Annotated in this window: 55 protein-coding genes and 1 riboswitch (1 of these 56 running past the window's edge); of the genes, 23 read left to right on the forward strand and 32 right to left on the reverse strand. The window is 75.0% G+C overall.

Annotated features, from left to right (window positions below; all coding sequences use genetic code 11):
• From BLS43_RS06990 to BLS43_RS07005, 4 genes are all read right to left on the reverse strand, one after another.
• The coding region (locus BLS43_RS06990; RefSeq protein WP_143029979.1) for a transposase at positions 1–269 on the reverse strand (269 nt) is incomplete at its 3' end.
• A 66-nt stretch (positions 270–335) separates the two neighbouring features.
• The gene (locus BLS43_RS06995; RefSeq protein ID WP_245707385.1) at positions 336–1229 is read right to left on the reverse strand and encodes an acyl-CoA desaturase; all 894 of its coding nucleotides are present in this window, start codon (positions 1227–1229) and stop codon (positions 336–338) included.
• Between the two features lie 153 nt (positions 1230–1382).
• The gene (locus tag BLS43_RS07000) at positions 1383–2372 is read right to left on the reverse strand and encodes a TIGR03564 family F420-dependent LLM class oxidoreductase (RefSeq protein WP_093078620.1); all 990 of its coding nucleotides are present in this window, start codon (positions 2370–2372) and stop codon (positions 1383–1385) included.
• 20 nt (positions 2373–2392) lie between these two features.
• Positions 2393–2758, reverse strand: coding sequence for an STAS domain-containing protein (locus BLS43_RS07005; protein WP_176921211.1), 366 nt, complete (start codon positions 2756–2758; stop codon positions 2393–2395).
• Positions 2759–2956: 198 nt separating this feature from the next.
• Between BLS43_RS07005 and BLS43_RS07010 the strand changes: the two genes are divergently transcribed.
• The 3 genes from BLS43_RS07010 (at position 2957) to BLS43_RS07020 (ending at position 4839) form a co-directional block, all read left to right on the forward strand.
• A complete protein-coding gene (locus BLS43_RS07010) occupies positions 2957–3535 on the forward strand; it encodes a TetR/AcrR family transcriptional regulator (RefSeq protein WP_093078626.1) in 579 nt (192 codons plus the stop codon).
• A gap of 66 nt (positions 3536–3601) precedes the next feature.
• On the forward strand, positions 3602–4225 hold the full coding sequence (locus tag BLS43_RS07015; protein ID WP_281245818.1) for a biliverdin-producing heme oxygenase: 624 nt from the start codon (positions 3602–3604) through the stop codon (positions 4223–4225).
• 44 nt (positions 4226–4269) lie between these two features.
• Entirely contained in the window at positions 4270–4839 is a 570-nt protein-coding gene (locus BLS43_RS07020) for a histidine phosphatase family protein (RefSeq protein ID WP_237192560.1), read from the forward strand.
• A 9-nt stretch (positions 4840–4848) separates the two neighbouring features.
• Here the strand turns inward: BLS43_RS07020 and BLS43_RS07025 are convergent, their stop codons facing one another.
• Together BLS43_RS07025 and BLS43_RS07030 are read right to left on the reverse strand one after the other, a co-directional pair.
• A complete protein-coding gene (locus tag BLS43_RS07025; RefSeq protein WP_093078632.1) occupies positions 4849–5670 on the reverse strand; it encodes an SDR family oxidoreductase in 822 nt (273 codons plus the stop codon).
• A 52-nt stretch (positions 5671–5722) separates the two neighbouring features.
• Positions 5723–6187: an SRPBCC family protein gene (locus BLS43_RS07030; protein WP_093078635.1), complete on the reverse strand. Its 465-nt coding sequence runs from the start codon at positions 6185–6187 to the stop codon at positions 5723–5725.
• Positions 6188–6218: 31 nt separating this feature from the next.
• On the opposite strand from BLS43_RS07030, the gene BLS43_RS07035 reads away from it, so the two are divergent.
• The 4 genes from BLS43_RS07035 to pruA all read left to right on the forward strand — a co-directional run bounded on the left by BLS43_RS07035 (position 6219) and on the right by pruA (position 10758).
• On the forward strand, positions 6219–6866 hold the full coding sequence (locus tag BLS43_RS07035; protein WP_176921212.1) for an FMN-dependent NADH-azoreductase: 648 nt from the start codon (positions 6219–6221) through the stop codon (positions 6864–6866).
• 123 nt (positions 6867–6989) lie between these two features.
• Positions 6990–8276: an NAD(P)/FAD-dependent oxidoreductase gene (locus tag BLS43_RS07040; RefSeq protein WP_093078638.1), complete on the forward strand. Its 1287-nt coding sequence runs from the start codon at positions 6990–6992 to the stop codon at positions 8274–8276.
• Between the two features lie 2 nt (positions 8277–8278).
• Entirely contained in the window at positions 8279–9148 is an 870-nt protein-coding gene (locus tag BLS43_RS07045) for a proline dehydrogenase family protein (protein WP_425438530.1), read from the forward strand.
• Positions 9149–9150: 2 nt separating this feature from the next.
• Complete coding sequence (pruA, locus tag BLS43_RS07050; RefSeq protein ID WP_093078644.1) at positions 9151–10758, forward strand: L-glutamate gamma-semialdehyde dehydrogenase; 1608 nt, start codon at positions 9151–9153, stop codon at positions 10756–10758.
• Positions 10759–10807: 49 nt separating this feature from the next.
• Here the strand turns inward: pruA and BLS43_RS07055 are convergent, their stop codons facing one another.
• Positions 10808–11884 carry an alpha/beta hydrolase fold domain-containing protein gene (locus tag BLS43_RS07055; RefSeq protein ID WP_093078647.1) on the reverse strand — a complete coding sequence of 359 codons (1077 nt, stop codon included), beginning with the start codon at positions 11882–11884 and terminating at the stop codon, positions 10808–10810.
• 123 nt (positions 11885–12007) lie between these two features.
• Here BLS43_RS07055 and BLS43_RS07060 point away from each other — a divergent pair, with 123 nt between their 5' ends.
• From BLS43_RS07060 to BLS43_RS07070, 3 genes are all read left to right on the forward strand, one after another.
• The gene (locus BLS43_RS07060) at positions 12008–12646 is read left to right on the forward strand and encodes a QsdR family transcriptional regulator (protein WP_143029963.1); all 639 of its coding nucleotides are present in this window, start codon (positions 12008–12010) and stop codon (positions 12644–12646) included.
• Positions 12647–12786: 140 nt separating this feature from the next.
• Positions 12787–14151, forward strand: a complete 1365-nt coding sequence (locus tag BLS43_RS07065; RefSeq protein ID WP_093078653.1) for an FAD-binding oxidoreductase — start codon at positions 12787–12789, stop codon at positions 14149–14151.
• Position 14152: 1 nt separating this feature from the next.
• Positions 14153–17479 carry an ATP-binding protein gene (locus BLS43_RS07070; RefSeq protein ID WP_093078657.1) on the forward strand — a complete coding sequence of 1109 codons (3327 nt, stop codon included), beginning with the start codon at positions 14153–14155 and terminating at the stop codon, positions 17477–17479.
• 1 nt (position 17480) lies between these two features.
• Here the strand turns inward: BLS43_RS07070 and BLS43_RS07075 are convergent, their stop codons facing one another.
• The 3 genes from BLS43_RS07075 to BLS43_RS07085 form a co-directional block, all read right to left on the reverse strand.
• Positions 17481–19481, reverse strand: coding sequence for an ABC transporter ATP-binding protein (locus tag BLS43_RS07075; protein ID WP_425438527.1), 2001 nt, complete (start codon positions 19479–19481; stop codon positions 17481–17483).
• Complete coding sequence (locus BLS43_RS07080) at positions 19478–21211, reverse strand: ABC transporter ATP-binding protein (RefSeq protein WP_093078660.1); 1734 nt, start codon at positions 21209–21211, stop codon at positions 19478–19480. The genes BLS43_RS07075 and BLS43_RS07080 overlap by 4 nt, the downstream gene beginning before the upstream one ends.
• 112 nt (positions 21212–21323) lie before the next feature.
• Complete coding sequence (locus BLS43_RS07085; protein WP_342741139.1) at positions 21324–22940, reverse strand: sensor histidine kinase; 1617 nt, start codon at positions 22938–22940, stop codon at positions 21324–21326.
• A 98-nt stretch (positions 22941–23038) separates the two neighbouring features.
• On the opposite strand from BLS43_RS07085, the gene BLS43_RS07090 reads away from it, so the two are divergent.
• A complete protein-coding gene (locus BLS43_RS07090) occupies positions 23039–23761 on the forward strand; it encodes a dienelactone hydrolase family protein (RefSeq protein WP_093078663.1) in 723 nt (240 codons plus the stop codon).
• A gap of 12 nt (positions 23762–23773) precedes the next feature.
• On the opposite strand, the gene BLS43_RS07095 is transcribed toward BLS43_RS07090, so the two are convergent.
• Both BLS43_RS07095 and BLS43_RS07100 read right to left on the reverse strand, forming a co-directional pair.
• Complete coding sequence (locus BLS43_RS07095; RefSeq protein WP_093078667.1) at positions 23774–24622, reverse strand: DODA-type extradiol aromatic ring-opening family dioxygenase; 849 nt, start codon at positions 24620–24622, stop codon at positions 23774–23776.
• Between the two features lie 55 nt (positions 24623–24677).
• Entirely contained in the window at positions 24678–26462 is a 1785-nt protein-coding gene (locus BLS43_RS07100) for an ABC transporter ATP-binding protein (RefSeq protein ID WP_093078670.1), read from the reverse strand.
• A gap of 79 nt (positions 26463–26541) precedes the next feature.
• Between BLS43_RS07100 and BLS43_RS07105 the strand changes: the two genes are divergently transcribed.
• Both BLS43_RS07105 and BLS43_RS07110 read left to right on the forward strand, forming a co-directional pair.
• Positions 26542–26952 carry a MarR family winged helix-turn-helix transcriptional regulator gene (locus BLS43_RS07105; protein WP_093079810.1) on the forward strand — a complete coding sequence of 137 codons (411 nt, stop codon included), beginning with the start codon at positions 26542–26544 and terminating at the stop codon, positions 26950–26952.
• Complete coding sequence (locus BLS43_RS07110; RefSeq protein ID WP_176921213.1) at positions 26945–27421, forward strand: SRPBCC family protein; 477 nt, start codon at positions 26945–26947, stop codon at positions 27419–27421. Before BLS43_RS07105 ends, BLS43_RS07110 begins: the two co-directional genes overlap by 8 nt.
• A 65-nt stretch (positions 27422–27486) precedes the next feature.
• Here BLS43_RS07110 and BLS43_RS07115 read toward each other — a convergent pair whose 3' ends face one another.
• Positions 27487–28716: a Glu/Leu/Phe/Val dehydrogenase dimerization domain-containing protein gene (locus BLS43_RS07115; protein WP_093079815.1), complete on the reverse strand. Its 1230-nt coding sequence runs from the start codon at positions 28714–28716 to the stop codon at positions 27487–27489.
• A gap of 195 nt (positions 28717–28911) precedes the next feature.
• Here BLS43_RS07115 and BLS43_RS07120 point away from each other — a divergent pair, with 195 nt between their 5' ends.
• Complete coding sequence (locus tag BLS43_RS07120; RefSeq protein ID WP_093078676.1) at positions 28912–29850, forward strand: LysR family transcriptional regulator; 939 nt, start codon at positions 28912–28914, stop codon at positions 29848–29850.
• 47 nt (positions 29851–29897) lie between these two features.
• On the opposite strand, the gene BLS43_RS07125 is transcribed toward BLS43_RS07120, so the two are convergent.
• Positions 29898–30398, reverse strand: a complete 501-nt coding sequence (locus tag BLS43_RS07125) for an Lrp/AsnC family transcriptional regulator (protein ID WP_093078678.1) — start codon at positions 30396–30398, stop codon at positions 29898–29900.
• A 24-nt stretch (positions 30399–30422) separates the two neighbouring features.
• On the opposite strand from BLS43_RS07125, the gene BLS43_RS07130 reads away from it, so the two are divergent.
• The gene (locus BLS43_RS07130; protein ID WP_143029964.1) at positions 30423–32072 is read left to right on the forward strand and encodes an alpha-keto acid decarboxylase family protein; all 1650 of its coding nucleotides are present in this window, start codon (positions 30423–30425) and stop codon (positions 32070–32072) included.
• A gap of 65 nt (positions 32073–32137) precedes the next feature.
• Here BLS43_RS07130 and BLS43_RS07135 read toward each other — a convergent pair whose 3' ends face one another.
• Together BLS43_RS07135 and BLS43_RS29860 are read right to left on the reverse strand one after the other, a co-directional pair.
• On the reverse strand, positions 32138–32593 hold the full coding sequence (locus BLS43_RS07135; RefSeq protein ID WP_093078684.1) for a nuclear transport factor 2 family protein: 456 nt from the start codon (positions 32591–32593) through the stop codon (positions 32138–32140).
• A gap of 101 nt (positions 32594–32694) precedes the next feature.
• Positions 32695–32994, reverse strand: a complete 300-nt coding sequence (locus tag BLS43_RS29860) for a hypothetical protein (RefSeq protein WP_176921214.1) — start codon at positions 32992–32994, stop codon at positions 32695–32697.
• A gap of 53 nt (positions 32995–33047) precedes the next feature.
• Between BLS43_RS29860 and BLS43_RS29865 the strand changes: the two genes are divergently transcribed.
• Entirely contained in the window at positions 33048–33323 is a 276-nt protein-coding gene (locus BLS43_RS29865) for a glycosyltransferase 87 family protein (protein ID WP_176921215.1), read from the forward strand.
• On the opposite strand, the gene BLS43_RS29870 is transcribed toward BLS43_RS29865, so the two are convergent.
• The gene (locus tag BLS43_RS29870) at positions 33274–33636 is read right to left on the reverse strand and encodes a VC0807 family protein (protein WP_176921216.1); all 363 of its coding nucleotides are present in this window, start codon (positions 33634–33636) and stop codon (positions 33274–33276) included. The genes BLS43_RS29865 and BLS43_RS29870 overlap by 50 nt on opposite strands.
• Between BLS43_RS29870 and BLS43_RS29875 the strand changes: the two genes are divergently transcribed.
• From BLS43_RS29875 to BLS43_RS07160, 3 genes are read left to right on the forward strand one after another with little or no spacing between them, the layout of a single operon-like run.
• The gene (locus BLS43_RS29875; RefSeq protein ID WP_342741140.1) at positions 33572–34246 is read left to right on the forward strand and encodes a PaaX family transcriptional regulator C-terminal domain-containing protein; all 675 of its coding nucleotides are present in this window, start codon (positions 33572–33574) and stop codon (positions 34244–34246) included. The genes BLS43_RS29870 and BLS43_RS29875 overlap by 65 nt on opposite strands.
• 4 nt (positions 34247–34250) lie before the next feature.
• Positions 34251–34976, forward strand: coding sequence for an SDR family oxidoreductase (locus tag BLS43_RS07155; RefSeq protein ID WP_093078692.1), 726 nt, complete (start codon positions 34251–34253; stop codon positions 34974–34976).
• Positions 34977–35010: 34 nt separating this feature from the next.
• Complete coding sequence (locus tag BLS43_RS07160) at positions 35011–35157, forward strand: DUF1059 domain-containing protein (RefSeq protein ID WP_093078695.1); 147 nt, start codon at positions 35011–35013, stop codon at positions 35155–35157.
• Positions 35158–35162: 5 nt separating this feature from the next.
• Here the strand turns inward: BLS43_RS07160 and BLS43_RS07165 are convergent, their stop codons facing one another.
• Entirely contained in the window at positions 35163–36059 is an 897-nt protein-coding gene (locus BLS43_RS07165) for a crotonase/enoyl-CoA hydratase family protein (RefSeq protein ID WP_093078698.1), read from the reverse strand.
• Positions 36060–36111: 52 nt separating this feature from the next.
• On the opposite strand from BLS43_RS07165, the gene BLS43_RS07170 reads away from it, so the two are divergent.
• On the forward strand, positions 36112–36720 hold the full coding sequence (locus BLS43_RS07170) for a hypothetical protein (RefSeq protein ID WP_093078701.1): 609 nt from the start codon (positions 36112–36114) through the stop codon (positions 36718–36720).
• Here BLS43_RS07170 and phaZ read toward each other — a convergent pair.
• The 4 genes from phaZ to BLS43_RS07190 all read right to left on the reverse strand — a co-directional run bounded on the left by phaZ (position 36668) and on the right by BLS43_RS07190 (position 41842).
• Positions 36668–37450 carry a poly(3-hydroxyalkanoate) depolymerase gene (gene phaZ / locus BLS43_RS07175; RefSeq protein ID WP_245707352.1) on the reverse strand — a complete coding sequence of 261 codons (783 nt, stop codon included), beginning with the start codon at positions 37448–37450 and terminating at the stop codon, positions 36668–36670. The two genes, BLS43_RS07170 and phaZ, sit on opposite strands and share 53 nt — an antisense overlap.
• A gap of 70 nt (positions 37451–37520) precedes the next feature.
• The gene (locus tag BLS43_RS07180; RefSeq protein WP_093078704.1) at positions 37521–39494 is read right to left on the reverse strand and encodes an ATP-dependent Clp protease ATP-binding subunit; all 1974 of its coding nucleotides are present in this window, start codon (positions 39492–39494) and stop codon (positions 37521–37523) included.
• A gap of 47 nt (positions 39495–39541) precedes the next feature.
• Positions 39542–40729, reverse strand: a complete 1188-nt coding sequence (locus BLS43_RS07185) for a cytochrome P450 family protein (RefSeq protein ID WP_093078706.1) — start codon at positions 40727–40729, stop codon at positions 39542–39544.
• A 9-nt stretch (positions 40730–40738) separates the two neighbouring features.
• Positions 40739–41842 carry an NAD(P)/FAD-dependent oxidoreductase gene (locus tag BLS43_RS07190; protein WP_176921218.1) on the reverse strand — a complete coding sequence of 368 codons (1104 nt, stop codon included), beginning with the start codon at positions 41840–41842 and terminating at the stop codon, positions 40739–40741.
• A gap of 163 nt (positions 41843–42005) precedes the next feature.
• Between BLS43_RS07190 and BLS43_RS07195 the strand changes: the two genes are divergently transcribed.
• The gene (locus BLS43_RS07195; RefSeq protein ID WP_093078712.1) at positions 42006–42650 is read left to right on the forward strand and encodes a 4'-phosphopantetheinyl transferase family protein; all 645 of its coding nucleotides are present in this window, start codon (positions 42006–42008) and stop codon (positions 42648–42650) included.
• 6 nt (positions 42651–42656) lie between these two features.
• Here the strand turns inward: BLS43_RS07195 and nhaA are convergent, their stop codons facing one another.
• Positions 42657–43991: a Na+/H+ antiporter NhaA gene (gene nhaA, locus BLS43_RS07200; protein ID WP_245707353.1), complete on the reverse strand. Its 1335-nt coding sequence runs from the start codon at positions 43989–43991 to the stop codon at positions 42657–42659.
• Positions 43992–44025: 34 nt separating this feature from the next.
• On the opposite strand from nhaA, the gene BLS43_RS07205 reads away from it, so the two are divergent.
• Together BLS43_RS07205 and BLS43_RS07210 are read left to right on the forward strand one after the other, a co-directional pair.
• Positions 44026–44550, forward strand: a complete 525-nt coding sequence (locus tag BLS43_RS07205) for a DsbA family protein (RefSeq protein WP_245707354.1) — start codon at positions 44026–44028, stop codon at positions 44548–44550.
• Positions 44551–44590: 40 nt separating this feature from the next.
• Positions 44591–46024 carry a DNA polymerase IV gene (locus BLS43_RS07210; RefSeq protein WP_281245819.1) on the forward strand — a complete coding sequence of 478 codons (1434 nt, stop codon included), beginning with the start codon at positions 44591–44593 and terminating at the stop codon, positions 46022–46024.
• A gap of 22 nt (positions 46025–46046) precedes the next feature.
• Here BLS43_RS07210 and cobT read toward each other — a convergent pair whose 3' ends face one another.
• From cobT to BLS43_RS07250, 9 genes are all read right to left on the reverse strand, one after another.
• Positions 46047–47771: a nicotinate-nucleotide--dimethylbenzimidazole phosphoribosyltransferase gene (gene cobT, locus BLS43_RS07215; protein ID WP_245707355.1), complete on the reverse strand. Its 1725-nt coding sequence runs from the start codon at positions 47769–47771 to the stop codon at positions 46047–46049.
• Positions 47768–48142 (reverse strand): hypothetical protein, encoded by a 375-nt coding sequence (locus BLS43_RS30455; RefSeq protein WP_218129738.1) that lies wholly within the window; start codon positions 48140–48142, stop codon positions 47768–47770. Before BLS43_RS30455 ends, cobT begins: the two co-directional genes overlap by 4 nt.
• Before the next feature lie 4 nt (positions 48143–48146).
• A riboswitch (cobalamin riboswitch) is annotated at positions 48147–48310 on the reverse strand.
• Complete coding sequence (locus BLS43_RS07220) at positions 48297–48860, reverse strand: histidine phosphatase family protein (RefSeq protein WP_176921219.1); 564 nt, start codon at positions 48858–48860, stop codon at positions 48297–48299. It overlaps the preceding riboswitch by 14 nt.
• Complete coding sequence (gene cobA / locus BLS43_RS07225; RefSeq protein ID WP_093078720.1) at positions 48860–50065, reverse strand: uroporphyrinogen-III C-methyltransferase; 1206 nt, start codon at positions 50063–50065, stop codon at positions 48860–48862. Before cobA ends, BLS43_RS07220 begins: the two co-directional genes overlap by 1 nt.
• A complete protein-coding gene (locus tag BLS43_RS07230) occupies positions 50062–50556 on the reverse strand; it encodes a cobalamin biosynthesis protein (RefSeq protein ID WP_093078723.1) in 495 nt (164 codons plus the stop codon). The genes cobA and BLS43_RS07230 overlap by 4 nt, the downstream gene beginning before the upstream one ends.
• Complete coding sequence (locus BLS43_RS07235) at positions 50547–51878, reverse strand: cobyrinic acid a,c-diamide synthase CobB (protein WP_093079840.1); 1332 nt, start codon at positions 51876–51878, stop codon at positions 50547–50549. Before BLS43_RS07235 ends, BLS43_RS07230 begins: the two co-directional genes overlap by 10 nt.
• Positions 51875–52489 carry a cob(I)yrinic acid a,c-diamide adenosyltransferase gene (gene cobO, locus BLS43_RS07240; RefSeq protein ID WP_093078726.1) on the reverse strand — a complete coding sequence of 205 codons (615 nt, stop codon included), beginning with the start codon at positions 52487–52489 and terminating at the stop codon, positions 51875–51877. The genes BLS43_RS07235 and cobO overlap by 4 nt, the downstream gene beginning before the upstream one ends.
• Before the next feature lie 10 nt (positions 52490–52499).
• Positions 52500–54683: a putative cobaltochelatase gene (locus BLS43_RS07245; protein WP_093079845.1), complete on the reverse strand. Its 2184-nt coding sequence runs from the start codon at positions 54681–54683 to the stop codon at positions 52500–52502.
• Between the two features lie 17 nt (positions 54684–54700).
• Positions 54701–56144, reverse strand: partial view of a cobyric acid synthase gene (locus tag BLS43_RS07250; protein WP_093079850.1) — the 3' portion only. 113 nt of this gene lie beyond the right edge of the window; the window shows 1444 of its 1557 coding nt (coding positions 114–1557); the start codon falls outside the window, past its right edge; the stop codon is at positions 54701–54703.

The following is a 56144-nucleotide window of genomic DNA, read 5'->3' on the forward strand; positions in this document are numbered from 1 at the left end:
TTCCACCGCAGATCGAACGTGAGTGCCTCGACCGCCTCACGGTCCGAAAGACCGTGCAGGGTCTGCAACACCAGCACCGAGGCCACCACCTCGACCGGCACCGACGGCCGACCCCGACCCGCGGCGAACAGGTCGGCGAACAACTCGTCCGCAAACAACTCCCGGCGGTGCGCGGCCAGGAACGCGAACATCCCACCCGAAGGGAGCAGATGCCCAGCCACGGACTCGACATCGAGCAACTCACGCTGCGGATCAGACCGTCCCTGCACCCCGACAGCCTCCCAGCCGGGCGAGATCAACACCCGATCCCACGCCAGCGGATTTTCAGCAGTCTCCTAGACGCGCTTGAGCCGGTCGAGGCGGCGGGTGGTGGGCCAGCGGACGTCCCACGCCCAGCCGAACCGCTCGAAGAACCAGATCACCCGGGCCGAGATGTCGATCTGACCCGGCAGCACGCCGTGCCGGGCGCACGTCGGGTCGGCGTGGTGCAGGTTGTGCCAGCTCTCGCCCATGGACAGGACCGCCAGCGGCCAGAAGTTGCGGCTGCGGTCCCGCGAGCGGAACGGCCGGGCGCCGACCATGTGGCAGATGGAGTTGATCGACCAGGTCACGTGGTGGCACACGGCCATCCGGACCAGGCCGCCCCAGAAGAAGCCGGTGAGCACGCCCGCCCACGACCAGGTCAGCAGCCCGCCGAGGGCCGCGGGCAGCACCAGGCTGGCGGTCACCCACAGCCCGAACAGGCCGGACACCCGGCGCAGCGCCCGGTCGGCCAGCAGGTCCGGGATGAACCGCTCCCAGTTCGTCTTGTCCCGGTCGAACACCCAGCCCACGTGCGCCCAGAAGAAGCCGCGGGCCACCGCCAGGGGCGTGGTGCCGTAGCGCCACGGCGAGTGCGGGTCGCCCTCCTTGTCGGAGTAGGCGTGGTGGCGGCGGTGGTCGGCCACCCAGGCCATCATCGAGCCCTGGATGGCCATGGAGCCGGTGATCGCCAGCGTGACCCGCAGCCAGCGGCGGGCCTTGAACGAGCCGTGGGTGAAGTGCCGGTGGTAGCCGACCGTCACCCCCAGGATCCCGACGGTGTAGAACACCGCGGCGATGGCCAGGTCCCACCAGCCGAGACCCCAGCCCCAGACCACGGGCACGGTGCCCAGCAGCGCGAGCATCGGGATCACCACGAAGGCCCACACCAGGCCCTGCTGCCAACCACTGCGGCGTTGGCCGGTCACCGGCCGCGCGCGGTCCGGTGTGGACGCGGAGTCGGACTCCGGCGGGACGACGTCGGGGGCCTCGACGCTCACACGGTCACCTCAAGGGGATCGATCGCTGGGACTACGTGGCCAGACTAGGGGCACTCCGCGGGCGCCCTGAAGGCCGACGCGTCACTCCTCACGTCCCGGCAGGCCGTTCGTCACCCCGGCGTCCACCGGGGGACGCGCACCCTCTCGCGCGGGCTCCGACTCGGCCGCGCGCATGACCGCACGCGTGCGCGCCGTGCCCTCGGCGTCCGAGGCCACCGGGATGCCGACGAACTCGGCCACCCCGAGCGCCGCCAGCTCGGCCAGCCGCTCGCCGACCTCCTGCTCGTCGCCGATGATCGCGGCGTCCGCGGGGCCCGCGTACCCCTCGCGGTCGAGCATCGCGCGGTAGGAGGGCAGCCTGCCGTAGATCGCGAACCGGCGGGCGGCGAGGGCGCGGGCCGCGTCGACGTCGTCGGTCACCGAGACGGGCAGCGCACTCACCACCCGCGCGGTCCGGCCGACCTCCTCGGCCGCGGCGGTGATCGTCGGGAGCACGTGCTCGGCCAGGGTCTTCGGGCCGGTCAGCCAGGTCACCGTGCCCGCCGTGCGCCGCCCCGCCAGCCGCAGCATCTGCGGGCCGAGGGCGGCCAGGTACACCTCGGGCGCCGGGGCGCCCGGGATCCGCAGGCGCCCGCGGGTGGTCAGCAGCTCGCCGGTCGCGTCCGCCTGCTCGCCCGCGAGCAGCGGGAGCAGGCCGTCGAGGTACTCGGTCATGCGCCGCAGCGGGCGGTCCCAGGACATCCCCCACTGGCCCTCGGTGACGGCGCGGTGGCTGAGCCCCAGCCCCAGGGTGAGCCTGCCCTCCCCGACCAGGTTCGTGGTCAGCGCGCGCTGGGCCAGCGCCATCGGGTGCTGCGGCTGGATCGGCACCACACCGGAGCCGACCTCGATGTCCGGCACCTCGCGCAGCGCGATCGCGAGCACCGTCAGCAGGTCGGGCTCCTGGGGCAGCTGGGCCGCCCACATCCGGCCGAAGCCCTCCGCCCGCAGGGTCTCGAGCTCCGCGACGAACGCGTCCACGACGCTCCGCCCGCCGCCGTCACCCACGAAGCCGAAGACACTGATCCGCATGGCACAAGCAGACCACGTCCTCAGCGGACGGAGTCGACGAACCCCTCGACGTCCGGGTGAACGGTGAAGTGTCGCTCCAGCTCCAGCAGCGTGGCGACCTGCCGCACCGCCGGGTGGGTGAGGCCCGCGAGGTGGACCCGGCCGCCCCCGCGGGTGTAGGCGCCGAGCAGCGCACTCACCCCGACCGACCCCAGGTGGGTCACCTCGCTCAGGTCGACGACCACCGCGCGGGCCCCGACCGTGGCCGCGTGCAGCGCGTGGTGCAGGCGCGCCGCGCACTCGCCGTCCAGCCGCCCCGCGAGCCGCAGGGCGACCGTGCCGTGGTCCAGTGACACGGTGGCCGCGCAGAAGCCCGCGTGCTCCCCTGTCGTCGTGGCCGATCTCACTGCCGAACCCCGTGCCGAGCTCACTGCCGTGGACAGTGCCGCCTCCCCTACCCGACCGCCGGACCCTCACCCTTCGCCGGGCGGACGGGCCGGTCAACCGGCAGACCGGTGACGGCGGGCGTCTGGTTCTTCACGTTTGGCTCACGCAGACGCGGGTAGGTGCGTGCCCGGCGGCGGCCGACGACCTACCCTGAGACGGTGCCGAAGGTGCTCGGGGGGTCGCTGGCCGCCCACCGCGACGAGGTGCGCGCCCGCGTGTTCGCGGCGCTGCGCGAACAGCTCTACGAGCGCGGCTTCGACACCGTCACGCTCTCGGGGGTGGCGGCGGCCGCGGGGGTGGGGCGCTCCTCGATCTACAACCACTTCCCCGACCGGCAGGCGCTGCTCGTCGCGTTCGTGGAGCACGAGGCCGCCCGCTACGTCGCCGACCTGGAGGCCGCGCTCGAGGCCGCGCCCGCCCCGGCCGAGCGGCTGGCGGTGTTCGTCCGGCTGCAGCTGCAGCGGCTCGCCGAGTTCCACCTGCCACCCGGGCAGGCGCTGACCCAGGCCCTCGATCCCGCGGCCTACCGCCGGATCGCCGCGCACGCCGACCCCATCTCGGCGCGGCTGACCGCCATCGTCACCGAGCTGGGAGTGGCGGAGCCCGCGGTCGTCGTCGCAATGATCGCGGCGGCGTTGGGCGCCCGACAGCTGGTCGACGTGCCCGCCGACGAGCTCCCGGAGACCATCGAGGCGGCCGTGCGGATCGTGCTGGCCATGGCGGGCGCCGCAACTTAGGCTGGCCTCAGTCGCGGGCGTGGGCTACCCTTTTGCTGACACGGCGTCAGCAAAAGGGGGATCCCGGTGCCACTGTCGACCGCACTGCGGGAGGCGACCATGGTCGTCCACGAGCGCGCGCACCACTCCACCTACATGGCCGCCCTGCTCGCGGGCGAGCTGCCGATCGCGGGCTACACCCTGCTGGCCGAGCAGTACCTCGGGATCTACGGCGCCCTGGAGGCCCGGGGCGACGAGCTGGCGGACGACCCCGTCGCGGGCCCGTTCGTGATCGACGAGCTGCGCAGGCTCCCCGCCCTGCTGCGAGACGTCGAGGCGCTCGGCGGCTCGACGGCCGCGCCGCGGCTGCTCCCCGAGACCGAGGCCTACGCCGCCCGGCTGCGCGCGGCGGACCCCGCCCGGTTCGTGGCCCACCACTACACCCGGTACCTGGGCGACCTCGCGGGCGGCCAGGTCGTCGGGAAGCTGCTGGAGAAGACGTACGGGATCACCGGCGCGGGCGCCCTGTTCTACGACTTCTCGGCGCTGGGCAGCCCGTCGAGGTTCCGGGTGCGCTACCGCGCCCTGCTCGACGGGGCGCCGTGGGACGAGATCGAGCAGCGCCGGGTGTGCGACGAGGCGGTCCGCGCCTTCGAGCTGAACATCACGGTCCTGGACGCCATGGCCACGGCCGCCCCGAAGGCCGCCTGACCCACGGCCCGCCTGACCCACGGCACTGCCCCATAATGCGCGGTGTGCGGGTGGTGCTCCTCGCGCACGGGGCCACGGCCGCCGTGCGTCGGTCCTCGTTCGCTGCCGACGAGCCCCTGGAGAGCAGCGAGCTCACCACGCATGCCCTCCCGCGCTACGAGGAGGTGCGGTCGGCGCCGTCGCTGCGCTGCAGGCAGACCGCGGACGCGCTGAACCTGCCCGCGGCCGTCGACCCCGCGCTGGCGGGGCTGGACCACGGGCGGTGGGCGGGCCGCACGCTCGACGACGTCGCCGCCGCCGACCCGGACGGCCTCACCCGCTGGCTCACCGACCCCGAGTCGACCCCGCACGGGGGCGAGTCGATGCAGGACTTCGTGTCCCGCATCGGCGCCTGGCTCCGCGCGGTGCCCCAGCGCCCCCGCGGCCTGCTGGTCGTGGTGGACCCGGCCGTGGTGCGGGCCGCGATCGCCCACGCCCTGGGCGCGCCGCCCGCGAGCGTGTGGCGTGTGGACGTGGACCCGCTGAGCGTCACGACCCTGGTCGGCGACCCGGGCCGCTGGACCCTGCGCGAGCTGCGCACGGGCCCGGGCCGGGCGAACGGCGCGCCGCCCTAGCCCGCCGGACTAGCGGCCGCCCGCCCGGACCGCGCGGTCCTGGCCCTGCTCCCACTCCCGCAGGCGGGACTCGTAGTCCGCCTTCGCGATCGACAGCGGGACCTCGCCGAAGAAGGCGCGCAGTGGCGGGTTCTCGGCGTCGACGAGCTCCAGCACGGCCGCGGCGGAGGCCTCGGGGTCCCCGGACTTCGCGGTGCGGGAGCGGCGCTGCTCGGCCGCCTTCACCCGGAACGCGTCGTAGGCGGGGTCCGGGGTGGCGTGCCGGGCGGACGCGCCACCCCAGTCGGTGTCGAACCCGCCGGGCTCGATCAGGGTCACGTGGATGCCGAAGTCCGCGACCTCCTGGGCGAGGGACTGGCTGAAGCCCTCCAGCGCCCACTTCGACGCGTTGTAGATCCCGATGTTCGGGAACGCGCTGATCCCCCCGATCGAGCTGACCTGCAGGAAGTGTCCCGAACCCTGCGCGCGCAGGAGGGGCAGCGCGGCCTGGGTCACCCAGAGCGCGCCGAACACGTTCGTCTCGATCTGGTCGCGGGCGTCGGCCTCGGAGAGCTCCTCGATCATGCCGAACTGCCCGTAGCCCGCGTTGTTGACGACGACGTCGAGCCTGCCGAAGTGCTCGTGCGCCCGCGCCACGGCGGCGAACACGGCCGCCCGGTCGGTCACGTCGAGCGTCAGGGGCAGGACGGCGTCCCCGTAGGTCGCGACGAGGTCGTCGAGGGTCGAGGCGTCCCGCGCCGTGGCGGCGACCCGGTCGCCGCGCCGCAGGGCCGCGACCGCCCACTCCCGACCGAAACCGCGGGACGAACCGGTGATGAACCACGTCTTCATGTCCCGTGGCAACCGACCGGAGGGGCCTCCGTATTTCCCGGGGTGGCCGCGGTCACGACCCCTGGCGGACGGTCCGGGCCAGGATGCCGAGGGTGGCCTTGAGCGCGGACTCCGGGACGATCGGGAAGCGGTGCTTCCAGTCCTCCCGGACCGCCGACCAGTCGTAGTAGGAGGTCACCCGGGTGCCGCCCGCCACGGGCTCGAGGGTGTACCCGTAGACGTGCCCGAGCGGCGGCCTCGCGAGCCCCACGATGGACCAGGCGATCGCCCGGTCCGGCTCGTAGGTCTCGATGTGCACCTCGACGTCGTAGCGCCCGAGCTCCGGCATGTCCCCGAGGGCCTCGCGGTCCATGTGCACCGTGAAGGAGTCCCCGACCGCGGACGCGGGCTCCCCGGTGTGGCTCTGCAACATGCCGGACGCGTCGATGTCGACGTGCCCCTTCGGGTCCCTCAGGACGGCGAAGATCGCCGCGGGCTCGGCGGCGATGACCCGGGTCACCTCGATGCGGTCGCTCATGACCGGTCACCCTGCCGTAGGTTCGGCGTTCGTGCCCACCCTGCTGCACCTCGACTCCTCCGCCGACCTGGTGCACTCCCGGACCCGGGCGCTCACCGCCCACTTCGCCGAGGCGTGGCGGGCCGCGGGCCCGAACCATCTCGTCACCCGCCGGGACCTGCACCGCGACGCGCTGCCCCACCTGCCGGACGCCGCGCTGCACTGGCCGCCGCGGCTGCGCCCGGCGGACGCGCACCCGCCCGCCGCGGCGGAGACCCTGCAGCGGGAGCTGATCGAGGAGCTGGTCGACGCGGACGTCCTGCTGGTCGGGGCGCCGCTCTACAACTACTCGGTGCCCTCGACGCTCAAGGCGTGGCTGGACTACATCCACGTCCCCGGCGTGACCACCCCGTTCGACGACACCACCCAGCCGATGGCGGGCAGGCAGGCGGTGATCGTGACCAGCCAGGGTGCGCTCTACGACCCGGGGACCCCCCGCGAGGGCTGGGACCACGCCGTCCCGCTGCTGGAGATCCTGCTCGGCGAGGCGCTCGGGATGGCCCTGACCGTGGTCACGGTGCCGCTGGCCCTGGTGGACGTGGCGCCGCCGCTGGCGCAGTTCCGGGAGCGCGCCGAGGCCGAGTACGCGGCCGCCTTCGACACCCTCGCCGCGGTCGCGGCCGAGCTGGGCGCGCGCTGAGGGCGACGCCGCACCGGCCGCCGATCGAGCGCGGCCCGGCGTCCTCACCGCCGCCGTGGTCGACCCCTTCGGCAACGTCCTCGGCGCCATGAAGAACGTGCACGTGGAGGCTATGTTGACCGCATGACGGAGCTCCCCCGGGTGGTCGTGGTCGGTGCCGGCTTCGCGGGGCACACGGCCGCACGCAGGCTGCTCAGGACCCTGCGCGGCAAGGCGCGGATCACCGTGATCGACCAGCTCGACCACTTCCTCTACCTGCCGCTGCTCCCCGAGGTCGCCGTCGGCACCCTGGACCCGCGCCGGGTGGCGGTGCCGCTGGCGCGGTCGCTGAAGGGCGCGGAGATCGTGCTCGGCGAGGTGCAGACGGTGGACGTCGAGGCCCGCACGGTGACCTGGCGCGATCCGGACGGCGGCACCGGCTCGGTCCCCTACGACCGACTCGTGCTGGCGGTCGGCAGTGTGAACAAGCTGCTGCCGGTGCCGGGCGTGGCCGAGTACGCGCACGGCTTCCGCGGGCTGCCCGAGGCCCTCTACCTGCGCGATCACCTGATCCGCCAGATCGAGCTGGCCGCCACGGCGGCGGACCCGGCCGAGCGGGCGGCGCGCTGCACCTTCGTCACGGTCGGGGCGGGCTACACCGGGACCGAGCTGGCCGCGCAGGCCGCGACGTTCACCGCGGACATCGCCGCCCGCTACCCGGCGCTGCGGGACACCCCGACCCGCTGGCTGCTGCTCGACCTCGCCGACCGGGTGCTGCCCGAGCTGGACCCGCGGCTGTCCCGGACCGCCGACCGGGTGCTGCGCGAACGCGGCGTCGAGGTGCGCACGGGACAGTCGGTCCAGGAGGCCCGCGCCCGCGAGGTGCTGCTCACCACCGGCGAGACCGTGCCGACGCACACCCTGGCCTGGTGCGTCGGGGTGCGGCCGGACCCGCTCGTCGAGGCCGTCGGGCTCGCGACGGACCGCGGGCGGCTCGTCGTCCGGACCGACCTGCGGGTGGCCGCGCATCCCGAGGTGTTCGCGTGCGGGGACGCCGCGGCGGTGCCGGACGTGACGCGCCCGGGCTCGGTCACCGCGATGACGGCCCAGCACGCCACCCGGCAGGGCACGCTCGCCGCCCGGAACGTCGCCGCGTCGCTGGGCGTCGGCACGCCGGGGACCTACCGGCACCACGACCTGGGCTTCGTCGTGGAGCTCGGCGGCACGGACGCCGCCGCCAACCCCCTCGGCATCCCGCTGTCCGGGTTCCCCGCGGCCGTCGTGACCCGCGGCTACCACCTGCTGTCGATGCCCGGCAACCGCGTGCGCGTGGCGGCGGACTGGCTGCTCGACGCGCTCCTCCCCCGCCAGGAGGTCCAGCTCGGCGTGGTCCGCGGCGTGCACGTCCCCCTGGAGCACGACCCGCGATGACGGTGTTCAGCGCGACCGTGCACGCGGCCACCCGGGTGCCTGCCGTCCGCAGGCTCGTGACGGCCGCGGCCGGGCGCGGGCTGGTCGAGCGGTTCGTGGCCGGGGAGAGCACCGACTCGGCGCTGGCCGCCGTGCGGACGTTGGCCGCGGACGGCCGTCTGGCCACCCTGGACCATCTCGGCGAGCACGTGACCGATCCCGCGCGCGTCGCCGCCACCGTGCGGGCCTACCTCGACCTGCTCGCCGGGGTGGGCGACCTGCCCGCCGAGGTGTCGGTGAAGCTCTCCGCGCTCGGCCCCCGCCCGTTCGACGCCGCCGCCGAGATCTGTGCCGCCGCCGACCGCGCGGGCACCACGGTCACCGTGGACATGGAGGACTCGTCCACGGTGGACGACACCCTCGCCGTCGTCGGCAGGCTGCGGGAGGAGTTCCCCCGGGTCGGGGCGGTGGTGCAGGCGGCGCTGCACCGCACCGAGGCGGACTGCCGCGCCCTCGCGGGCTCGCGGGTGCGGCTGGTCAAGGGCGCCTACGCCGAGCCCGCCGCGATCGCCCACCAGCACCCGTCGGAGGTCCGCGCCGCGTACGCGCGCTGCCTCGACATCCTCATGGCCGGCTCCGGCCACCCCATGATCGGCACCCACGACCCGCGGCTGATCCAGCGGGCGCTGGGGTACGGACGCGCCGCGGACACCTTCGAGCTGCAGATGCTCTACGGCGTGCGGGTCGACGAGCAACGCCGCCTCGCCGCGGCCGGGCACCGGATGCGCGTCTACGTCCCGTACGGCGCCGACTGGTACGCCTACTTCGCCCGCCGCCTCGCCGAACGGCCCGCCAACCTGGGCTTCCTCCTCCGCTCGCTCGTGAAGGGATGATCATGGACGCCGTCACCATCGTGCCTGAGCCCGCCAACGAACCGGTCCGGACCTACGCACCCGGCACCGCGGAGCGGACCGCGCTGGTCGCCGCCGTCGCGGCCGTCCGCGCGGCGAGCCCCGAGCTGCCCCTCACGATCGGCGGGAAGCGCCGGATGGCCGCCGGGGAGCCCTTCGAGGTGCGCGAACCCCACCTGCACCGCTCCGTGATCGGCGTGTCCGCGAACGCCACGGACGCGGACGTCGCGGATGCGGTCGCCGCCGCCCGGGCGGCCGCCCGCGACTGGGCCGCCCTCCCCTTCGACGAACGCGCCGCCGTGTTCCTGCGCGCCGCGGACCTGCTCGCCGGACCCTGGCGCGACCGGATCAACGCGGCCACCATGCTCGGCCAGTCCAAGAGCGTGCAGCAGGCGGAGATCGACGCGGCCTGCGAGCTGATCGACTTCCTCCGGTTCAACGTCCACTACGCCCGCCGGATCCTCGCCGAACAGCCCCGCAGCGTCCCCGGCGAGTGGAACCGGATGGACTGGCGGCCCCTCGACGGGTTCGTCGTCGCGATCACCCCGTTCAACTTCACCGCCATCGCCGGGAACCTGCCCACCGCGCCCGCGCTGATGGGCAACACCGTCGTCTGGAAGCCCACCCCGACCCAGCAGCTCGCGGCGCAGTACACGATGGAGGTCCTCGACGCCGCCGGGCTGCCGCCCGGGGTGATCAACCTCGTCACCGGCGACGGGCTCGCCGTCTCCCGCGTCGCGCTCACCGACCCCGACTTCGCCGGGCTGCACTTCACCGGCTCCACCGCCACCTTCAAGACCCTGTGGCGCACCGTCGCCGACAACCTCGACCGCTACCGCGCCTACCCGCGCATCGTCGGCGAGACGGGCGGCAAGGACTTCGTCGTCGTCCACCCCTCCGCCGACCCCGCCCCGCTGACCACCGCGCTGGTGCGCGGCGCGTTCGAGTACCAGGGCCAGAAGTGCTCGGCCGCCTCCCGCGCCTACGTGCCGCGGGCGCTGTGGCCCGCGCTGCGGGACTCCCTCGTCGCCGTCACCGGGTCACTGACCTACGGCGACGTGGCCGACCTGGCGAACTTCGGCGGCGCCGTCATCGACGAGCGCGCCTTCCGCCGCCTCGAACGGGTGCTCGACGACCGCCCGGACGTCCTCGTCGGCGGGGGCACCTCCGCCGAGGAGGGCTGGTTCGTCCAGCCGACCGTCCTGACCCCCGACGACCCCACCGACGACGCGTTCACCACCGAGTACTTCGGCCCGATCCTCGCAGTGCACGTCTACGACTCCCCGTGGGAGGACGTGCTCCGGCTCGTCGACCGCACCAGCCCCTACGCCCTCACCGGCGCGGTCTTCGCCACCGACCGCACCGCTCTCGAGACCGCCCACCGCGAGCTCCGCCACGCCGCGGGCAACTTCTACGTCAACGACCGCCCCACCGGCTCCATCGTGGGCCGCCAACCCTTCGGCGGCAGCCGCGCCTCCGGCACCAACGACAAGGCGGGCTCGATCCTCAACCTCCAGCGCTGGACCAGCCCCAGGGCGATCAAGGAGACCCTCGTGCCGCCCCTCGACCACACCTACCCCCACCAGACCTGACGACGGACGGCGCGCTCGCGCACACCCGGTGAACGAGCGCGCCGTGCGCTCAGGCCAGGGACTTCGCGAACCCGGTGACGTCCCGCACGGCCTCGGCGTACACGTCCGGCATCGCCTCGCGGAAGAGCAGCTCGCCGACGTGGCACAGGCCCAGATTGATCTTGCCGACCGACGGGACGCCCGCCGCCAGCAGCATGCGGTGGTAGGCCAGGCCCTCGTCGCGGAGCGGGTCGAGCTCGCTGGTCGAGATGATGTGTGGGGGCAGGCCGGTCAGGTCCGGGGTGCGGGCCCGCAGCGGCCAGCAGGTCGGGTCGTCGACGTGCGCGCCCTCGGGGTCGTAGACCGTGGCGAGCAGCGGGAACAGCGCCCGGTCCAGCCAGTACTTGTCGTTCTCCCACAGCGAGTGCAGCTCGGCGGGCGGCTTGTCCCAGGTGCCGAGGATGTACGGGCACTGCGCGTAGACGCCCGCGATCACCTCGCCCCAGCCCTCGCGGCGCGCCTTGATCGCCAGGGCGAGCGCCAGGTTCCCGCCGCCGGAGTCCCCGGTGACCGTGATGTGCGTGCCGCCGAGCTCCGCGAGGTGGGCGTGCACCCACTGCAGACCCGCGGCGCAGTCCTCCAGACCCGCGGGGAAGGGGTGCGGGCCGCGCACCCCGCCGCCGTTGCGGTACTCCACCCCCACGACGACCGTGCCCGCCGCCGCGAGCTCGTCTCGCCAGTGCGTGTACAGCGGGCCCTCGGTCTGCAGCATGACCATGCCGCCGCCGTGCACCTGGTAGATCACCGGCAGCGGCCCGGTCCCACCCTCGGGACGGTGGATGTGCAGGCCGATCTCGTGCCCGCCCGCTCCGGTGATCGTCCGGTGCTCGCGGGTCACGCCGTCGACCGGCGCCCAGTCCTGGCCGAGCACGGTGAACAGGCCCTCGAAGCCCTCCTCGGCGGCGTCCACGAAGGCCAACAGCTCCTCGCGGCTCGCCTGCGCGGTCAGCGGTGCGGGCGCCGGGTGGTCCAGCGCACCCAACGCGCCGAACACCGCGACCATGCGCGGGTCGGCCCGGGGGTCGGTGCCGAGGGTGTGGGCGGGGTCGCCGAGCCGACCCGCGGGGACGTGCTGCGTTTCCGTCATGCGGCTTCTCCTCGTCGAGATGCGACAGCGCCTCGCCCTGTCGCGTCGATGCGACATTTCGAGACGATGTCGCATAGCATGACCCAGCTCACAGTACGTCGTCAACGTCCACCGGGAGTGCGGATGCGGACATCGCTGCAGGACCGACTGGCCGGCGGGGGCAGGCCGGACCCGCTCACCGCCTTCCGGGTCGCCCGGCGGGCGTTCCAGGCGGGCCGGCGGGTCGACATGACCGCCCTCGCGGCCGAGCTCGGGGTGAACCGGGCGACGGTCTACCGCTGGGTCGGCTCCCGCGAGGAGCTGCTGACCGAGATCATCTGGTCGCTCGCGCAGCGCACGGTCGAGGCGTCGGCCGAGCGGGCCCGCGACCGGGCCGCGGCCGACCCCGACCACCCCTCGGAGCTGGCCGTCCGGCTGACCCTGTTCGTGCAGGACACCCTCACCCACCCGGGAATGCGTCGGTTCCTCGCCGAGGAGGGCGAGTTCGCGATGCGGCTGCTCACCCTGTCCCACAGCGCCTTCCAACGGCGGTTCATCACGCTCGTCGACACCCTCGCCGCCGCGGAGACCGCCGCGGGTGGGCTGGTCAGCCCGCTGCCGCCGGCGGACCTCGCGTTCACGGTGGTCCGGGTCGTGGAGTCCTTCGTCTACCTCAAGCTGATCACCGGCGAGGAGCCCGACGGCGCCCGGGCGGGCCGCGTCCTGCGCTCCCTGCTCCCCGGGCCCGCTGACGCCCGGGCCGCCCGGGCCGGCCGGCCCTGACGCTCGGGACGCCCAAGCACCGCTGAGCGACGCTTGTGCGTCCCAAGCGTCAGGGCCAGGCGTCAGGGCCGCGCGGCAGGCCCCGCCCGCGACAAGACGACCCCAAGAGCACGCCAAGTCCCTGCGGCCACCGTGTTCCCATGACCACGCTGCCCGTCCCCACCACCCCGCTGGACGCGCTCGCCGCCGACCTGCGCGGGCCCCTGCACCGCCCCGGCGACCCCGGCTACGCCGCGCTCGCGGTGCCGTGGAACCTCGCCGCCTGGAACCCGGCCGCGGGCCCGGTCGCGGTCGTGGAGGCGCTCGACGAGACGGACGTCGCCACCGCGGTGCGCTGCGCCGCCGCGCACGGCCTGCAGGTCGCCGTCCAGCACACCGGCCACGGCGCGACGCCCGCGAGCCCCGGCACCCTGCTCGTCCACACCGGACGGATGACCGGGCTGGTGGTCGACGGCGCCCGGGTCCGGGCCGGTGCGGGCGTGCGCTGGACCGACGTCCTCGCCGCCACCCCCGAACCCCTCGCCGGGCTCACCGGCTCCGCGCCCGCGGTCGGGGTGGTCGGGTACCTCACCGGCGGCGGGCACGGCCCCCTCGCCCGCACGTTCGGTGTGGCGTCCGACCTGGTCACGGCGTTCGAGGTGGTGACGGGGGACGGCCGGGTGCGCCGCGCCGCCGCCACCGAGAACCCGGCCCTGTACTGGGGTCTGCGCGGCGGGAAGGGCGCCCTCGGGATCGTGACGGCGGTGGAGTTCGACCTCGTCCGGCTGCCCGGCCTGCTCGCGGGTTGTCTCTGGTTCGACGGCGCGGACGCCGCCGCGGTCCTGCACACCTGGCGGGAGTGGAGCGCGGGCCTGCCCGAGGAGGCGACCACCTCGGTCGCGATCGTGCGCCTGCCACCCGGCGCCGGTCCGCTGGGCGGCCGGGTCGGCGTGGCGGTGCGCTACGCCTGGGTCGGCGCCCCCGCCGCGGGGCGGACCGTGCTGGACCGCGCCGGGTTCCCGGAGCCCGTGCTCGGCGGCGTCGGGCCGCTGCCGTACGCCGAGATCGGGTCGGTGCACGCCGACCCCGTCGACCCGATGCCGGTCGCCGAGGCGAGCACCCTGCTGCGCGCCCTGCCCGCCGCGGCGGTCGACGCGCTGCTCGCCGCGGCCGGGCCCGAACAGATCGTGGTCGAGATCCGGCAGCTGGGCGGCGCGGTGTCGCGCGCACCGGAACCGAGCGCGGTCTGCCACCGGGACGCGGCGTACTGCGTGAGCGCGATCGGGATCGCCCAGGGGCCGAGCGCCGACCCCACGGGCTGCCGCTCCGTGATCGCCGCGCTCGCGCCCTGGTCGACCGGGGGCAGGCTGCCGAACTTCGCCGTGTCCGCCGACCCCGCCGAGGTCGCCCGCGCCTACGACCCGCCCACGCTCGCCCGGCTCTCGACCCTGGTCGCCACGTTCGACCCGCACGGGGTGATCGCGGCCGCGGCGCCGGTGCGGGCGGCCGTGCTGCAGGATCGGTGACGTGTCGTTGCGCTACCGCCTCCTCGGTGCCCTGGAAGCGGTCCGGGACGACGGCCGTCCCGCGGACCTCGGCGGCCCCAAGCAGCGTGCCGTGCTGGCGGTCCTGGCGCTCGACGCGGGCCGGGTCGTGGCCACGGACACGATCGTCGAGGCCGTCTGGGGCCCGGACCGGCCGCCGCGGGTGACCGCGGGCCTGCAGGCGTACGTGTCGAACCTGCGCCGGGCCCTGCGCGACGGGTCCGGCCCCGCGATCGTCCGCCGCGCCCCCGGCTACCTGCTCGACGTCCCGGCCGAGCGCACCGACGTCGCCGCCTTCCGGGCGGGTGCGGACGCGGCCCGCGCCGCGGTCGCCGCCCACGACTGGGCCGGTGCGGTCGCGGCGGCGGACGCCGCGCTCGCCGTCTGGCGCGGTCCGCTGCTCCCCGAGCTGGCCGACGCCGAGTGGGTCCGGGTCGCCGCCGCGGAGCTCGACGAACGCCGCGCCGAGCTGGGCGAGGACCTGGTCACCGGCCTGCTGGGGGTCGGCGGGGTCGCCCGTGCCGTCGGGCTCGGGCGGGAGCTGCAGGCGAGCGACCCGCTGCGCGAACGCTCGTGTCGGCTGCACGTCACCGCGCTGTACCGCGCCGGTCGCACGGCCGACGCGCTCGAGGCCCTCCGCGCCCACGTCCGTGTGCTCGCCGACGAGCTCGGCCTCGAACCCTCGCCCGCGCTGCGGGCGCTGCAGACCGCGGTGCTGAACCGGGACCCGGCACTCGACGCGTGGCCCGGGGCGGCCCGCACCCCGGTCGCCGCGGCGGAGCCCGCGCGGTCGGAGCTGGTCGGACGGGTGCGCGAGCTCGAGGCGCTGCGGGCGGCGACCGGATGGCTGGTGCTGACCGGCCCCGCCGGCATCGGGAAGACCCGGCTCGCCGAGGAGGTCCTGCGCCCGCATCCGGACGCGGTCCGCGTGACCTGCCCGGACGACGACGGCGTCCCGCCCTGGTGGCCGATCCGCACGCTCGTCAAGGCGCTCGGCGGCGACCCGGCCCGGGTCCTCACCCCACCCGCGGGCGCCGAGGCGGACGACGCCCGCTACGCCGTCTACGAGCAGGTCGACGCCCTGGTCGGGGACGCTACGGTCGTCGTCGACGACGTCCAGTGGGCCGATCCCGCCAGCCTGGGCCTGCTGACCCACCTCGCCGCGGGCCCGGCGCGGCTCGTCCTCACCGTCCGCGACGGGCCCGGGGGGCGGGACGGCCGCGGCGGGGGTGATCTCGACCGCCTGCTCGCCGCCGCGGCCCGCCGCCCGGGCACCCGCACGCTCGCGCTGGGGCCGCTCGCCGAGACCGAGGTCGCCGAGCTGGCCGAGCGGATCGGCGGCGAGCCGCTGGCCGCCGACGAGGTCCGCGCCCTCGCCGACCACACCGGCGGCAACCCGTTCTTCGTCGGCGAGTACGCCCGGCTGCCGCGCGCGGACCGGCTGGCGGGCGAGGTCCCGGGGGCGGTGCGGACCGTACTCGGGCGCAGGCTCGGCGCCCTGGACGACGACGTCCTGCGCGTGCTGCGGGCCGCCGCCGTCACCGGCGACCCGCTCGACCTCGAGGTGATCGGCGCGATCACCCGGCTCGACCTCGACGAGGTCGTCGACCTGCTCGACGAGGCCGCCGCCGCGCAGATCATCGTCGCCGCCGAGGGGCGGTACGGCTTCGCCCACGGCCTGCTGCGCGACGAGGTGCTGGCCGGCCTGTCGGACGTGCGGCGGCGCCGGGCCCACGCGTGCGCGGCCGGCTTCACCACGGGGTCGCGGCGCGCGGCCCACCTGGTCGCCGCGCTGCCGCTGGTCGACCCCGCCGAGGTCCTCGACGCGTGCCGCACCGCCGCCCGGGACGCCGACGCCCGCTGGGACGCCGACAGCGCCGCGCGCTGGTGGGGCGCCGCCCTCGACGTCTTCGACCAGACCGGGGGCGGGGACACCGAACGGGACGAGCTGCTGGTCGCCCGGCTCGGCGCGCTCGCCCGCGCGGGCCGCGGGCAGACCGTGCTCGACGTCGTCGACGCGGCCCTGCTCGCGGCCGTCCGGCACGGCCGGACCCGCTCCGCGGGGCTGCTCGCGGGGACGCTGCTGCGCACGGCCGGCGCGTGGCCCTGGCCCACCTACGGCCAGGACGCGGAGGGTGGGCGGGCGGGGTCGGCGACCGGCCACGGGCGCCTGGTCTCCCGGCTCGCCGGCATCGAGCGGCTGGTGGCCGGGGACCCGCCCGCGCACGCGAGGGTGTTGGCGGCGTTGGCCGTCGGCAGCTGCTACGACCGGGACGAGTCCGTGCCGGACGTCCTGTCCGCCCGCGCGATCGAGGTCGCCGAGAAGTGCGGAGACGCCGAGGCGCTGTCCGACGCGCTGCTCGGCCGGGCCCTGGTCTACTCGGGGGTCGCCGGGCGGGCGGCCGAGTCGATCGCGCTGCTGGAGCGCCAGGAGGCCCTGCGGGCGGGTCCGCCCGCGGACGACGCCGTGCGGCACAGCCTGCTCCTCATGGCGCGGATGACGTTGGGCGACACCGCGCGGGCCGAGGAGCACGTGCGGCAGGGCATCGCGGCGAGCGACCTGCTGCGGCTGCCGGTCGACCGCGCCCAGCTGCGGTGGGCGGAGGGCATGCTCACCCAGTGGCGCGGCGACCTCGACGCGGCCGAGGCCCGCTTCGAGCACGCCTACGCGCTGCACCGGCGGACCGAGCTCTACCAGGCGGGCGTCTACTCGCTGGCGGTGCTGACCCTGCGGTGGGAGCAGGGCAGGCTCGCGGAGCTGGTAGGCCTCCCGGGCGTGACGACCGCGCCGCCGTCCGCCGCCGCGGCGCCCGACGACCGGATCGTCCCGCTGCTGTGCGCGGCTGCGGCCGCGGGGCTGGGCCGGTCGGCACTGGCCGCCCAGTGGGTCGCCGCCGAGCTCGCCCGGCCCGAGCCGACCGGGTGGATCACGCACGGGCGGTTCACGCTGCTCGCGCACCTGGTCGCCGACCTGCGCCTGCACCCGCACGTCGCCCGGGTCCTCGAGGTGTTGACGCCGCTGACCGGTCTGGTCGCCACGACCGGGCAGGTCGGCGTCGTCGGCCCGGTCGCCCTGGCCACCGCCCGCCTGCACCTGCTGCGCGGCGACGCGGACCGCGCCCGCGCGGACCTGGCCGTCGCCGCGGCGCTCGCCGAGCGGGCGGCCGGTGTCCCGTCGATCCTGCGGTGTCGCCTGCTGGCGCTGCAGCTGGACCCCGACCCCGCCGCGGCGCGGACCCTGGCGGCGGACGCCGAGGCGGCCGGCCTGCGCGGGGTGGCCCGGGAGGCGCAGACCCTGGCGGTTCCGTAGCTCAGTGATCCGTCGTGGCGGCCGTGAACTGGGCGTGGTAGAGCCGCGCGTAGGCCCCGTCGCGCGCGAGGAGCTGCTCGTGGGTGCCCTGTTCCACGATCGCGCCCGCCTCCATGACCAGGATCAGGTCGGCGTCCCGGATGGTGGACAGGCGGTGGGCGATGACGAAGCTGGTGCGGTCGGTGCGCAGCGCGGCCATCGCGCGCTGCACCAGCACCTCGGTGCGGGTGTCCACCGAGGACGTGGCCTCGTCGAGGATCAGCAGGGACGGGTCGGCGAGGAAGGCGCGGGCGATCGTGATCAGCTGCTTCTCCCCCGCGCTGACGCCGGTGCCCTCCTCGTCGATCACCGTGTCGTACCCCAGCGGCAGGGACCGGACGAACCGGTCCACGTACGTCGCGCGCGCCGCCGCCAGGATCTCCTCCTCCGACGCCCCCGGCCGCCCGTAGGCGATGTTGTCCCGGATGGTGCCGTGGAAGAGCCAGGTGTCCTGCAGGACCATGCCGATCCCGCTGCGCAGGTCGGCCCGGGTCATCGCGGCGATGTCGACGCCGTCGAGCGTGATCCGGCCCCCGTCGAGCTCGTAGAAGCGCAGCACCAGGTTGACCAGGGTGGTCTTGCCCGCGCCGGTCGGGCCGACGATCGCGACCGTCTGCCCGGGCTCCGCGACCAGCGACAGGTCGGTGATCAGCGGCGTGTCCTCCTGGTACCGGAAGGACACGTGCTCGAACTCCACCCGCCCCCGGCGGGTGGACCGCACGGCCGGGACGGCGGGGTCCGGGGTCTCCTCCTCGGCGTCGAGCAGCTCGAACACCCGCTCCGCCGAGGCGACGCCGGACTGCAGCAGGTTCGCCATCGACGCCGCCTGCGTGAGCGGCTGGGTGAACTGCCGGGAGTACTGGATGAAGGCCTGCACGTCCCCGAGGCTCATCGCGCCCGAGGACACCCGCAGCCCGCCGATGACGGCCACCAGCACGTAGTTGACGTTCCCGATGAACATCATCGAGGGCATGATGATCCCGGACATGAACTGGGCGCGGAAGCTCGCCTGGTACAGCGCCTCGTTCTGCACCTCGAACTGCGCCTCGACCTCGCGGCGCCGCCCGAACACGCGGACGAGCTCGTGCCCGGTGAAGGCCTCCTCGATGTGCCCGTTGAGGATCCCGGTGGTGCGCCACTGCGCCACGAACTGCTTCTGCGAGCGCTTCGCGATCACCCGGGTCAGCCACAGCGACACCGGGATCGTGACCAGCGCGACCAGCGAGAGCAGCGGCGAGATCACGAACATCATGACCAGCACGCCGACGATCGTCAGCAGCGAGGTGAGCAGCTGCGACATCGTCTGCTGCAGCGTCTGCTGCACGTTGTCGATGTCGTTGGTGACCCGGCTGAGCACCTCGCCGCGCCTGCGGGTGTCGAAGTACCGCAGCGGGAGCCGGTTGATCGTGTCCTCCACCTCGCGCCGCAGGTGGAACACGGTGCGCTGCACGATGCCGTTGAGCAGGTAGCCCTGGGCGTAGGAGAACGCCGAGGAGCCGAGGTAGATCAGGATCACGCCGAGCAGCACGAGCCCCAGCGCCCGGAAGTCGATGCCCTGGCCGGGCACCACGCCCTGGGACTCGATGAGCGTGGCGATCGTGTCGTTCCCCGCCGCCCGGGCCTGCGCGGCGGCCTGCGCCGCCGTGACGCCCGCGGGCAGCTGCGCGCCGATGATCCCGGCGAAGATCAGGTCGGTGGCGTGGCCGAGGATCTTGGGCCCGATCACGTTGAGCGCCACCGAGATCACCCCGAGCGCGAGCACCGCGAGCACGCCCAGCCGCTCCGGGGCCAGCCGCCGGACCAGGCGCTTCGCCGACGGTGTGAACGTCTCCGCCCTCTCGACGGGCTGTCCGGCCCCCATCCACGGCGGTCCCCCGCCGCGGCGCTGGGCGGCGGCCCCGCGCGCGGCGGAGACGGTGTCCGCGTCCTGGGTGGGGCCGGTCCGCTTCTCCGTGGTGCTCACGCCACCTCCTCCACGCTCAGCTGGGACTCGACGATCTCGACGTAGGTGGGGCACGACCCGAGCAGCGCGTCGTGCGTGCCCGACCCGACGACCACGCCGTCCTCCAGCACGACGATCCGGTCCGCGGTGCGGATCGTGGACACCCGCTGGGCCACGATGACGACGGTGGCGTGCGCGGTGACCGGCGCCAGGGCCGCCCGGAGCCGGGCGTCCGTGGTGAGGTCGAGCGCGGAGAAGGAGTCGTCGAACAGGTAGATCTCGGGGCGCTTGACCAGCGCGCGGGCGATCGCGAGGCGCTGGCGCTGCCCGCCGGAGACGGTGGTGCCGCCCTGGGAGATCGGCGCGTCGAGCCCGTCGGGCATGGCGCGCACGAAGTCCGCGGCCTGCGCGACCTCCAGGGCCGCCCAGAGCTCCTCGTCGGTGGCCGCGGGGTCCCCGTAGCGCAGGTTCGAGGCGACGGTCCCGGAGAACAGGTACGGCTTCTGCGGCACCAGCCCGATCCGCGCCCAGAGCTCCTCCGGGTCGTAGGAGCGCACGTCCACGCCGTCGACCAGGACGGCGCCGCCGGTGACGTCGAACATCCGCGGGACCAGCGAGAGCAGCGTGGTCTTGCCCGCACCCGTGGACCCGATGACCGCGGTCGTCTCGCCGGGGCGGGCGGTGAAGGTGACGTCCCGCAGCACGGGGGCGGCGGCGCCGGGGTAGGCGAAGGTCGCGGCGGCGAACTCCAGCTCCCCGACGGCGGGCGGCGCGGGGACCGGGGACGCGGGCGGCGAGACGGAGGACTCGGTGTCGAGCACCTCGGTGATCCGCTCCGCGCAGACCGCGGCGCGCGGGATCATCATCGCCATGAACGTGGCCATCATGACGGCCATCAGGATCTGCAGCAGGTAGGCGAGGAAGGCGGTCAGCGCCCCGATCTGCATCTCCCCCGCCTCGATGCGCATGGCGCCGAACCACAGCACCGCGACGCTCGAGACGTTCAGGATCAGCATGACGATCGGGAAGATCAGCGCCTGCAGCCTGCCCGCGGCCGTCGCGACCTCGGTGACGGCGGCGTTCGCGGCGCCGAAGCGGGCCGTCTCCTCCGGCTCGCGGACGAACGCCCGCACCACCCGGATCCCGGTGATCTGCTCCCGCAGCACGCGGTTGACGGCGTCGATCCGCTCCTGCATGAGCCGGAACTTGGGCACCATCCGCACCACGACCAGGCCGATGCTCACCGCCAGCACCGGCACGGACACCGCGACCAGCCAGGACAGCCCGGCGTCCTCCTGCAGCGCCATGATCACGCCGCCCACGCACATGATCGGCGCGGCGACCATCATGGTCGCGCTCATCTGCACGAGCATCTGGACCTGCTGCACGTCGTTGGTGCCGCGGGTGATCAGCGAGGGCGCGCCGAACCGGTTCACCTCGCGGACCGCGAACCCGCCGACCCGGTGGAACAGCGCGCCCCGCAGGTCCCGGCCGAAGCCCATCGCCGTGCGCGAGCCGACGTAGACCGCGGCGACCGAGCAGACGATCTGCACGAGCGTGACCACGAGCATCCAGCCGCCGGTGGACAGGATGTAGCCGGTGTCCCCGGTGGCGATGCCCCGGTCGATGATGTCCGCGTTGAGGCTGGGCAGATACAGCGCGGCCATCGTCCCGACCAGCTGCAACGCGACGATCGCGAGCAACGGACGCGTGTAGGGCCGCAGGTGGGTGCGGAGCAGACGCAGCAGCACGCGGGCCCCCTGGCGCGAGGTGGTGGGACAGAAGACGATAGTCGCCGTGGCGACGGGGAACGGTAACGGGACCGCCGCCGCGGGCGCGCGGCCTTTTCGGCCGCGCCACCGCTCAGACGGGCACGCGCCAGCTCAGCCGCGTGCCGCCGTCCCGCAGCGGGCGCACGTCCAGCGACCCGCCGAGTTCCCGGGCCCGGGCGGCGAGGTTGCGCAGCCCGCTGCGCGCCACCCCCTCGGTGATCCCGCGGCCGTCGTCGACCACCTCCAGCAGCAGCTCCGCGGGCCCGACGTCCAGGGTGACGGTGACCGCGGCGGCCCGTCCGTGCCGCACGGCGTTGGTCACCCCCTCGCGCGCGACGGCCGCGACGTGCGCGGCCAGCTCGGGCGGCACCATCGTGTCGACCGGCCCGGCCGTGCGCACCGAGGTGCGGACCCCCTCCCCGGCCTCGGTGACGGCGTCGAGCAGGGTGCGGCGCACGCCGTCCCCGCCCGCGGTGTGCAGGTCGAAGATCGAGGTCCGGATGTCGCGGACCGTGCGGTCCAAGTCCGCCACGGCCTGCTCGATCCGGGCGCGCACCTCCGCTCGCGCGTCGAGCTTGAGCGTGCTCTGCAGCCGCAGCCCGGTGGCGAACAGCCGCTGGATCACGTGGTCGTGCAGGTCGCGGGCGATGCGGTCGCGGTCGGACAGCACGTCGAGCCTGCGTTGCGCGCGGTTGCGTTCGCCCAGCTCCAGGGCCAGCGCGGCCTGCTGGGCGAAGGAGTCCAGCAGCGGGATCTCGTCGGGTCGGAAGGCGGCGTCGCCGGGCCTGCGGAAGCCGACGAGCACGCCCATCACCCGTTCCGCGGCACGCAGCGGGACCGCGACGGTGGGGCCCTCGGCGAGCACCGGGTTGCGGCTCTCCGCCACCTCCAGCAGCAGCGCCTCGTCGAGCTCGGTCCCGGTCGGGTCACCGCTGCGGGCGGCGACGGTGAACCCGCCGTCCTCGCCGGGCAGCGCCACGACCGCCGCGACCGACCGGGTCAGCTCCTGGCTGCGCAGCGCGACGAGCGCGAGGACGTCCGGCTCGTCGGCGTCGGCGAGCACCGCGGACCGGATCTCCCCGAGCGCCTCCAGCCAGTGCTGGCGGAGCCGGGTCTGTTCGAAGAGGTCCGCGTTCTGCACCGCGATGCCGGCCGCGGCCGCCAGGGCCGCCAGCATCACCTCGTCGTCCGCGGTGAACTCGCCGCCGCCGCGCTTCTCGGTGAGGTAGAGGTTGCCGTACACCGCGTCCCGCACCCGGACCGGCACGCCCAGGAAGCTGTGCATCCGGGGATGCCCCGGCGGCATCCCCGCCGACGACGGGTGCGACTCCAGATCGGCGAGGCGCAGCGGCTGGGGCGCCACGATCAGCTGCCCGATCAGGCCCTTCCCCTCGGGCGGGTGGCCGAGCAGCCCCGCCCGCGCGTGCGGGTCCAGCCCGACGTCGATGAAGCGGTCCAGGGACCCGTCCGGCGCGAGCACGCCGAGACCGCCGAAGCGGGCGTCGACGAGGTCGACGGCGGCCTGCACGATCCGCTCGAGCGTGGTCTCCAGCTCCAGGCCCGACGCCACGGCCAGCACCGCGTCGAGCAGGCCCTGGACGCGGTCGCGGGCCAGCCGGATCTCACCGAGCCGCTCCTGGACCTCGCCGAGGAGCTGGTCGAGGCGCAGCCCGGACAGCATCGCCCCGGGTCCCTCGTCCTGTGCCACGCGCGCCACGGTCGCACGGCGGGACCTCGGCGACAAGCGGTCCCGACCGCGGCGGGCCGGCTCGCCCCGCGCGGTCGGATCGGGCACGATCAGCGGCCGTGACCACCGTGGACCTCACCGCCCGGGCCGCCGCGACCGGCGGCTCCCCCACCCTCGGCGGCTACCTCGCCATCCCCGACGGGGCCGGGCCGTGGCCCGGGCTCGTCCTGGTGCACGAGGCCTTCGGGCTCGACGACGAGATGCGCGCCCACGCGGACCGGTTGGCGGGCAGGGGGTTCCTCACCCTCGCCCCGGACCTGTTCAGCGCGGGTGGGGCGCGCCGCTGCCTCGTCGGCACGTTCCGGGCGCTGTTCTCCGGCCGGGGCCGGGCGTTCGCGGACATCGAGGCCGCGCGGGCCGAGCTGGTCTCCCGGGCGGACTGCACCGGGCGGGTCGGGGTGATCGGGTTCTGCATGGGCGGCGGGTTCGCCCTGCTGACCGCGGCGCGCGGGTTCGACGCGTCCTCGGTCAACTACGGCATGCTCCCCCGCGAGCTCGACGCCGCGGTGGCGGGCGCGTGCCCGATCGTCGGCAGCTACGGCGCCGCGGACCTCAGCCTGCGCGGGGCCGCCGGCACCCTGGAAGCCGCCCTGACCAGGGCGGACGTCCCGCACGACGTCGTCGAGTACCCCAAGGCGGGCCACTCGTTCCTCAACGCCTCGGACAACGCCCCGGCCCTGATGCGCCCGTTCCTGCGGGTCACGGGCACGGGCCCGGAGCCGGAGTCCGCTGCCCACGCCTGGGAGCGCATCGAGCGGTTCTTCCGGACCCACCTCGGCTGAGACACGGCCGAGTCACGCGGCGGTGAAGCTGCCCTTGGACAGGCCCATCCAGAAGCCGTCGATGGTGAAGTCCCGCTCCGCCTCGGGGTCGCTGCTCGCGCCGAGGGTCACGAAGAGCGGGGTGAAGTGCTCGACGGTCGGGTGCGCATAGGGCATGCCCGGCGCCTTGGCGCGGTAGGCGGCCAGCTCGTCGACGTCCCCGCGCTTGAGGGCCTCCCGGGCCCACGCGTCGAACTGCACCGACCAGCCCGGTGCGGCGGCCTGCCCGAGGATGTTCTCGCGGGTGAGGAACGGCAGGCCGTGCGTGGTGAAGCCGGAGCCGATCACCAGCACCCCCTCCTCCCGCAGGCCGCGCAGCTTCGCGCCCAGCTCCAGCAGCGACGCGGGGTCCCCGGTGGGCAGGCTGAGCTGGATCACCGGGATGACCGCCTCGGGGTACATCACCTTGAGCGGCACCCAGGCGCCGTGGTCCAGGCCGCGGCCGGTCTCGTGGATGTGCTCGCTGCTCAGCGTCTTCAGCACCCGGCCCGCGAGGTCGTGGGCCTCGGGGGTGTCGTAGCGCATCCGGTAGTACATCGGGTCGAAGCCGCCGAAGTCGTAGACCGGGGTCACGGCGGCGTCCGCGGAGGAGATCGCCAGCGGCGCCTCCTCCCAGTGCGCCGAGACGATCAGGACCGCCTTCGGCCGCGGCATCGAGCGCGCCCAGGTGAACAGCTGCTCCATCCAGTCCGGGGTCTCGAACAGCGGCGGGGCGCCGTGGCTCAGGAACAGGGCCGGGAGCGCGCCGTCGGCGGGGGTCCAGACGGCGTGCTCACCGGCCTGCGCGACCCGGGCCAGATGGGTGTCGAAGGGGTGGGTCATGCCGACATCTCCTCGCTTGAGCGTTCAACTGACCCGATCGTACAACGTTCAACCGTCACGCCGCCAGGGCCGCGTACCGACCGTCCCGCGCGACGAGATCGTCGTGCGTCCCGCGCTCGACGACCCGGCCGTGGTCGATGACCGCGATCTGGTCGGCGTCCCGGACCGTGGAGAGCCGGTGCGCGATGGTGATCACCGTACGACCCTCGGCCAGCTCGGCGAAGGCGCGCTGCACGGCCCGCTCGGTCTCGGTGTCCAGCGCGCTCGTCGCCTCGTCGAGGACCAGGACCTTCGGGTCCCGCAGCAGCGTCCGCGCGATGGCGAGCCGCTGCTTCTCCCCGCCGGAGAAGCGGTGCCCGCGCGAGCCGACGACGGTGTCGTAGCCCTCGGGCAGCCCGGCGATCAGGTCGTGGACCTGGGCCGCCCGGGCGGCGGCCTCGATCTCGGCGTCCGTGGCGGACGGCTTGGCGTAGCGCAGGTTCTCCCGGACGGTGGTGTGCAGCAGGTAGGTCTCCTGGCTCACCACCCCGACGATCCCGGCCAGGTCGGCCAGGCGCAGGTCGCGCACGTCGACGCCGTCGATCGTGAGCCTGCCCGCGTCGGGGTCCTGCAGGCGCGAGACCAGGGAGGCCAGCGTCGACTTGCCCGAGCCGGTCTCCCCGACCAGCGCCAGTGAGGTGCCCGCGGGGACGTCGAGTGTGACCCCGGCGACGGCCGCCGTGTCGCTGCCCGGGTAGGTGAAGGTGACGTCCTCGAAGCGGACGTGCCCCTTCGGTGCGGCCAGCACGACCGGCGACGCGGGGTCGTCGATCTCCACGGTCAGGTCCAGGTACTCGAAGATCCGGGCGAACAGGGCCAGCGAGCTGACCAGCGAGACGCCGACGTTGAGCAGCCCGGTGATCGGGCGGAACAGGGTGCCCTGCAGGGCGGTGAAGGCGACGAGCGTGCCGATCGTCATCGCGCCGGGGAAGAAGCCCGCGGACAGGTAGATGACGGCCGGGATGGCCGCGAAGATCACGGTCGTGGCGGCCATCCGCCAGCGGCCCGCGAGCTGGCTGCGCAGCTCCAGGTCGACCAGCCGCTCCGAGCTCTCGGTGAACCGCCGCACGACCGCGGGGCCCGCGCCGAGGGTCTTGGAGAGCTGGATCCCGGAGATCGACAGCCCCTCCTCGACGGTGACGTTGAGGTCGGCGAGCTCGCGCTGCTGCCGCGCGGTGATCGAGCGGCGCATGCGGGCCACCCGGCGCGACAGCCAGATCGACGGCGGCAGGACCACCAGCGAGATCAGGGTCAGCTGCCAGGACAGGGCGAGCATGGCGACGAGGGTCGCGACGACCGTCGTCAGGTTGGAGGCGATGGACGTGGCCGTGGAGGTGACCACGGACTGCATCCCGCCGATGTCGTTGGTGATGCGGGACTGCACCTCGCCGGTGCGGGTCCGGGTGAAGAAGCCGAGCGACTGGCGCTGCAGGTGCGCGAACACGCTGGTCCGCAGCCCGTGCATGACCTCCTGCCCGACGCGGGTGGAGATCCAGGTCTGGGCGACGCCGAGCGCGGCGGTCACGGCGGCCACACCGATCATGCCCGCGACCAGCCAGGCGAGCAGGCGCAGGTCCTGCCGGGGCAGGGCGACGTCGATCGTGGCGCGCAGGAGGAAGGGCGAGGCCATCGCGACCAGCGACGACGCCGCGATGATCGCGGTGACGACGGCGATGGGGCCGCGGTGCGGGGCGAAGAGCCCGCCGATGCGGCGGAGCGAGACCCGCTTGGCCTCCTCGCGCTCGGCGGCGGTGACGGTGGGACGGCCGGGGCGTCCGGAGCGTTCTCGTGGGGTGTCCAAGTGTGTGTCCTCTTTCGGTCAATTTACTGAGGTAACCTCATCATGAGGCTACAACATCGACCCCGCGTAGGATGTTCCCGTGGACGCCGACGCACTCGCCGACGCCTTCTGGGGGGTCGCGCGGCAGCTGCGCAGCCGCAACAAGGAGGCCCTGGCCCCCTGGGAGCTCACCCCGTCGCAGTTCCGCGGGGCGGCCGTCGTCGCGCGGCACGGGCCGATCCGGCTGTCCGCGCTGGCCGAGCACCTGCGGATCGCGCCGCGCAGCGCCACCGAGGTGGTCGACGACCTGGAGTCCCGCGGGCTCGTCGAGCGCAGCCCCGACCCGGGGGACCGGCGGGCCACGCTCGTCACCCTCACCGAGCGGGGGCGCACCCTGGTCGGGGAGATCCAGGCGGCCCGGCACGCGCGGTCCGCGGACGTGTTCGCGACACTGGACGCACACGACCGGGCGGAGCTCGGCAGGTTGTTGCGGAAGGTTGCCGGTGAATAGGTTCACGACCACGACGGAGTCCGAGGCGGTCGTCGCGGCCGAGCGCGCCGCGATCTGGGCCGTGCTCACGGACCCCGAGATGCTCCCCCGGCTCACCCCGCTGCTCACGAGCATCGAGACCGACGGCGACCTGTGGCGCTGGTCGATGGTGCGACTGAAGGTGCTCGGCGTGGGGATCGCGCCGACCTTCACCGAGCGGATGACCTTCACCGACGGCGCGCGGATCGACTACACCCACGAGCCCCCGGCGGGCGGGCACGAGTACACCGGCGCCGAGGGCTGGTACGTGCTGAAGGACGTCCCGGGCGGCACCCACCTGGCGATCAAGCTGACCCTGCACGTGGAGCTGCCGCTGAGCCGGCTGGCCGGCCCGGCGGTCACGGCGCTGATGAACGTGACCCTGCAGCGCACGGGCGACCGCTTCGTCCAGAACCTGCTGCGCCACCTGGACACCCACCAGGTGCGCTGACGCGCCCGTGCGCGGTGGGTGGTGCCAGAGCACCACTGACCGCGCACGAGCGGCGGAGCCGCGGGTCAGGGGATGACGAGCGTGTTCTCCTGGCCGTCGAGGTCGGAGACGGCCATCTGCAGGCCGGTCTCGCGGGGGCGGACCCCCTCGGCGTGCCAGCGGCCCAGGAGCACCTGCACGCGCTCGGCCATCTGCGTGCGCAGCAGGCGGAAGGAGTCCTCGGCGGTGGTGACGTCGTTGTGCTCCATGCCGACCCAGCCCAGCAGCAGCCACCACGCCCAGGCCGCCGCGCCGGCGTTGGCCACGAAGTCCGGGACCACCGGGATGCCGCGGGCGGCCAGCATGGCCTCCGCCTCCGGGGTGGTGGCCGCGTTGGCCGCCTCGACGACGACCTTCGCGGCCACGTCGAAGCTGTTGTCCGGGGTGATCGCGTAGGAGATCGCGGCGGGGACGAACACGTCCGCCTCGATCCCGACGACGGCGGCGCGCGGCAGCGCCACCACGCCGGCGGGCAGCCGGGTGCGGTCGATCTCGCCGTAGGCGTCCCGCAGGTCGAGCAGGGCGGGGACGTCCAGGCCCGCGGGGTCGTGCAGGGTGCCCGCGGCGTCCGCGACGGCGACGACCTTCATCCCGGCCTCGTGCAGGTACCAGGCGGCCGCCCCACCCATCGTGCCGACGCCCTGGATCGAGACCGTGGTCCGCTCGATCTCCCACCGATGAGAGCGGGCGGCGCCCAGGCAGGCGTGGGCCACGCCGTATCCGCCGATGACGTCGCCGAGCAGCCCGCCCGGGACCTGCGCGTTCAGCCCCTTCCGGACCCGCTCCAGCGTCCGCGCCGGGTCGGTCGAGCGGCGGATCGCGGAGTAGTAGGACTGGCCCATGCCGAGCGAGGCGAACACCTCGTCGACCAGGTGCTGCGGCACGCCGAGGTCCTCGGCGGTCACCCAGTGCGCCTCGATCCACGGCCGCATGGCGGCCATGAAGCGCTGCAGCACGCCGAAGGCCCGCGGGTCCTTCGGGTCGAAGTCGATGCCGCCCTTGGCCCCGCCGACCGGCAGGTCGAAGGCGGCGGTCTTGGCCGCCATGCCGCGGGCCAGGTCCTCGACCTCGCCCAGCGTGCAGCCCGGGCGCATCCGGGTGCCGCCGGTCGCGATGCCGGAGCGCAGCGTGTGCACGACGAGGTAGCCGCGGGCGTCGGTGACCCGGTCGGTCCAGGTCAGCCGCAACATCGGGTCCTGGGACACGGCGGGGGTCGACGCGGCGGTGGTCGGCACGGCGCCGAGCGGCTCCTGCATCGTGGTCACGGGCGGTCCTCCTGACGGATCAGATCGGGGGCATGGCGAGACAGGCCCTGGCCAGGGCCTGGTTCGGTGCGGGGACCGGCGGCGGGGTCGGCCGGTAGCACCACTGTGCGGCAGGCGGGCCGTGCGCGTCCATCAACGAAACGTTCACGGTCGCGTTCACCCCGACTGCACGCCTACGGTGGCCGGGTGGAGCTCTCCCTCACCCGCCTGCGGATGCTCCGTGAGCTGTACCGGCGCGGAACGGTCACCGCGGCCGCCGCCTCGCTGCACTACACCGCGTCCGCGGTCTCCCAGCAGCTCGCGCAGCTCGAGCGCGAGGTCGGCGGCCCGCTGTTCGAACGGCTCGGCCGCCGCGTGCGGTTCACCGAGCTCGGCCTGGTGCTCACCGAGCACGCCGAGGAGATCCTGGGGTCGGTGGAGCGCGCCGAGCTCGCCCTCGAGGAGGCGCGAGACGAACGGTCGGTGCGGCTGACCGCGGGTGTGTGGGCCTCGGTCACGGCGGGCCTGCTGCCCGCGGCGCTGGCCCGGCTCGCGCAGGACCATCCGGGGATCACGGTCAGCACCCGGGAGCTGGCGCCCGAGGAGACCGCGGGGGCGGTCCGCGACGGCGCCCTCGACTTCTCGTTCGTGATCGACTACTCCGGGCACCCGATGTCCTGGGACCCGTCGCTGACCAGGGAGGTCGTCGCCGTCGAGCGGCTGTACGCGGCGCTGCCCGAGGCGGAGCCGCACGGCCCGACGGTGGAGCTGGGCGAGCTGGCCGACCGGCCCTGGATCCTGGCCGGGCCGCGGTCGCACTTCGGCCGCGCCGCGCGCAACGCCTGCAGGCGGGCCGGGTTCGAGCCGCGCACCATCCACCAGGCCGAGGAGCAGTTCACGGCCCTGGCCCTGGTTGCGGGGGGACACGGCGTCACGCTGGTGTCCGACCTGGGGCTGGCGAACCGGCCCGCGGGCGTCGCGACCTACCCGCTCGCCGAGCCCGTCCTGCGCACCGTCTCGATCGCCTACCGCACCCACGCCGTCCGCAAGCTCGCGATGCAGCACGTGGTCGACGCCGTCCGGCGCACCGCCGAGGCGCACGGCCTGGGCGAACCCGTCGAGGCCGCCCGCCTCCCCCTCCCCTGAGCCGTGAGTGGTAATCGTCGCCCTGGCGACGATCGCCGCTCACGAGGTCAGAGCCTCCTGCGCAGCGCGGGCGCCATGCGGAACGGGATGGACTCGACCATGGAGATCGCCGTGCTGGAGCGCGCGACGCCGTGGCAGCGCAACAGCTCCAGGGTGATCCGGTGCAGGTCCGGGGTGTCCCGGGCGATCACCCGGACCAGCAGGTCGCCGTCGCCGGTGATCGCGTGAGCCTCGCAGACCTCGGGCACCTCGGCGATGTCGGCGAGGGTGCGCTCGGCGTCCGCCTGGTCGATGGCGAGGGTCAGGAAGGCGAGGACCGGATAGCCCGCCGCCGCGTGCCGGGCGCGCACGCTGACGGGCGCGAGCACACCGTCGGCCTCCATGCGGCGGATCCGGGCCTGGACGGTGTTGCGGGCGAGGGTCAGCCGCTCGGCCAGCGCGACGACGGTGGCCTGGGGGTCGTCGTCCAGCGCGAGGAGGATGCGGGCGTCCGTCCGGTCGAGCACGGTGAGCGGTTCCTTCGCAGTCGTCGGGTGGATGTTGAGCATTCTGCGTCGTCCAGAGTCGCTCACTTGAACACGACGCGCAACAAGCGTCTCCTGGACGGCATGGAGACCGTCGCGCAGTACCTCGCCCGGAAGCTGCACGCGCTCGGCGCCCGACACCTGTTCGGGGTCCCGGGCGACTTCAGCCTGTCCCTGCTCGACTCCGTCCTGGAGACCGGGCTGCTGGAGTGGGTCGGCTCGCCCAACGAGCTGAACGCGGGCTACGCGGCGGACGCCTACGCCCGCACCCGCGGCATCGGCGCCCTGGTCACGACCTTCGGCGTCGGCGAGCTGTCCGCGCTCAACGCCGTCGCGGGCGCCTACGCCGAGAACGTGCCGCTCGTGCAGATCACCGGCGCCCCGGCCACCACCCGGGACGGGATGCTCCTGCACCACACCCTGGGCGACGGCGACTTCACCCACTTCGCCCGCGCCTACGCCGAGGTGACGGCCGCCGGCGCGATCCTGACCCACGACGACCCCTGCGCCCGGATCGACGAGGTCCTGCAGACCGCGGTCGACGAACAACGCCCCGTCTACCTGGTCGTCCCGGCCGACGTCGCCCTCACCGAAGCGCAGTGTGGAGCCACAACCGTCGTGTCGGACGCCGAAAACGACAGTCGTGGCTCCACACTGCGGTTCTCGGCGGCCGTGCGTGCGCTGCTGGGGTCGGCGCAGAGTGCGGCCGTCATCGCGGGGCACCTGGTGGAGCGGACCCGCAGCCAGGGCGTGTTCGGCGCGCTGGTCTCCGCGCTCGACTCCCCCGTCGTCACGCTCAGCTCGGGGCGGGGCGCGATCGACTCCACGCACCCCCGGTTCGCGGGCGTCTACATCGGCGGGATCGGGGCGAAGCGGGCGCAGCTCGCCGTCGAGACCGCGGACGTCCTGATCGAGGTCGGCACGCTGATGGCGGACGCCGTGACCGGCATGTTCAGCCACCGCGACGACCCCGCCCACACGATCCATCTCGGCGTCCGGACCGCCCGGGTGGCGGGCCGCGAGTACGCGGTGCCGTTCGCGGACGCGCTGCGGATCCTCACCGAGCTGGCCACCCCGCTCCCCCGCGAGCTGCCCGACGTCCCCGCCGCGGGCCCCGTCGTCGGCGAGACCCTCGACCAGGACACCCTCTGGGCGACGCTCGAACGGCTGCTGCCCGCGGGATCGCGCCTGGTCACCGACATCGGGACCACGTTCTGGGGCGCCGCGGGGATCACCCTGCCCGCGGGGGTGGACGTCGTCGCCCAGCCCGTGTGGTCCTCCATCGGCTACGCGCTCCCCGCGACCCTGGGCTGCGCGCTGGCCGCCCCGGAGCGCCGCCCGGTCCTCGTGATCGGCGACGGTGCCGCGCAGATGACCGTCCAGGAGCTGGGGACGCTGGCGCGGCACGCGAACCCGGTGATCGTGGTCGTGGACAACTCCGGGTACACGATCGAGCGGGCGCTGCAGAGCCCGCAGGCGGTGTACAACGACGTCGCCGCCTGGGACTGGACCGCCCTCGCCCGGGCCTTCGCGCCGGGGATCGACCTGCGCACCGCGGCCCCGAGCACCCCCGACGAGCTGGCCACGGAGCTGTCCGCCGCCCTGGCCGACGACCGCATGGCCGTCCTGCACGTGCGGCTCGACGCCCTCGACGTCCCCGCGGGCCTGCGCGCCCTCGCCGACCGCCACCGCCGCTGATCACGCCCCGCTGATCAGATGTCGTGAGCGGCGATCGTCGCCCTGGCGACGATCGCCGCTCACGGTCAGGCGAGGGGGATGTCGACGCCGTGCTCGGACTCGGGGCGGGTGCCGAAGATCCGGCGGTCGGCCTCGGTGATCGCCAGGTCGTTGATGCTGGCCTCGCGGCGCACCATCAGGCCCTCGGCGTCGAACTCCCAGTTCTCGTTGCCGTAGCTGCGCCACCACTGGCCGCCCGCGTCGTGGGACTCGTACTGGAAGCGCACGGCGATCCGGTTGTCGGCGAAGGTCCACAGCGACTTGCGCAGGGCGTAGTCCAGCTCACGCTCCCACTTGTCGGCCAAGAACGCGACGATCTCCGCGCGGCCCGCGACGAACCGGTCGCGGTTGCGCCACACGGAGTCCTCGCTGTACGCCAGGGACACCCGCTCCGGGTCGCGCGAGTTCCACGCGTCCTCGGCGGCCTGGACCTTCTTCCGCGCCGACTCCAGGGTGAACGGCGGGAACGGCGGGCGGCTCACGCCTGCTCCATCTGGTCGCTACTCATGGTCCGAGAGCATCGAGCGGATCCATTGCCGATGTGTTGCCGCCGGAACGCCGCTGTGTGTCGGACCCGCGCCAATCAGGCATTCAGCAGGCGTTCCGCCTCCGCGCGCTCGCACTCGCGCACCGCGCCGGGCAGCGCGTCCCGCACCGACCAGCGGGAGGCCAGCGCGAGGTCGATGCGCCTGCGCACCTCGTCCTCGAGGTCGACGTCGCACGCGAACAGCACGCGCAGCCGCATCCGGTCCCCGCAGCGGCCCGCCTCGGTGTGCAGGACGGCGACGGGCCGGACCTCCAGGTCGATCGCGGCCCCGGGAGCGGTCTCGTCGCTGCCGGGAGCCAGGTCCAGCTCGGCGGTGTGGGCGAAGGCGCTGCGCATGCCCCCAGCATGCCAGATCGTGTGGTGCGCGTCACATCTGGTGCACCTCGGGGGTGCGCACCCTGACCGTCCTGCAGATCGTCCTGCTCGTCCTGGTGGTCCGCCGCTGCGGCGCCCCGGCCCCGCTCACCGCGCCCCTCACCGCACCCCTCACCGCGCTGCTCACCGCGCTGCTCACCGCGCTGCTCACCGCGGCCGCCCTGTGGCTCGACCCGGTCCGCACCACCCTGCACCTCGGCCAGATCAACATCGTGCTGCTCGCGCTGGTGCTCCTCGACCTCACCGGCCGCCGCCGGTCGCGGCGACGCTCGTCGTCACCGCCGCGGTGATCACGAAGCTGCCGAGCCCCGCGGTGGGGCCCATCGTGACCAGCCCGGCGATCACCACGAACGGCAGGACGTCGGCGAGCACCACCCCGACGGACACCGACAGCGCGTAGACCAGCGGGATCCGCACCAGCGCCTCGACCACGAACGCCAGGCCCCACACCACCGTCATCACCCGCTGGCCGTGGCGGAACACCGACAGGTCGTCCCAGAAGGAGTTCCAGCGCGCGATCCCCTCCGCGGAGCCGTCGGTGCCGAACTTCCGACCGAAGCAGAACATCAGCGGGCGCCGCAGGAGCAGCGAGCCGAGGAACACCGGGCGAGCACGGCCACCCGCCGGAGGCCACCAGCGCCCACAGGTCCGGCACCCCCTGCGCCGCCAGGACGAAGTAGGTGACCAGCGGGAGTGCCACGTCGACGACGAGGGACGGGACGAGCCCGAGAGCGCCCGCGCCTACCGGGACCTGCTGCGGCGCATCCTGGTCGTGTCCGGGTACGGGCCGCTGCGCGCCGGCCTGTGGATCAAGTCGCGCGACGAGTGGCCGGTCCTGCGCGACCAGCTCGGCCCGCCGCCGTCCGGCGCCCGGATCGCCCCCGTGCAGCTGCGGCTCGCCCAGGACGACGCGCGCGCGGCCGCCGCCGAGGCCTGGGACCTCGACACGGTCGCCGCCCGCCTGCGGGCGGCGGAGCAGCGGATCCGGTCCGTCCGTCCCGCCACCCGTCCCGACGGCGCGACCCTGCGGGCCTACCACGAGCTCGTCCGGCCGGTGTTCCAGACGTTGCTGGAGACCCCCGGCCTCCCCGCGCCCCTGCTCCCCGCGGACTGGCCGCGAGACGCCCTGCTCGCCACCCTGGGTGACGCGATCGGGCACTTCCAGCCCGCGGCAGGGGCCTATCTGCGGGAGCTGCTGGCCCGGTATGACTGACCGCATGCGCACCGCCGTCGTGACCGGAGCCGGATCGGGCCTGGGCCGGGTCGTCGCCCGCGCCCTCCTCGCGGACGGGTGGGCGGTGGCGCTCGCAGGCCGTCGCCCCGAGGCCCTGACCGAGACCGCGACCGGGGAGCACGTCCTCGCGGTCCCCACGGACGTGGGCGACGAGGCGGCCGTCGCCGCCCTCTTCGCCGCCGTCCGCGAGCGGTGGGGGCGGCTGGACCTGCTGGTCAACAACGCCGGCGGGTTCGGCCCGAGCGGCACGCCGGACGAGATCGACGTCTCCGCCTGGCGGGCCACCGTCGACACCAACCTGACCGGCGCGTTCCTCTGCGCGCGCGAGGCCTTCGCCCTCATGCGCACGCACGGCGGCGGGCGGATCATCAACAACGGCTCGGTCTCCGCGCACGCCCCGCGGCCGGGCAGCATCGCCTACACCGCGACCAAGCACGCGATCACGGGCCTGACGAAGTCGCTGTCGTTGGACGGCCGGGCCTTCGGCATCGCCTGCGGGCAGATCGACATCGGCAACGCCGCCACGGACATGACGGCGGGCATCGCGACGGGCGCCCGGCAGGCGGACGGGTCGGTGCGCCCGGAACCCACCTTCGACGCCGCCCACGTCGCCGACGCCGTCCGGTACATGGCGGACCTGCCGCTCGACGCGAACGTCCAGTTCCTGACGATCACCGCGACCGCCATGCCCTTCATCGGCCGGGGGTAGCGTGATGCGCATCCGACCACCTCAGGAGGCACCGATGAAGACGCGCCTGAACTGCCCGTGCGGCGAACAGATCCAGGGCACCGACGAGGACGACCTCGTCACGAAGACCCAGGCCCACCTGAAGGAGAACCACCCCGGCCACGAGTACAGCCGCGACGAGATCCTGTTCATCGCGTACTGAGCTCGCTAGAACACCTCGGGCAGCTCACTGGCCCGGCCGCGGAACTGCGGCGGCCGCTTGTCCAGGAAGGCCGCCACGCCCTCCTTGCCGTCCGCGACGGAGGTGTGGAACATCGCCAGCGAGTCCACCCGGTGGGCCTCCACCGGGTGGGGCGCGGCGCTGTTGCGCCACATCATCTGCCGCATCAGCGCGGTGGCGACCGGGGAGTGGTGGTCGACGAACCGGCGGGCGAGCCCGTAGGCGGTGTCCAGCAGCGCGTCCGCGGGGACGACGGAGCGGAGCAGGCCGCCGTCGAGCGCCTCCCGGGCGGAGAGGATGTCGGCGGTGTAGACCCACTCCAGGGCCCGGCTGATCCCGACGATCCGCGGCAGGAACCAGCTCGACGCCGCCTCCGGCACGATCCCCAGCCGCCCGAACACGAACCCGATCCGGGCGTTCTCACTCGCGATGCGGATGTCCATGGGCAGCGTCATCGTGGCGCCGATGCCCACGGCGGCGCCGTTGATCGCGCCGATCACGGGCTTGGTGCAGGCGTACACGGCCAGCGAGACCCGCCCGCCGGTGTCCCGCACCCCGGCGACGATCTCCGGGTCCTCGAAGCGGTCACGCAGGTCGGCGGGGGTGGGGTGGAGGGACTCGTCGAGGCCGAACACGTTGCTCCCCCGATGGTCGACTCCGCGAGCTCCGTCTCCGCCCGCGGACAGGTCCATCCCCGCGCAGAACGCCCGCCCGGCCCCGGTGACGACGATCGCCGCCACGTCGTCGTCCGCGCTCGCCCGCTCGTAGGCCGCGATGAGCTCCTCGGCCATCGTGACGGTGAAGGAGTTCAGCGCCGCCGGGCGGTTCAGCGTGAGCGTCAGGATCCCGTCCTCGACGGCGTAGTCGAGCGTCTCGTAGGCCATACTGCGGGATCATGCCCGCACCACAGCGCGCCGAGGGCGCGACCCCGCACACATGAGCCGGCCGTATCGCCCCGGCTGGCGCGGCTGGTCGGGCGGCGTCGCGCTCCTCGTCGGGGGCTACGCCGGCTACCGCGGCCTCGCCGGCCTCGGCACCGTCACGACGACGACGATCGTCGCCCTCGTCGGGATCGTCGTCGGCGCGGTGCTGGTCATGGCCGTGCTCGCCGACCCCGGCCCGATGCGCACCCCCGCACTGCACGCGGGCGTGGCCCTGGCCGCCTACTTCGTGACCCTCGCGCTCTGGCCCGCCGGGGGCTCGTCCGGCTTCCACCTGGCGGGGGCGATCGTCGCCGCCGTGCTGGCGGTCGGGTTGTTCGTGCGGCACCGCGAGGGCGTGCGCGGCGCCGAGGCCGTGGTGATGCTGCTGGTGGCGACCGGGCTGACGCTCGGCGCCGCGGTCGCGCTGCGCGCCCTCGCCGTCGGCGACACCGCGACCGGGGCCGGGCTCGTGGCCGCGGGGTGCCTCGGGACGCTCGGCTACCTGGTCGCCTCGGCGGTGGTGGTGGAACCGCTCCCCGAGGACGCCCCCGCGATCCCCGCGCAGCGGGTCACGGACGGAGGAAGCGCTCGATCGTCGGAGCCAGCTCCGCCGGCTCGGTGAGCAGCGCGAGGTGCCCGCCGCGGTAGACGTGCAGCGTCGACCGCGGGATGCCCCGGTGCAGGATCCGGGCGTTGACCAGCGGGATGATCGGGTCGTCGTCGCCCGCGACCACGAGGGTGGGCGCGCCGATCATCCAGAGCGCGGGCAGCGTGGTCCAGCCCGCGCCCGCCAGCAGCTGGTAGAGGTAGCCCCGCTGGGACGGCCCGCCGTGCAGCAGCCGCGCGGCGCGCTCGGGGTGGGTCCGCATGGAGCCGCCGTAGATCTCCCCCGCGACCCGGGCCGCGTAGGCCGGATCGGAGTAGCGGCGGGGGGTGAGCATCTTCGACAGGACGTTCGGCCTGCCGGGAACCATGAGCGAGCCGGTGCCGGTGGCGACCAGGACGAGCCTGCGGACGAGCGCGCGCTCGGACAGCGCGACCTGCTGCGCGAGCCCACCGCCCCAGGAGTAGCCCAGCACGTCGACCTGCCGGTGGCCCAGCTCCCGGACGAGCGCGCCGACGGTGCGGGCGAGCGCGGGCATCCGGTACGGCGCCGACGGCTGCGGCGACCCGCCGACGCCCGGGACGTCGAACCGGACGACCTCCAGGTCCGCGGGCAGCGCCTCGACGAACGGGTCCAGCATCTCCAGGCTCGCACCGATGCCGTTGAGCAGCAGCAACGGCGGCCGCGTCCCGGTCCCGGGCCGCACGTCCACCCGCAGCGTCCGCCCACCGACGGTCAGGGTCTCCACGACGCCGATCCTGGCGCACGCGGCCGCGGACGTCCCCCGGAGATGACGCTCCCCACGCGGAGCGGGCCGGTCACTCCACCCGCAGCGTCAGGTCCGCGGCGAGCACCACGCGCCCCCGCACCTCCTCGGCCAGCAGCAGCTTCGCCAGCTTCCGCTCCACCTCCCGCGCCACCACCCGCCGCAGCGGCCGCGCGCCGTACTCCGCCGAGTACCCCAGCTCGGCGAGCCGGTCGAGGGCGGCCGGCTCGACCTCCAACACCACGCCCTGCGCCGCCACCCGCGCCACGAGCTCGCCGACCGTCAGCGCGGCGATCTCCCGGATCTCGGCGGGGGACAACGGGTCGAAGGTCACGACGTCGTCGATCCGGTTGAGGAACTCCGGCCGCAGGGCGAGCGCCTGCAGCCCGACGTTCCCGGTCATCACCACCAGGGTGTGCCGGAAGTCCACGGTGCGGCCGCGGGCGTCGGTGAGGCGGCCCGCGTCGAGCACCTGGAGCAGGACGGCGAGGACCTCCGGATGGGCCTTCTCGATCTCGTCGAGCAGCACGACGGAGTACGGGTTGCGCCGCACCGGCTCGGTGAGCTGCCCCGCGTCCTCGTGCCCGACGTAGCCCGGCGGGGCCCCGACCAGCCGCGACACCGACGCACGGTCGGCGTACTCGGTCATGTCCAGCCGGACGAGGTGCTCGTCGGAGCCGAACAGCACGGCGGCGAGCGCACGGGCCAGCTCGGTCTTGCCGACCCCCGTCGGGCCGAGGAACAGGAACGACCCCGCGGGCCGGTCCGGCCCGGCGAGCCCGGCCCGCGAGCTGCGCACCGCGTCCGCGACCGCCTCGACGGCCCGGTGCTGCCCCACGACCCGCCTGCCCAGCACCGCCTCCAGCTCCAGCAACCGGGCCCGCTCCGAGGTGGTCAGCTCGGCCACGGGGATGCCGGTCCGGTCCGCGACGACCTCGGCGATCTCCCGCGCGCCGATCTCGCCGCCGCCCCCGCCCCCGTCCGGCTCGAGCACCAACCGCTCCAGCTCGCGGTCCAGCATCGCGACCCGCTCGGCGTCCCCCGCGTCGGCGGCGACCTCCCGGGCACGCACGAGCTCGTCCACCCGCGAGGTCGACGACGGCCCGCCGCGCAGACCCACCCGGGCCGCGGCCCGGTCGACGAGGTCCAGGGCCTTGTCCGGCAGGAACCGGTCCCGCAGGTAGCGGACCGAGAGCGTGACGGCGGCCGCCAGCGCCGCGTCGGTGATCCGGACCCGGTGGTGCTCCTCGTAGCGGGCGCGCAGGCCGCGCAGGATCCCGAGGGTGGCCTCGGGCGTGGGCTCCCCGATCCGGACGGCCTCGAACCGGCGGTCCAGCGCGGCGTCCCGCTCGAGGTGGCGGCGGTGGTCCTCGGGCGTGGTGGCGCCGACCAGCTGCAGCTCACCGCGGGCCAGGGCGGGCTTGAGGATCGCGGCGGCGTCCATCGTCTGGTCCTGCGCCGAGCCCGCCCCGACGATCAGGTGGATCTCGTCGACGAACACCACCAGCGAGCGCCCGGCCGCCGTGATCTCGTCGACGACGGTGGTCAGCCGCTCCTCGAACTGGCCGCGGTACTGCGTGCCCGCGACCATGCCCGCGAGGTCCAGCGCCACGACCCGGACGTCCCGGAGCGCGACCGGCACCTCCCCCGCGACGATCCGCCGGGCGAGCCCCTCGACGATCGCGGTCTTGCCCACGCCCGGCTCGCCGACCAGCACCGGGTTGTTCTTGGTGCGCCGCGCGAGGACCTCCACGACCTGGTCGATCTCGGCGTCCCGCCCGACGACCGGGTCGAGGCGGCCCGCCCGCGCCGCGGCCGTCAGGTCGTGGCCGAAGCGGTCCAGCGTGCGGGTGCGCGCCGAGGGGGCACGGCCGGAGGGGTCGCGCGGCTGCGGACGGACGGCATCCTCGTCGAGGCCCAGCCCGTCGGCGAGCCCGCGCAGCAGCCCACCCAGCGGCCCCAGCGGGCCGAACGCGTCGAACCCGCCGAACGGGTCGCCACGATCCTGGTCACGGTCCTGCGGCACGGGGCCTCCCGGGGTCTCCCCTCCGTTGTACCCCTCGGTTGTACCCCTCAGACGGTCACCGGAAGCGTGCTGACGCCGTGGACCAGCACGCTGCGCCGGTACGCCAGCTCCGCCGGGTCGACGGCGAGGGCCAGGTCGGGCTTGCGCGCGAACAGGGTCTGCAGCCCCACCTGCCCCTCGATCCGGGCGAGCGGCGCGCCGAGGCAGTGGTGCAGCCCGTACCCGAAGGCGACGTGCCCGCGGTCGGCCCGGGTGACGTCCAGGCCGCTCCCGAACCGCTCCGGGTCCCGGTTGGCGGCGCTGAGCCCGAGCATCACGACGGCGCCGGCCGGGATGGTGGTCCCCGCGATCTCGACGTCCTCGGCCGCGAAGCGGACCGGGGTGTTGGTGACCGGCGGGTCCCAGCGCAGCAGCTCCTCGACCGCCCCGGGCCACAGCTCCGGCCGCGCCGCGAGCAGCGCCCGCTGCTCGGGGTGGGTGAGCAGGGCGATGACGCCGTTGCCGATCAGGCTCGTGGTCGTCTCGTGGCCCGCGATGAGCAGCAGCATGCCCATGGCGACGAGCTCCTCCTGGGAGAGCCGGTCGCCGTCGTCGACCTCCTGGGTCAGGGCGGAGAGCAGGGCGTCGTCCGGCTCGGCGCGCTTACGCTCGACGAGCTCGTTCAGGTAGCCGCTCAGCTTCTGCATCGCGGCCATCGAGTCCTCCTGAGACGACTCGTCGATCAGGGTCGAGGACCAGGCCCCGAAGTCCTCGCGGTCGCCGGCCGGGACGCCGAGCAGCTCGCAGATCACCTGCACCGGGAGCACGAAGGCGTACTCCCGCATCAGGTCGACGGTGCCGGACAGCCCGGCGACGAGGTCCGCCGCGATCTGCTCGACCCGCGGGCGCAGCTCCTCCATCCGGCGCACCGTGAACGAGCGGCTGACCAGCTTGCGCAGCCGGGTGTGGTCCGGCGGGTCCATCAGCAGCATCATCGGGGTCGGTGCGGCCGGGAACGCGGCCCGCTGGTCCTCGGGCAGGGTGTAGCGCCAGTCCTTGCTCAGCCGCGCGTCGACGAAGGCCGCGCGCACGTCGGCGTACCGGGTGACCAGCCACATCGGGCCGTCCGGCAGGTCGAGCCTGCGGACGGGCTCGTCGGCCTGGAGCTCGGCCAGCGCGGGGAACGGATCGGCCCAGAACGGACCGTCGAACAGCGGGCGTCCGGAGGCGGTGGTGGGGGCCGTGGTGGGAGCCATGGGACCAGCCTAAGTCAGCAAGCGCTTACAGGAGACCCGGGCAGGGGTCACGTCGATGTCCGCCGGGACCGGGCCGCCGGTCACGACCGCGGCGCCGAGGGCGGCCAGCGCCGGTGCGGACTCGATCCCGGAGCCCCCGTGGCCCGCGAAGAAGTGGAACCCGGGGTGCTCCGGCCTGCTCCCGACGACGGGGTCGCGGTCCGGCGCGAACGTCCGCAGCCCCGCCCAGGCCGTCCGGACCGAGCGCAGGCCCAGGCGCAGGGCCTCCTCGACGCGCTCCAGGGCGAGCGCGACGTCCAGCTCGTCGGGCCGCGGGTCGCCGGGCTCGACGGGCGTCTCGTCGCTCGGGGACAGCAGCAGCGCGTCGCCCTCGGGCTTGGCGTAGAAGCGCTCGGCGGCGTCGATGAGCATCGGCATGCCCGCCGGGACGGCGCAGGGCGAGATCGCGATGGTGCGGCGGTAGGGCTGCAACCCGGCCCCGGGGACGCCGGCGAGCGCGGCGAGCCGGTCGGTCCAGGCCCCGGCCGCGGCGACGACGTCCGGCGCGGTCCAGGCGTCCTGCGCGGTCTCGACGCGCCAGCCCCCGCCGGTCCGCGCGATCCCCCGCACGCGCGCGCCCTGCACCACCCGGCCGCCGCGGCGCCGCAGGCCGCGGACGTACGCGCCGTGCAGGCCGATCGCGTCGGCGTCCGCCGCCTCGACCGCCGCGCCCGCGCGCGAGCCGCGCAGGCCGGGGCAGGCGGCGTCGGTCTCGGCGCCGGTCAGCGGGCGGGGGCCGTCCGGCTCGGCGGACCACTCCCGCTGCAGCGCAGCGAGCTCGCGCTCGCCGTCCGCGTCCAGGGCGGTGAACACCACGGTCAGCGGGCGCAGGAAGGGCGGCGCGTCCAGCTCCTGGGCCAGCGCCGGGAACCGGGCCGCGCTCGCCCTGATCAACGCGCGGAAGGTCGCGGTGCCGTGGCCGGGGATGTAGGTCGCGGCCGAGCGGCCGGTCGAGTGCATCGCCAGCGAGGGCTCGGCCTCCAGCAGGAGCACCGCCCGGTCCGCGGCGAGCTCGTAGGCCACGGAGGCGCCCGCGATGCCGCCGCCGATCACGATCACGTCGGGGTTCTGCACTCCGCCCACGGTAATTCGGTGGTGGCCCCGCGGGGTGTCCGTACCGTCCCGTCGCAGCGGCTGAGTCGCGGGTTCCCCGCATTGTGGAGCCACGACTGTCGTTGTCGGGATCCGATGCAGCAGTGGTGGCTCCACAATGCCCAGTGCCCCGTAGGCTTCTCTCGTGGTCGATGTGTGGTGGGGCTCGCCTGTGCTGCACGTGCCTCGGCTGGTCGCGCTGCTCGACGCCCATGAGCGCGCGCGGCTCGAGCGCTTCCGCAGGCCCGCGGACGCGGCGCGCTACCTCGGGGCGCACGCGCTGGCCCGGATCGTCCTCGCCGAGCGGCTGGGGGCCGATCCCGCCGCGCTCGAGATCGACCGGACCTGCCGGTGCGGGAAGCCGCACGGCAAACCGACGGTGCCGGGCGTCGAGTTCTCGATGACGCACTCGGGCGACCGGGTGGGCGTCGCGCTGAGCGAGGTCGGGCCGATCGGGCTGGACGTCGAGGAGCTGCGAGACCTCGCGGACGTCGACGCCCTCGCCGGGCACGCCCTGTCCCCCGCCGAACCCCGCCCGCCGTCCGCCGCCGCGTTCCTGCAGGTGTGGACGCGCAAGGAGGCCCTGCTCAAGGCCACCGGGGACGGCCTGTCGAGCCCGATGAACACGATCACGCTGGCGGGCCCGCGGGTGGTGAGCTGGGCGGACGGCCCGCAGGCCTGGCTGGTGGACCTGGAGGCGGGCCCGGCCCACCCGGCCGCCGTCGCCGGTCTGGGGGCCGAGGCGCCGCCCGTCCGGCAGCACGACGGAGACGCCCTCCTCCAGCCCTGAGCCGCGTCAGTCGACCGGGCGCCAGGGGCGTGGGGGCAGGGTCGGCAGGCCGGTCGGCGAGCACTGGCCGCCCCGCTCCCCCGCGAGGCGGAAGACCAGCCAGCCCACGATCGCGGCGAGGATCGAGCCGGTCAGGATGCCGATCTTCGCCTCGCTGACCAGCAGCTCGTCGTCGAGGGCGAGCTCGGTCACGAACAGCGCGACGGTGAACCCGATCCCGGACAGCGCCGCGCCGCCGAAGAGCTGCCCCCAGCGCAGGGTGTCCGGGACCCGGCCGATCCCGGTCCGCAGCGCGACCCAGGTGCCGAGCGCCACGCCGATCGGCTTGCCGAGCACCAGACCCGCGACGATCCCCCAGGTCAGCGGCGAGGTGAACGCGGCCTGGAGGGTCTCCCCGGAGAGCACGACGCCGGCGTTGGCCAGCACGAACAGCGGCACGATCACGTAGCTCGACCACGGCTGGATGCGCAGCTGCAGCCGCTCGTTCGGCGACACCGCCTCGACGACGGCGGCCTGCGCGGCCAGCGCCCGCTGCGGCGTCGGGTCGAGCAGAAAGGTCTTGCCCACGTTCAGCGCGCGCTTCATGTCCTGGCGGCGCGGGGTGTAGGCGTTGACCACCAGGCCCAGCGCCACGCCGACGACGCTCGGGTGCACGCCGGACGCGAGCACCGCCACCCACATGACGATGCCGATCGCGGCGTAGAAGGGCGTCCGCCAGAAGTTCACGTACCGCAGCCCGAGCAGCGCCAGGAACAGCACGACGGCGAGCAGCAGGGCCAGGACGTCGACGTCCTCGGTGTAGAAGATCGCGATGGCGATCACGGCGCCGATGTCGTCGACGATCGCCAGCGCGAGCAGGAACACCCGCAGCTGGTCCGGGCAGCGCGGGCCGACCAGCGCCAGCACGCCGAGCAGCACCGCCGTGTCCGTGGAGATCGCGATCCCCCAGGCGTTCGCCGCCTCGCCGCCCGCGTTGAACGCCAGGAAGACCAGCGCGGGCACCACCAGCCCGCCGACCGCCGCGGCCGCGGGCGCGGCGATGGCGCGGAAGCCGCGCAGCTCGCCGAGGGTCATCTCGCGGGAGATCTCCAGCCCGACGCTGAAGAAGAACAGCACCATCAGGCCGTCGTTGACCCAGTGCCGCAGGTCCATGTCGATCGCGGCGCCGCCGAAGTCGATCGTGAGCGGGGTGTGCCAGAAGGTCTCGTAGCCGAGCGGCAGGTTCGCCCACAGCAGGGCGACGACGGCCGCCCCGATCAGCAGGAACGCCGAACCGGACTCGGTGCGCAGGAACTGCCGCGCAGCCCGGGAGAGCTCGCCGCGCTCGGATAGGGTCGTCACCGCCACCGGATCATCCTGCCGTAAGGGACTCATCGTGCTCGACCCGCCACTCGGCCCGTACGACCACGTCCAGGGTCACACGGACGCGCCCCTCACGCTCCTGAAGTACGGGGACTTCGAGTGCCCGTACTGCCGGGACGCCGCGCCCGTGATCGAGGAGGTGCGCGCGGAGCTCGGCGACCGGCTGCGTTTCGCGTTCCGGCACTTCCCGCTCGCCGAGCTGCACCCGCACGCCCTGGCCGCGGCCACGGCGTCGGAGATGGCCGCGCTGGAGGGCCGGTTCTGGCCGATGCACGCGAGCCTCTACGCGCCCGGCCCGCCGCGGCTCACCCAGGCGGACCTGCGCGAGCACGCGGTCCGGGCCGGGGTGGACCCGGACTCGGTCGTGTGGCCGCGCACCCGCGCCGTCGAGGACCGGGTGGAGGCGGACTTCAACTCCGGGGTCCGCAGCGGCGTCCGGGGCACGCCGACGCTGTTCGTCAACGGCGAGGTGTACCGGGGCCCGGTCACGGTCGACCTCCTCCTCGACGCGCTCACCTCGACCACCGCGGCCCAGTGATCCCGGCGGTTCTGTCGGGGGTCGTGGGCACAATGGGGGCGTGAGCACGGTCGGTCGGTGGGTGCTGCATCTCGACATGGACGCGTTCTTCGCCTCCGTCGAGCAGCTCACCCGGCCCACGCTCGCGGACCGGCCCGTGCTCGTCGGCGGCACCGGCGGGCGCGGGGTCGTCGCGGGCGCCAGCTACCAGGCCCGGGCGTTCGGCGCCCGGTCGGCCATGCCCATGGGGCAGGCGCGGCGCCGGTGCCCGCACGCCACCGTCCTGCCCCCGCGGTTTTCGCTGTACAAGGTGATCTCGGACGAGGTCATGGCCGTGCTGCGGGAGGCCGCGCCGGTGCTGGAGCCGATCTCGGTGGACGAGGCGTTCCTCGAGCCGCCCGCACTGGTCGGGGCGGGGGCGGCGGAGGTCGAGGAGTTCTGCGTCGCGCTCCGGGCACAGGTCCGGGCCCGGACGGGGCTGCCCGCCTCGGTCGGCGCCGGATCCGGCAAGCAGGTGGCCAAGATCGCCTCGGAGCTCGCGAAGCCGGACGGGCACCGCGTCGTCGACCCGGCCGTCGAGCGGGCGGTGCTGGACCCGCTGCCCGTACGGTCGCTGTGGGGCGTCGGGCCGGTGGCCGAGGCGTCCCTGCGCCGGGTCGGGGTCGAGACGATCGGGGCGCTGGCCGCGATGGACCCGCGCGAGGTCACCGGGGTGCTCGGCGCGGCGGTGGGCACGGAGCTGCACAGGCTCGCCCGCGGGATCGACGACCGGCCGGTGGCGCCGCGGGGCGCGGCCAAGCAGATCTCGGCGGAGACGACCTTCGAGCACGACCTCACGCAGATGTCCGCGGTCCTGGCGGAGGTCGGGAGGATGACGGCCGCGGCGCACCGGCGGCTGCTGCTCGACGGGCGGGCCGCCCGCACGGTCACGGTCAAGGCGCGCAACGCGGACTTCGAGACCCACACCCGCTCGGAGACCACGGCCTTCGCCTCCACCGACCTCGCCGTCCTCACCGCGGTGGCTCACCGCCTCGCCCGCACCGCGGTCCCCGAGGGCGGCGTGCGGCTGGTCGGGGTGTCGCTGTCGGGGCTGTCGGACTCGCCGCCGCCCGCGTTGTTCGAGGCGGTGCCGTCGGAGACCGGCTGGGTGGCCACCGAGACTCCCCCCGAGACATCCTCCGAGAGATCCCCCGAGACGCCCCCGGCCGTCGCGGCCGAGCGCGAGCACCCCGAGCCCGGCGGCGAGTTCGGGCCCCGCCCCGGCGGCCGCGGCGCCCCCCGGGACCCGGCGGAGCCCTACCGGGCGGGAGACGATCTCGAGCACGCCGAGTTCGGCCACGGCTGGGTGCAGGGCGCCGGGAAGGGCCGGGTCACCGTCCGGTTCGAGACCCGCGCGACGGGCCCGGGCCGCGCCCGCTCCTTCACAGCGAGCGACCCGGACCTCGCGTTCGCCGATCCGGTGGCGAGCTGGCGGCTGCCCGCCCCCGCCCGCTGACGACCCGGCGATCGGCGGCCGGTCAGGCGTCCTTGTCCGCGACCCCGGCGGAGTCGAACGTCGCGACGTCCGCCAGCGCGCGGGCCGCGCCCTGCACCACCGGCATCGCCAGCAGGGCCCCCGTGCCCTCCCCCAGCCGCATCCCGAGGTCGAGCAGGGGGTCGAGGCCCAGGTGCGCCATGGCGAGGGCGTGGCCGGGCTCGGCGGAGCGGTGTCCGGCCACGCAGTAGTCCACGGCGGACGGGGCGAGGACCGAGGCGACCAGGGCCGCCGCGCCCGCGTTGACCCCGTCGAGCAGCACGGGGACCCGCAGCGCGGCCGCGCCGAGCACGAACCCGGCCAGCCCCGCGTGCTCCAGCCCGCCGACAGCGGCGAGCAGGTCGAGCCCGTCCTCCCAGGTCAGGGCGTCGACTGCGGCCTGGACGACCGCCGTCTTGCGGTCCAGGGTCGCGTCGTCGATCCCCGTCCCCCGCCCGGTGGCGTCCGCCGCCGCGGCCCCGGTGACGGCGCAGATCAGCGCCGCGGCGGCTGTGGTGTTCGCGATCCCCATGTCGCCGGTCACCAGCAGCCGGTTCCCGGCGGCCACGAGGTCGCGGGCCACCTCGATGCCCACCTCGACCGCCCGCCGAGCCTCGTCGCGGGTGAGCGCGGAGCCCTGTGACAGGTCGGCCGTGCCGTTGCGGACCCGCCGCGGCAGCAGACCCGGCACGGGGTCCAGATCCGACTCGAGGGGCGCCGCGACGCCGACGTCCACCACGCACACCTCGGCCCCGAGCTGGCGCGCGAACGCGTTCACCACCGCGCCGCCCGCGAGGAAGTTCCCGACCATCTGCGCCGTGACCTCCTGCGGCCACGGCGACACCCCCTGCGCGTGCACGCCGTGGTCCCCGGCGAACACCGCGACCGCCGCGGGCTCGGGCACCGGCGGCGGGCACTCCCCCGCGATGGCGGCGAGCCGCACGGCCAGGTCCTCGACCCGGCCGAGGGAGCCCCGCGGCTTGGTCATCCGGTCCAGCCTGTCCCGCGCCTCCGCGGCGGCCGCGGCCGAGGCGGGCGCGATCGCCGCCGTCGTCTCGTCGATCAGGTTCATCGCGACCTCCCCGGGCAGCGCCCGTGATCCGTACCGTTCGGCGTGCACCGCCCAGGCCAGGGGCCGTCTGCGCGCCCAGCCCGCGGCGGCCAGTTCCGGCTCGGCCGCGAACTCGCGCACGTGGCCCACGCACAGGTAGGCGACGACGTCGACGTGCGCGGGCAGGCCGAGCAGCCCGCGCAGGGCGTCCAGCCCGGCGTCGTCGAAGAAGCTCACCCACCCGACGCCCAGGCCCTCGGCCCGGGCCGCCAGCCACAGGTTCTGGACGGCCGCGGCGGTCGAGTGCGCCGCCATCTCCGGGCGGCCGAACCGGCCCAGCGTGTGCCGTCCGCCCCGGGTCGCGTCGCTGGTCACGACGACGTTCACCGGGGTGTCGAGCACCGCCTCCACCTTCAGCGCGCCGAACGCGGCGGCCCGCGCCCGCGGCAGCGAGGCCGCGTAGGCCGACCGCTGCCGCGCGACCAGGTCCGCGACCGCGCGCCGGGTCTCGACCGACCGCACCACCACGAAGTCCCACGGCTGCGAGAACCCCACGCTGGGCGCGGCGTGCGCGGCCTCCAGGACGCGGCGTAGGGCGTCGTCGGCGACCGGGACCTCCGGCAGGAAGCCGGTGCGCACGTCCCGCCTGCCGCGCAGGACCTCGTAGAACTCGCTCACCAGAGCGGGCTCAGGCGCGGCGGGACGACCGCCGTCCCCGGCACCGTGACCTCGGCGTCCGCCGCGACGCGCAGCCCGTCCACGACCGCGCCCCAGGCGGGCTCGTCCGGCACGACCAGCGCGACCGTGCACGGCCCGTCCAGCGCCACCAGGTCGGCGACGGTGCTCACCGCGTCACCCGGACGGACCCGGTCGACCCGCCAGGCCTCCGCGTAGAACAACACGGCCGACTCGAGCTCGGGGGCGACCAGGACGTGGTCCGCCTGCTCCAGACAGGCCGCCTCGGGATCACCCGAGCCGACACCGAGCACGACGACCCTGCTCCGGACGTCACCGGACATGTTGGCCTCCTCGAGGGTCCGCGCCCTCATCGTGGAATCACCGGTGACGGCGGCGAGTGTCCTGGCTCCCGGATCGCCGCACGTCCCCGGCCTTCCCGCGCGAGCGGTGGCCGAGCGTGGGGACGTGCTCCCCGGTCACAGTGGCGGGACCGCCCCGGAGTCGCACCGGGTTCCTCCACTGCCGTCACCCGAACGACATCACGCCGGGGCCCCCGAGCGCAAGCACGGCGCCGTTGGGGGGGATCCGCCGCGGCGGCTCCTCCGGCGACGGCGCGAGCAGCGCCCGGATCGTCTCCCCGTGCGTGACGACGACGGCGCCGGTCAGGTCGATCCCGCGCACCCGGGTCCACAGCTCCCGGAAGGTCTCCCCGCCCGGCGGCGCCCAGTCCGGCCCCGCCGCGGCGAGCAGCGGGGCGTACACCGCGGCCGGGCGGCCCTCCCACCCGCCGTGCCCCTGTTCGCGCAGCTCGGCGCACGGTTCGACCGGCGATCCGACACGCTCGGCGAGGATCCACGCCGTCTCGACCGCGCGGAGCTGGGGGCTGGTGAGGATCCGCACACCGCGCAGGTCTCGCGGGCCTCCCAGGGTTCCCAGAGCTCGCAGGTCCACGGCCCGCGCCTGCGCCCGCCCCCGCGCGGTGAGCCCGACCGCGTGCGTACTCCCCTGCAGCAGGCCCGCGGCGTTCCAGACCGACTCGCCGTGCCGCACCAGAACGGCGCTGACGGCGCTGACGGCGCTGACGGGCACTACGCGGTGAGCCCGGCCACCGGGCCGATCACGATGATCGCCGGGGGGCTGATCTCCTCGGCCTTGATGTCCGCCTCCAGGGTGTCGAGCCGGGTGCGGACGCTGCGCTGGATGCGCGTGGTCCCGTCCTGGACCACGATCGCCGGGGTGTCCGCGGGGCGGCCGTGCGCGATCAGGGTCTCGGCGAACCGGCCCGCCCGCTCCACCGCCATCATCAGCACGATCGTGCCGGTCATCCGGCCGAGCGCGGCCCAGTCGGTGAGGCTGCGCGGGTCGTCCGGCGCCACGTGCCCGCTCACCACGACGATCTCGTGCGCCACGCCGCGGTGGCTGACCGGCACGCCCGCGACCGCCGGCGCGGCGAACGCGCTGGTGATGCCGGGGACCACGGTGACCGGCACGCCGGCCGCCGCGCAGGCCTGGACCTCCTCGAACCCGCGGCCGTAGACGAACGGGTCGCCGCCCTTGAGCCGCACCACGAACTTCCCGGCCCGCGCGTGCTCGACGAGCAGCTCGTTGATCCGCTGCTGGGCCATCGCCCGACCGTAGGGGATCTTGGAGGCGTCGATCACCTCGACGTCCGGGCCCAGCTCTTCGATCAGGTCGCGCGGGCCGAGCCGGTCCGCCACCACGACGTCCGCCCGCGCCAGCAGCCGCCGACCGCGCACCGTGATCAGCTCGGGGTCGCCGGGTCCGCCGCCGACCAGCGCGACACCGGGGACCACCGGGTCCGCCGAGTCCGACACGACCCCGGCGGCGAGGGCCTCGACCAGCGCCGTCCGCACGGCGGCCGAGCGGCGGTGCGCGCCCCGGGCGAGGACGCCGACGGTCAGCCCGTCGTACTCCCCGGTCGCGGGCGTGACGGCCGTGCCCCGGCTGCCGTCGTCCGCCCGGACGCAGAAGGTCCGGCGCTCCTCGGCGGCGGCGCTCACGGCGGCGTTGACCTGCGGGTCGTCAGTGCAGGCGAGCACGTACCAGGCGCCGTCGAGGTCGCCGTCGGCGTAGCGGCGCGGGGTCCAGGTGATCTCGCGGGCCGACGCCATGCCCTCGACGGCGGGGGTGACCTCGGGCGAGACGACCTCCACCAGCGCGCCCGCGGCGATCAGCCGGGACACCCGGCGCTGCGCCACCTGCCCGCCCCCCACGACGACGACCCTGCGCCCGCCGAGGTCGAGGCCGACGAGGTACTGGTCGTGCTCGGTCACCGTGAGTGTGTCCCTTCCGGAAGTGGCCCCGAATGATAAACGGCGCCGCACGTGCCGGCGGCGACGTACCCCTCGGGGGTATCGGCGAGGGCGGCGGCGACGGTCACCGGTCCGACGACCGTCTTCGCCACCGCGAGCCGGGCCGCCGGGTCGATCTCCCGGGCGACGAACAGGGCCGCCGCCGCGGCGACGCTCGGAGTGCCCGTCACGGCCTCGACCAGCGGGTTCACCGCGGAGTCGAGCGCCGCGACCGTCGCGAGCGCGGCGGCGGGCCGGGTGTGCAGCGGTGCGGGCGCGATCGCGGCGAGGATCCCGGCCTCGTCCGCCTTGGTGTCCACGGAGGCGTAGATCCTGGCCGCGGGGCGCGCCGGATCGTCGGGCAGGTCACGTTCGAGGCGGGCCAGCGCCGCCCGGACCGCCTCCGCCGAGACCCCGCGCCGGGCCCCGATCCCGACGACGACGACCATGCCGGGGGCCGCGATCACCGGCACGCGGCGACGAACCGCGCGACGGAGCCCGGGTGCCCGGCCGGATGGGTGTGCAGGAAGGACGCGTGCACCCCGCCGACCACGAACCCCTCCGGCTCGGCGCCGCGCCAGCCCCAGGCCGGCGTCGCTCCCCCGCGCGGGGTCACCGCGCAGTGGTGGAACTCGTGCCCGGGCACCCGCTCCCCGGCCGCGAACCCGGTCGATCCCGAGAGCGCGACGGCGTCCCGGTACCCCAGGGTCAGCCGCCCGGTCATGGCCGCGCTGGCGTCCAGCGCGCCGACCAGGGGGACCCCGTCGAGCTCGCGGCAGAGGTACAGCAGCCCGCCGCACTCGGCCCGGACCGGCGCACCCGCGGCCGCCAGCTCGCGGATCGCGAGCAGCAGCTTCTCGTTGGCGCCCAGCGCCGCCACGTGCTCCTCGGGGAACCCGCCGGGCAGCACCAGGCCGCCGGTCCCGGCGGGCAGCGTCTCGTCCCGCAGCGGGTCGACGATCACCACCTCCGCCCCCGCCGCCGCCAGCAGCTCCGGGTGCTCGGCGTAGCCGAAGGAGAAGGCGGGCCCGCCGAGCACCGCCGCCACCGGACGTCCGACCGGCCGTTCCGCGTCAAGGGCGGCGGCGGGGTCCCAGGTCTCACCCTGCGGGAGGGGTTCGGCGAGGGCGAGCACGGCGTCGAGGTCGACGTGCGCCGCGACCAGCTCGGCCATCGCGTCCACCGCGGCCAGCGCCGCGGGGCCGTGCTCGACGGCCGTGACCAGGCCGAGGTGGCGGGACGGGACGGCCAGCTCGGCGCGGCGCGGGAGGGCGCCGAGCACCGGGAGCCCCACCTCGTCGCACGCCGCGCGCAGCACCTCCTCGTGGCGCGGCGACCCGACCCGGTTGAGGATCACCCCCGCGACCGTCGTCCCCGGGTCGAACGAGCGGAAGCCGTGCAGCAGGGCGGCGAGCGACCGGGACTGGCCCCGGCCGTCCACGACCAGCACCACGGGCGCCCCGATCAGGCCCGCGACCTGCGCGGTGGACCCGGCGCCGTCGGACACCCGGCCGTCGAACAGCCCCATGACGCCCTCGACCACCGCCACCTCGCAGCCCGCCGATCCGTGCCGCACGAGGGGCCCGATCCGCTCGGCGCCCACGAGGACGGGATCGAGGTTGCGGCCCGGGCGTCCGGCCGCGAGGCCGTGGTAGCCGGGGTCGATGTAGTCCGGTCCGATCTTGAACGGCGCGACCGCCGTGCCGCGGCGGGTCAGCGCGGCCATCAGCCCGGTGGCGACCGTCGTCTTCCCGGAGCCGGACGCGGGCGCGGCGATCACCAGCGCCCGGGTCACCACTCGATCCCCCGCTGCCCCTTCTGCCCGGCGTCCATGGGGTGCTTGACCTTGCTCGTCTCCATGACGAGATCGGCGGCCTCGACGAGCTCGGGCGCGGCGTCGCGGCCGGTGATGAACACGTGCTGGCGGCCCTCGCGCGCCGCCAGCACCTCGATGACCTCGTGCACGTCCACCCAGCCCCACTTGATCGGGTAGGTGAACTCGTCGAGCACGTAGACCTGGTGGACCTGGTTCTCGATCCGGCGGCGGATCTCCCGCCAGCCCTCAAGCGCGTCCGCGGCGTGGTCGGACTCGGTGCCCGCGCGGCGGCTCCAGCTCCAGCCCGAGCCCATCTTGTGCCACTCGACGGGACCGCCCTCACCGGTCTGCTCGTGCAGCCGTCCGAGGGCGCGGAAGGCCTCCTCCTCGCCGACCTTCCACTTCGCGGACTTCACGAACTGGAACACCCCGATCGACCAGCCCTGGTTCCAGCCGCGCAGCGCCATGCCGAACGCCGCCGTCGACTTCCCCTTCATCGCGCCGGTGTGCACCACCAGCAGCGGCCGGTTGCGGCGCTGCCGCGTGGTGAGCCCGTCCTGCGGAACCGTGGTGACCTGCCCCTGAGGCATCAGAACCCCCTCACGCCGAGGCCGCGGCGGTCAGGTCCGCCACGGTCAGCTCGTCCATGGTGATCACGGGTGCGCCCGCGGCCGCGGCGACCCGCCCGGCCAGCCCGAGCCGCACGAACCCGGACTCGCAGTCCACGACGACGGTGTGCGCCCCGTCGGCGGCGAGCAGGCCCGCGGCGCGGCAGGCGTCGGCGACCGGGTCGCCGCCCGGGCGGGCCGCGACGGTCGCGCGGCCGTCCGTCACCAGCACGACGAGCGGTCGCCGCCGCGGGTCCCGGACCCGCTCACCCGCCAGCGTGCGCCGGGCCAGCAGCAGCCCGTCCGCGAGCGGCGTGCGGCCGCCGGTGCGCATCGCGGCGAGGCGGACCTGCGCGGTCGGGACGCTCGTCGTCGGCGGCAGGACCAGCTCGGCGCCCGCGGACCGGAACGTCACCAGCCCGACCTTGTCCCGGCGCTGGTAGGCGTCCCGCAGCAGGGCGAGGATCGCACCGGACACGGTCTGCATCCGCTTCCGCGCGGCCATCGAGCCCGAGGCGTCGACGACGAACAGCACGAGGTTCCCCTCGCGTCCCTCGCGCACCGCCCCGCGCAGGTCGGCGCGGTGCAGGCGCAGCCCCGGGCCGGAGCGGCCCCGCTCGACCTGGAACGGTGCGGCGGCGGCGATCGTGGCGAGCAGGTGCAGGTCCGCGGCCCGCCGTGGTGCCCCGTCGGTGGGCCGCACGATGCGTCCGGTGTCCACCCGGGCCCGCGACCGCCGTCCGGGCGTCCCCTCCCCCACGCCGGGGATCGTGAACCGGCGGGTCTGGGCGCGGTCGAGCCGCGCGCGCTCGCCGAGCGGGATCGCGGTGCCCTCTCCCGTCGCGGCGGGCCGCTCCGCGGCCTGCGCCCCGCCCTCCGTCCCGTCCGGCTCCGGTGCCCCGGGCGGCTCGTTCGGGGCGTCGGAGGTGCCGGACGCGCCTGCCGGGGCGGCTCCGGGGGAGTTCCCGGGGGCCGGGTCCTCGGCGGCACGCTGCTCGGTGGCACGCTGCTCGGTGGCACGGTGCTCGGCGGAGCCCTCCTCCGGGGCGCCGGCGTCTCCCGTGGGTGCGTCGTCGGGGGTCGGGTCGGGCTCGCCGCCGCCGTCGGGGTCGTCGTCGGGGTCGTCCGGGCCGTCGGGGTCCTTCGGGTCCTCGGGGCCCAGGTAGTCCTCGGCGTCGCGCAGGGCTTCGTCGAGGTCCTTCTCGTCGATCCCCGGCTCGTCGAACGGGTCCCGACGGCGGCGGTGCGGCAGCGCGAGCCGGGCCGCGACCCGCACGTCCTCCTCGGCGACGGCGTCCGCCCCGCGCCACGCGGCGTGCGCCGTCGCGGTCCGGGCGATGACCAGGTCGGCGCGCATGCCGTCGACGTCGAACCGGGCGCACACGAACGCGATCCGGGCGAGCTCGCGGTCACTGAGCCGGACCGACCCGAGCCGCGCGCGGGCGTCCACGACCTGCGCGGCGACGGCCGCGTCCGCCGCCGCCCAGGCCGCCCCGAACGCCGCCGGGTCCGCCTCGAACGCCATCCGCCGCCGGACGACCTCGACGCGGGTCCCGACCTCGCGCGCGGCCTTGACCTCGACGGTGAGCCCGAACCGGTCGAGCAGCTGCGGCCGCAGCTCGCCCTCCTCCGGGTTCATCGTCCCGACCAGCAGGAACCGCGAGGCGTGCGACACCGACACGCCATCGCGCTCCACGTGGACCCGGCCCATGGCCGCGGCGTCGAGCAGCAGGTCCACGAGGTGGTCGTGGAGCAGGTTGACCTCGTCGACGTAGAGCACGCCGCGATGCGCCTCGGCGAGCAGGCCGGGCTGGTAGGCGCGCTCCCCCGCGGACAGCGCCCGCTCCAGGTCCAGCGACCCGACCAGCCGGTCCTCGGTGGCCCCCACCGGCAGCTCGACGAGCCGGGCGGGCCGCGCCGTCCCGCCGCCCGGGTGCGGGCCGTCCGGGCAGGCGGGGTCCGGCGCCGCCGGGTCGCAGCCGAACCGGCAGCCCGTCGCGACCTCGACCGCGGGCAGCAGGCTCGCCAGCGCCCTCACCGCCGTCGACTTGGCCGTGCCCTTCTCCCCCCGCACCAGCACGCCGCCTACCCCGTCGTGCACCGCGTTCAGGACCAGGGCCAGGCGCAGGTCGTCGTGCCCGACGACCGCCGAGAAGGGAAAGCCCTGTGCCGACATGCCGCTCGCCCGCTCGCTCACCGCCGGGACTCTGCCAGACCGGACGCGACGACCGGGAGGTCCGGGTCCGGACCGTGACTGATCACATGATCAAGCGCTCGGATGTCGAGGTGGCCGTCCACCAGGTCGGCGAGCACGTCGAGCTGCGCCGTCCGCTCCGCGGCGAACGACGTGTCCGGGGCGACCGCGAACCCCGTCCTTCCGGCGAGGTCGGCGAGCCTGCCGAGCAGGACGCGGCGGAAGGAGTCGTTCTCCAGGAGCCCGTGCCAGTGGGTTCCGAGGACGTTCCCGCGGTCGGAGCCCTCGTCCCCCACCAGCCCCGGGTCACCGGACCGCACGACCCGGCCGTGGTGGATCTCGTAGCCGGTCACGGGCTCGCCGAGGGCCGTGCCGGTGGGGGTGCCGAGGTGCTTCTCCGGGTCGAAGACGATCTCCAGGTCGAGCAGGCCGAGCCCGTCGACGGAGCCGGTGAACTCCACGCCCTCGTCGGTGATCCGCCGCCCGAGCATCTGGTACCCGCCGCAGATCCCGAGGACCGGCTTGCCCGCGGCGGCGTGGGCGAGCACCCCGTCGGCCAGGCCGGAGTCCCGCAGCCAGGCCAGGTCGGACACCGTCGCCTTCGATCCGGGCAGGAGCACGACGTCCGCGTCCAGCAGGCGCGACGGCTCGGTCACGTACCGCACCGCGACGCCCGGTTCGCACGCCAGCGCCTCGGCGTCGGTCGCGTTGGAGATCCGCGGCAGCCGGACGACCGCGACCCGCAGCCACTGGTCCCCCAGCGGCGGGCCGGGTCGGCCGAGCACCCCGTCGGCGACGGCGGAGAGCGAGTCCTCGGCGTCGAGCCACAGGCGGTCCGACCACGGCACCACGCCGAACGTGGGTCGCCCGGTCAGGGCCCGCAACTGGTCCAGGCCCGGAGCGAGCAGCGCGGGGTCGCCGCGGAACTTGTTGATCACGAATCCGGCGATGCGGGCCTGGTCGGACGGCGAGAGCACCGCGACCGTCCCGAACAGGTGCGCCAGGACTCCCCCGCGGTCGATGTCGCCGACCACGACCACCGGCAGGTCGGCCGCCTCGGCGAGCCCCATGTTGGCCAGGTCCGTGGCCCGCAGGTTGATCTCGGCGGGCGAGCCCGCGCCCTCGCAGACGACGACGTCGTAGCGCGACCGCAGCCGGGTCAGCGCGTCGACGACGACCTCCTTCAGCGCGCCGGTCCGGGTCCGGTAGGACAGCGCGGAGACCTGCCCGTCCGCCCGCCCGCGGACGACGACCTGCGAGGTCCGGTCGCTGCCCGGCTTGAGCAGCACCGGGTTCAGGTCGACGCTCGGTGTCAGGCCGCAGGCGTGGGCCTGCATGGCCTGGGCCCGGCCGATCTCCCCGCCGTCCGGGGTGACCATCGAGTTGTTGCTCATGTTCTGCGCCTTGAACGGCGCCACGGAGATCCCGCGCCGGTGCAGCGAC

Origin of the sequence: Pseudonocardia oroxyli (genome assembly GCF_900102195.1) — a bacterium.
Taxonomy (GTDB): Bacteria; Actinomycetota; Actinomycetes; order Mycobacteriales; family Pseudonocardiaceae; genus Pseudonocardia; species Pseudonocardia oroxyli.

Excerpts from the sequence above, each read along its gene's own strand:
- BLS43_RS07165 (WP_093078698.1), bottom strand. The coding sequence starts at position 36,059 with ATGGCCTACGAGACGCTCGACTACGCCGTCGAGGACGGGATCCTGACG.
- BLS43_RS07025 (WP_093078632.1), bottom strand. The coding sequence starts at position 5,670 with ATGAAGACGTGGTTCATCACCGGTTCGTCCCGCGGTTTCGGTCGGGAG.
- BLS43_RS07095 (WP_093078667.1), bottom strand. The coding sequence starts at position 24,622 with ATGACCCACCCCTTCGACACCCATCTGGCCCGGGTCGCGCAGGCCGGT.
- BLS43_RS07065 (WP_093078653.1), top strand. The coding sequence starts at position 12,787 with ATGACCACGCTGCCCGTCCCCACCACCCCGCTGGACGCGCTCGCCGCC.
- BLS43_RS07000 (WP_093078620.1), bottom strand. The coding sequence starts at position 2,372 with ATGCGGATCAGTGTCTTCGGCTTCGTGGGTGACGGCGGCGGGCGGAGC.
- BLS43_RS07115 (WP_093079815.1), bottom strand. The coding sequence starts at position 28,716 with ATGCAGGAGCCGCTCGGCGCCGTGCCGACCACCGCCGCGTCGACCCCC.
- BLS43_RS07170 (WP_093078701.1), top strand. The coding sequence starts at position 36,112 with ATGAGCCGGCCGTATCGCCCCGGCTGGCGCGGCTGGTCGGGCGGCGTC.
- BLS43_RS07040 (WP_093078638.1), top strand. The coding sequence starts at position 6,990 with ATGACGGAGCTCCCCCGGGTGGTCGTGGTCGGTGCCGGCTTCGCGGGG.
- BLS43_RS07185 (WP_093078706.1), bottom strand. The coding sequence starts at position 40,729 with ATGGCTCCCACCACGGCCCCCACCACCGCCTCCGGACGCCCGCTGTTC.
- BLS43_RS30455 (WP_218129738.1), bottom strand. The coding sequence starts at position 48,142 with ATGAGGGCGCGGACCCTCGAGGAGGCCAACATGTCCGGTGACGTCCGG.
- BLS43_RS07030 (WP_093078635.1), bottom strand. The coding sequence starts at position 6,187 with ATGAGCGACCGCATCGAGGTGACCCGGGTCATCGCCGCCGAGCCCGCG.
- BLS43_RS07245 (WP_093079845.1), bottom strand. The coding sequence starts at position 54,683 with ATGTCGGCACAGGGCTTTCCCTTCTCGGCGGTCGTCGGGCACGACGAC.
- BLS43_RS07155 (WP_093078692.1), top strand. The coding sequence starts at position 34,251 with ATGCGCACCGCCGTCGTGACCGGAGCCGGATCGGGCCTGGGCCGGGTC.
- BLS43_RS07060 (WP_143029963.1), top strand. The coding sequence starts at position 12,008 with ATGCGGACATCGCTGCAGGACCGACTGGCCGGCGGGGGCAGGCCGGAC.
- BLS43_RS29860 (WP_176921214.1), bottom strand. The coding sequence starts at position 32,994 with ATGCGCAGCGCCTTCGCCCACACCGCCGAGCTGGACCTGGCTCCCGGC.
- BLS43_RS07055 (WP_093078647.1), bottom strand. The coding sequence starts at position 11,884 with ATGACGGAAACGCAGCACGTCCCCGCGGGTCGGCTCGGCGACCCCGCC.
- BLS43_RS07160 (WP_093078695.1), top strand. The coding sequence starts at position 35,011 with ATGAAGACGCGCCTGAACTGCCCGTGCGGCGAACAGATCCAGGGCACC.
- cobO (WP_093078726.1), bottom strand. The coding sequence starts at position 52,489 with ATGCCTCAGGGGCAGGTCACCACGGTTCCGCAGGACGGGCTCACCACG.
- pruA (WP_093078644.1), top strand. The coding sequence starts at position 9,151 with ATGGACGCCGTCACCATCGTGCCTGAGCCCGCCAACGAACCGGTCCGG.
- BLS43_RS07125 (WP_093078678.1), bottom strand. The coding sequence starts at position 30,398 with ATGCTCAACATCCACCCGACGACTGCGAAGGAACCGCTCACCGTGCTC.